This window comes from Amycolatopsis sp. lyj-108, assembly GCF_046549005.1.
Taxonomy (GTDB): domain Bacteria; phylum Actinomycetota; class Actinomycetes; order Mycobacteriales; family Pseudonocardiaceae; genus Amycolatopsis.
Map to the genome: position 1 here is coordinate 342,219 of NZ_JAJPWQ010000007.1, position 55,382 is coordinate 397,600.

A 55,382-nucleotide genomic window follows, 5' to 3' on the forward strand; every position below is an offset into this window, starting at 1 on the left:
TGAGGACGTTCCACTCGTGCTCCTGCGCCGCCTGCAGCACCAGCCCCGCCAGTTCGCCGAAGTACGGGATGCTCAACTCGGGCAGCATCAGCCCGAGGAACCCGGTGCGGCCGCGACGGAGGTTCCGGGCGCCGAGGTTGGGCCGGTAGCCGGTCGACGCCAGTGCCTCCTCGACCCGCTTGCGGTTCTCCGGTTTGACGAAGTCGTAGCCGTTGACCACGTTCGACACGGTCTTGACCGAGACGCCCGCCAGCTTGGCGACGTCCTTGAGCGTGGCCACCCTCGCTCCCCTCTGCAGTGCTCCGGCACAGATCCGGCACAGCCTAGCCGCGCGAACGGCGGATTTACAACGTTGTACCAACGATGTAAATCTGGCATCGTCCTAATGAGTGACATGGGTCACCGCAGACCCTTGTGCTCGACTTCCCCGAGGAGCGATCGATGTCCCTGCCCATCCGCCGCACCCTGCTCCTGGTGACCGGCCTCGCGCTCGCGCTGACGGCCTGCACCAGTCGCGAGACCCAGCAATCCGCCCCGTCGGGGGCGGGACCGGCCGCTTCGGCGGCGCCGAACCAGGCCGCGGGGCCGGGATGCGCCCGCGAGAAGATCGGCTATCCGCAGGTGGACGTGAAGAACGCGGTCATCGGCTTCTCCCAGTCGGAGAAGGAGGCGAACCCGTTCCGCATCGCCGAAACGCAGTCCATCAAGGACGAAGCTACGAAACTCGGTGTCCCGGCGGACAAACTCCTGGTCACCAACGCGCAGAGCGATCTCAACAAACAGGTCAGCGACATCAAGTCGTTGCTGGACCGGGGCGCGCAGCTGCTCATCGTCGCCCCGCTGAACTCCGACGGCCTCCAGCCCGCCCTCGACGCGGCGAAGGCCAAGAAGGTCCCGGTCATCACGATCGACCGCAAGGTGACCTCGCAGCCGTGCTCCGACTACCTGACCTTCATCGGCTCCAACTTCGTCGAGCAGGGCAAGCGCGCGGCGCAGGAGATGGTGAAGGCGACCGGCGGCACCGGCAAGGTCGCGATCCTGCTCGGCGCGTCCGGGAACAACGTGACCACCGACCGCACCAAGGGTTTCAAGGACGAGATCGCCTCGACCACGGGCATCCAGATCGTCGCCGAGCAGACCGGTGAGTTCGACCGGTCCAAGGGCCAGGCGGTCATGGAGCAGCTGATCCAGAGCAACCCCGAGATCACCGCCGTCTACGCCGAGAACGACGAGATGGGCATCGGCGCGGTCACCGCGCTCAAGGCCGCCGGCAAGACGCCGGGCAAGGACGTCAAGATCGTCTCGATCGACGGCACCCGCAACGCCGTCCAGCTCCTCGCCGACGGCAGCTACAACGCGGTGATCGAGTCCAACCCGCGCTTCGGCCCGCTCGCCTTCTCGACGCTGCAGGACTTCGCCGCCGGCAAGGAGATCCCGCCGACCGTGGTGATCTCCGACGACCAGTACGACTCGGCGAACGCGGCGCAGAAGCTCGGGAACGCGTACTGACGATGGAACCGGTTCTCGAGGTCGAAGGCGTGACGAAGACGTTCGCCGGGGTGCGCGCGCTCGACGACGTGTCGTTCGCGCTGCGGCCGGGCGAGGTGCACGCGCTGGTGGGCGAGAACGGCGCCGGCAAATCGACGCTGATCAAGGTGCTCACCGGCGTGCACCGGCCGGACTCCGGCACGATCCACGCGCGGGGCGCGATCTCCACGATCTACCAGGAGGTCAACCTCATCCCGCTGATGAGCGTGGCGAGCAACATGTACCTCGGCCGCGAGCCGCGGAAGCGATTCGGGCTGGTGGACTGGGCGCGGATGAACGCCGACGCGGCGGCATTGCTGAAGGACTACGGCATCGACGCCGACGTCCGCCGTCCACTCGGGACGCTCGGTGTCGGCGCCCAGCAGATGGTCGCGCTGGCCCGTGCGGTGTCGGTCGACGCCGACGTCGTGATCATGGACGAGCCGACATCTTCGCTGGAACCGCGCGAGGTCGAGACGCTGTTCGAGGTCATCGGCAGACTGCATGAACGCGGGATCGCGATCGTGTACGTCAGTCACCGGATGGACGAGCTTTACCGGATCTGCGACCGCGTCACGGTGCTGCGGGACGGCAAGCGAGTCCACACCGGACCGCTCGCGGAGCTGCCGCGGCTGGAACTGGTGTCGATGATGCTCGGCCGCAGTGTCGGCGACATCCGCTCGCACGGCGCGACGGCCTTCGAGGGCGACCACGAGGCAGGCCGGGAACCGGTGCTGCGAGCAGAGAATCTCACCAGCGGCAACCGTCTTGGCGGGGTCTCGGTGGAGATCAAACCCGGCGAGATCGTCGGCCTCGCCGGGCTGCTCGGCTCCGGAAGGACCGAGACCGCGCGGGCGATCGTCGGCGACCTGCCGCTGTCCGGCGGCACCGTCCTGGTCGGGGGAAAGCAGGTGCCGCAAGGGAGTGTGGCCGCCGCGATGCGCGCGGGCGTCAGCATGCTCGCCGAGGACCGCAAGACCGAGGGGATCATCCCGCATCTTTCGGTGCGGGAGAACATCGTGCTCGCCGCGTTGCCGAAGCTGTCCCGCTTCGGCATGGTCAGCCGTGCCCGGCAGGACAGGATCGTCGACACGTTCGTGAAACGCCTGCGGATCAAGGTGTCCAGCCCCGAGCAGAAGGTCGCCGAACTCTCCGGCGGCAATCAGCAGAAGGTGCTGCTGGCCCGCTGGCTGTGCACCGAACCGAAAGTGCTGCTGCTCGACGAGCCGACCCGGGGCATCGACGTCGGCGCGAAGGCGGAGGTGCAGGCGCTGATCGACGAACTCGCGAAAGACGGGCTCGCCGTCCTGCTGATCTCGTCGGAGATGGAGGAGCTCCTCGACGGCGCAGACCGGCTGATCGTGCTGAAGGACGGCGCGGTGGTCGGGGAACTGGCGGGGGAGCAGCTGACCCAGGACCACGTGCTGGCCGCGATCGCTTCAGGCGGGAGCGCCGATGACTAGCACCCAGCGGAGAACAGAGGATCCGGGAAGCACCATGACGGACACGGGCAAATCGGTGGACCGGACCCGGGTGGCGCGGTGGCTGCAGGAGTACGGCGTGTACGTCGCCGTCGTCGCGCTGGTGCTGTTCAACATCGCGTTCACGGCGAACTTCCTGACTGTCGGGAACTTCCGCACCCAGCTCATCCAGGCCGCGCCGGTGCTGGTGGTCGCGCTCGGCATGGCGCTGGTGATCGGCACCGAGGGCGTCGACCTGTCGGTGGGCGCGGTGATGGCGCTGTCGGCCGCGCTCGTCCCGCTGTACCTCGGCTACGGGACGCTGCCCGCGGTCGCCATCGCCCTCGCGGCCGGGTTGGCGGCGGGAGCGTTCAACGGTGTTCTCGTGGCCAGAGTCGGGATCCAGCCGATCGTGGCGACACTCGCCTTACTGGTCGGCGGACGCGGCCTCGCGCTGGTGCTCGCCGACGGTCAGCTCATCCAGCTGCACGACGAGACGTTCCTCGCGCTCGGCAACGGCGAGGTGCTCGGGATTCCGGTGAGTGTGCTCATCGCGGCGGTCCTGGCGGTGCTGGTGGCGGCGCTGGTCGGGAAGACGGCGTTCGGCAGGCGGCTGGTCGCGATCGGCGGCAACCGGCGGGCCAGTGTGCTCGCCGGGCTGCCGGTCAACCGCGTCCTCATCGGCGTGTACGCGATCTGCGGGCTGCTCGCGGCGCTGGCCGGGGTGCTTTCGACGGCGCGGCTCGGCGCCGGCGACCCCGCGGACGCCGGGTTGCTGATGGAACTGTCCGCGATCACCGCGGTCGTGGTCGGCGGTACCCCGCTGACCGGCGGCCGTGTCCGCATCCTCGGCACGGTGATGGGGGTGCTGCTCATGCAGCTCGTCCGCGCCACGCTCATCAAGCACAACCTGCCGGATTCGTCCGCGCAGATGATCCAGGCCGCGATCATCGTCGTCGCGGTGTACGTCGCACGGGAACGGAGCAGCCGATGACCGCGGCGCCCACGATGGCCGCTCAGGACTCCACCCGGCGCGAGCTGATGACCGGAGTGCTGCAGAAACAAGGCGCGGCGATCGCGCTGGTGCTCATGGTCGCCGTCGCGTGGCTGTTGTTCCCGCGCTTCGGCAGCTTGGACAACCTGCGTGACATCGCGTTGCAGAGCTCGTTCCTCGCGATCATCGCGCTCGGCATGACGTTCGTGATCATCACCGGCGGGATCGACCTGTCGGTGGGCTCGGTCTACGCGCTCGGCGGGGTCCTCGCCGCCTACGGGTCACAATGGGGTTTTCTCGTGGCGCTGCTGCTGCCCCTGGCGGTGTGCGGGCTGATCGGGTTGATCAACGGGCTTCTGGTCGCGAAAACCGGAATGGCGCCGTTCATCGTCACGCTGGCGTCCCTGTTGTTCGCCCGCGGGCTGCTGCTCGCGATCACCAGCGAGGGCGCGACGACGTACAAGATCCCGGAGGGCGAGGCGTTCGTCGAACTCGGCCGCGGCACGATGTTCGGCTTCGGCTACCCGGTGTTCATCGCGGCGGCGCTGTGCCTGATCGGCGGGCTCGTGCTGCGGCGGACCCGGTTCGGGCAGTCGGTGTTCGCCACCGGCGGCTCGGAACAGTCCGCGAAGCTGATGGGGCTGCCGGTGGCGCGCACCAAGGTCACCGTCTACGTGATGAGCGGCGTCCTTTCCGGGCTCGCGGGCGCGCTCACCGCGGCCTACCTGCAGTCCGGCGTCACGGTGATCGGGGTCGGCCTCGAACTGGACGCCATCTCCGTCGTCGTCATCGGGGGCACCCTTCTGACCGGCGGAATGGGCACGATTCTCGGAACTGTCATCGGCGTAGGCATCCGAACGGTCATCCAGAACGTAATCAACCAGATAGGAACTCTCGACAGCAACTACCAGTCGGTGGTCAGCGGTGCGTTCCTGCTGGTGGTCGTTGTTCTGCAGCGGTCGCTCGCCCGCACGACCGCCCGGAGATAGGGAGATCGCATGCACCGAAGAACCGCGCGCGTCCTGAGTGTCGTGGCCGGTCTGCTGGCCGCCGCGACGACACTCGTGCCCGTCGCCCAAGCCGCCCCCGTCCCGCTTCCCACCCCATGGACGGATCAGGTCTCGCCGTCGAACGCGCTGCCCGAGTACCCGCGTCCGCAACTGGTGCGCTCCGAATGGCTCAACCTCAACGGGACCTGGGGTTTCACCGGCGCGCCGAATCTGAACTCGCCACCGATCGGCAGGCCGCTGAGCGAGAACGTCCTGGTGCCGTACCCGATCGAGTCGATGCTTTCGGGGATCAAACGGCATGAGGACAACATGTTCTACCGCCGGACGTTCTCCGTTCCGTCCACTTGGGACGGTCGACGGGTGAAGCTCAACTTCGGCGCGGTCACCTGGGAGACCAAGGTCTGGGTCAACGGGACTTCGATCGGGAGCCACACCGGCGGTTTCGACGCGTTCTCGTTCGACATCACCGCGGCGCTCAAGGCGGGGGAGAACGAGATCGTCGTCGGCGTCGCGTCACCGGTCGACGGCAGCCGATACCCGGTCGGGAAGCAGCGGAAGACCCCCGGCGGCATCTTCTACACGGCGGCGTCGGGCATCTGGCAGACCGTCTGGCTGGAACCGGTCCGGGCCGAGCACATCACCCGGCTCGACACCACTCCCGACGTGCCCGGTGGCGTGCTCGACCTCGTCGTCCAGGGCACTCCCGGGCAGCAGGCGACCGCGGAAGTCCTTTCGGGCGGTCAAGTGGTCGGCACCGCGAGCGGGGTGGTGGGCTCGCACATCCGGGTCCCCGTGCCGAACGCGCGGTTGTGGTCACCGGACGACCCGTTCCTCTACGACCTGCGTGTGCGGCTGCCGGGAGGCGACGCCGTCACCGGGTACTTCGGGATGCGGTCGCTGGGCAAGGCGATGGTCGGCGGTGTGATGCGGCCGCTGCTGAACGGCAAGTTCGTCTTCCAGCTCGGCACGCTCGACCAGGGATACTGGCCGGACGGCATCTACACCGCGCCGACCGACGAGGCACTGCGGTTCGACCTCGAACGCCAGAAAGCGCTGGGCTTCAACATGGTCCGCAAGCACATCAAGGTCGAACCCGCGCGGTGGTTCTACCACGCCGACCGGCTCGGGCTGATGGTCTGGCAGGACATGCCATCGCTCGACTCGATCGACGAAGTCCCGAACGGGCACACGAACTTCGAGTCCGAACTGCGGCGCATGATCGAGCAGCACAAGAGCATCACCTCGATCGTGCAGTGGGTGCCGTTCAACGAAGGCTGGGGAGAATACGACGCCGGGCGCATCGTGGACCTGGTCCGCTCGATCGACGACACCCGGCTGATCAACCACAACTCCGGATCCAACTGCTGCGTGTCCGATCCGGATCCTGGCAACGGTGACGTGATCGACGACCACGCGTACCAGATGTCGACCGGGACGAGACAGCCGGACGCGCGGCGGATCGCGGTGCTGGGGGAGTACGGCGGCCTCGGCAGACAGGTGGCAGGCCACGAATGGGAGCCGGGCAAGGGTTTCGCGTACGGCGCGCTGTACCCGGACGAGACGTCGCTGACGAACCGGTACGTGGAGATCACCAAGCAGGTCGGGCGGTTCGTGCACGGCCGCGGGCTTTCCGCGTCGGTCTACACCGAGCCGTACGACGTCGAGAACGAGGTCAACGGCTTCTACACCTACGACCGCCGCGTGCTGAAGATGACCGAGGCGCGGGTGCGCGAGATCAACCAGAAGGTGCTCGCCATCGCCAAAGGCACGGAGGTGGGCCGGGGTGAACTCGTGTCGTTGCGGGTCACCACTGCCGGGTACACGGATCGCTATCTGCGGCACCAGGACGACTTCGTCCGGACCGATGTCCTTGGCGAGGGCAGCGCGGACCTGGCCAAGAAGGACGCGACGTTCTGGGCCCGGCAAGGGCTGGCCGACGCGTCGTGCCTGTCGTTCGAGTCGCGGAACTACCCCGGGCACTTCCTGCGACATTCGGCTTCGCGGATCCGCAAGGACGCGAACGACGGATCGGCCCTGTTCGCCGGGGACGCGACCTTCTGCGCGCGGGAAGGCGCCGGCGGCACGGCACTGGAGTCGTTCAACCAGCGTGGCGCGTACCTCCGTCACTATGCCGCGACCGTCTACCTCGCGCGCAGCGGCGGGACGAACCCTTGGGACACGCCGTCGAGCTTCGTGGCGGACACGACGTGGGCCGCTTCCGTCCCGCTCTGGCGCAGCGGTGCCGATCTGCCGCTGGACCAAGCGCGATCGTTCAAGGTGACCACACCCGGCTACACCGACCGCTTCCTGCGGCACCGTGACGGTCTCGCGCGGACGGACGTGGTGAACGCGTCGAGTGCGGCACTGCTGAAGGCGGACGCGACCTTCGTCGTGCGGCGCGGGCTCGCCGATCCGTCGTGCTACTCGCTGGAGGCGCGCAACTATCCGGGCCAGTTCCTGCGGCACGCGGACTTCCGGGTGCGGCTGGCCGGAAACGACAACACCGACCTGTTCCGGAAGGACGCGACGTTCTGCGCCCAGCCCGGGGCCGGTGGAGTCCGGCTGGCGTCGGTCAACGAACTCGGCACGAACATGCGGCACTACGCCGAGTACGTCTACGTCGCGGCCAGCGGCGGTGGGCACCCGTTCGACAACCCGGTCTCGTACGACCAGGACGTGACCTGGGCGGTCTCCGCGCCCTGGGCTCCGTAGCGGGTCTCGTGAGTGGCTCGGCAACAGGGCCCATGCCCACCTGAGTACATGAAGGACCCCTTCCTTGCGCCAGGCGCAAGGAAGGGGTCCTTCACGTACCTCGGCAAGGAGGCCTTCACGGACCTGGCCTGGGCCTGTCACCAACCTGCAGCCGGAATCCACGTAGCTACCTGAGACACCTTTGTTCTATTGAGAGGTAACGCAAAGGTGCCGGGTCGCGGGGATTCGCGCGCGGCCGTGGGGCAGCCGTGTCGCGAAAGCCACTTTCGGGACCTCAGGCGTCGCGAAAGTGGCTTTCGCGACACATCTCGACCATGGGTTGCAGCGACGGCACCTGTGGTAGCGAAGACCCCTCTCTTCGCCACCACACCCCTGCCCCGACGTTGCCACCTTTGCGCTACCCGTCTCTAACCGTCCTTGCCACTCACGAGCGCGATGACCACTCCCGGTAACCTTGCCCTTATGACCGGCCCGGAAACACCCGCCTCCTTCAAGCTCGCGTACGTCCCCGGCGTGACGCCCTCGAAGTGGGTCCGGATCTGGAACGAGCGGTCGCCCGGCGTCCCGCTCGAGCTCGTCCAGACGACCGCGGGCGAGGCCGCCGGGCTGGTCCGGGAGCGTGAGGTGGACGCAGTCCTGCTGAGGCTCCCGATCGATCGCGAGGGTCTGCACGCGATCCCGCTCTACACCGAGACGACCGTCGTGGTCGTCCCCAAGGACCACCTGGTCGCCGCCGCGGACGAGGTCTCCGTCGACGACATCGCCGACGACGTCGTGCTGCACCCGCTCGACGACACGCTGGACTGGGAGCGGCCGCCGGGGAAACCCGCGCTGGAGCGCCCCGCCACCACTGCGGACGCGATCGAGCTGGTCGCCGCCGGTGTCGGGCTCTTGCTCGTCCCGCAGTCGCTCGCGCGGCTGCACCACCGGCGCGACCTGACCTATCGCCCGATCTCCGGCACGCCCGAATCCGGGGTCGCGTTGTCCTGGCCGGACGAAGAGACCTCCGACCTGATGGAACAGTTCATCGGGATCGTGCGCGGCCGGACCGTCAACAGCACTCGGGGGCGGCAGCAGGCCCCGGAAAAGCAGACGCCCGAAAAGAAGGCGCCGGCGAAGAGCAAGCGCCCCCAGACCGCCGGCCGGAAGCCGCAGTCTGGGCAGCGCGGAGCTCCCAAGGGCGGGAAGCGCCGCCGCCGGGGCTAGCTCTCGCTACGGGCGGCCTTGACCCGCGCCTCTTCCTTGCGGACCTCGGCGTGGGTCTCGCGCTCCCGCGTCAGCCAATCCGGGGCGGCGTTCTTGATCTCATCGATCTGCTCGGTGGTGAGGGCCTCGGTGATCCCGCCGCGTGCCAGGCCACTAATGGAGATGCCCAGCTTCGCCGCGATGACCGGACGCGGGTGCGGCCCGTTGCGGCGAAGCTCCCGCAGCCACTCGGGCGGGTCGGCCTGCAGCGCGTTCAGCTCGTCGCGGGAGACGACACCCTCCTGGAACTCCGCCGGGGTGGCCTCCAGGTACACACCCAGCTTCTTCGCCGCTGTCGCGGGCTTCATCGTTTGAGGGGTTTTCTGCGACGTCATCCCCTCAGGGTAACGAGCGGCCCGGGCACCGCCGATCACACCCGGTGATCAGCCCTCGGCCTGGTCCTCGAGAAGGTTCGGCAGGGGACGCCGCGGCTCGCGGACGCCGGCGGGGTCACCGCCGTCGGTGATCCAGACGGTCACCACGCTCCACCGCGGCAGACGCGTCCCTGCCGCGGGCATCTGCGCGACGACCTGGCCGTTCAGCAGGGGGTGCGGGCTGTCCGGATCGGGGCCCTGCAGTGTCAGGCCCGCGTCATGCCCGGACAGCCAGGCGTCGAGCGCCTGCATTCCCACGAAGTCCGGCACCACGGCCACGGTTCCTCACCCAGGGCCAGGGTACCGTCAGCCGCCTTTCGCCGGGAGGGTCACGACACCGAATCCGGCGAGCACCCCGGTCACGGCGACCAAGGCGAGGACGATCCAGGCGATCGGATGCCCGAGGTTGAGCGTCCAGTAGGTCCCGACTCGCCGGTGCACCAAAAACGCGGGGTCGTTCCGATTCAGGTAGACCATCCCGGCGGCGTGCCAGTAGCGATCGTCGTCGCGTTGTTCGTACCGGGTCTCCGGTTCGCCGCCGGTGGGTGACAACCGGTGCCCGGCGTCGCCTGCCCGGACTGAGAAGACGACCCACGCGATGAAGGCGGCGGCGAGCGGCAGGTAGCCCACGATCGTCGTCGGCACCGTCGTCTCGACGATCCCCCAGAGCTGGAGCGAAACAACGAGCATCGTCGCGTTGACACAGCCCGCGGAGATCAGCAGCAGGCCGAGCACCCCGTGCAGGTACTCCCGGTAGCGCGACGCCGAGGCCGACGGCTGGGCGGCGTCGATCTCGGGGCGGGCACGTGAGATCGCGATGGTCAGGGGCGGGATCAGCACGACGACCAGGACCTGCGTGAGGACCGCCGAGAAGTTCGTCGTGCCCTCGAACAGGCCGATGACCGCCGTGACGACGGCCAGCAGCACCGCCGGCGCCAGCAGGATCCACTGTGGACGGACCGGATCCGAGCGCAGTGAGGTGTCGGCGGTGACCGCCTGCCGTGTCCCGGCGTACCAGCCCTCCTCGCGCTTCGCGGCGACGATCGCACGACTGGCCAGGCCGCCGAGCAGCGAATAGGCCAAGACGAGACCGACAAGGACGACCTCGGGTGCGAGCCCGTCGATGAGGACGACGGCGCAGGCGACGACCGCACCCGCCGCGATTCCCCGGTTGTAGCGGCGTCGCGCGAGGAGGATGACGGCCTCTTCGGTGCGCCGGGCCGGGACCCGGACACCGAAGGGGAGGGTCGGCCGCGCCAGCGCGGGTGCCGAGGCGAAGGCGGCCGCGGTGAACGCGACGAGGGCAAGGTTCAGCCAGAGCGGTGCGGTCATCGCCGGGCGCTCACGGCGAAGGAGTCCAGCACGGACCCGCACCGGCTGGTCACTTCGCGCGGGCCCAGGCCCAGAGCGACGGCTTCGGCGAGCAGGGTGCGCAGGCGTTCCTGCCATTCGTCCGCGTAGCCGTCGTCCGCCGGGCCGGAGGACGCGTCCCGCCGGACCACCGCGCCGGTCTTGCGGTTGATGCGGATGAAGCCCTGCGTCCGCAGCAGGTCATAGGCCTTGTTGACGGTGTGGAAGTTGATCCCGAGATCGGCGCCGAGCTGCCGGGTGGAGGGCAGGGCGCTGCCTTCGGCCAGCACGCCGTCGGCGACGGCTTCGACGATCCGGTCGCGGATCTGCTGGTAGATCGGAACCTCGCTGTCGAGGTCGAGAGTCAGCAACACCCCACAAGGATATCTGCTATACACTTGCTATAACAACTACATCAGATGGCTATGGAGGGAAGGCGGTCACGATGGCGACGATGGACATCACCGAGGGTGGAGTACGGGTGAGGTTCTCGGGCTGGGAGCGGCTGGCCGTATGGCGCGACGAAGTGGTCGTTCCGCGGGCGGCGATCAAGGTCGTCGAGCACGTCGACGCGCCCCTGCGACGGACGCGCGGGGGACGGGTAGGGGCGCTGATCAGCGGAGTGCTGAAGGTGGGCTACTGGGGGCTGGGCACAGGAATTCGTCAGCTGGTGTCGGTCCGCAGGGGCGTGCCGGGGTTGCGGATCGAGATCGATCGCGGGGTTGCCGGGCTCTCGTTCGACGAGGTGCTCGTCAGCGTGCCGAACGCGGCGGAGCTCGCCGACGCGCTCGCGCCGAGCAACGCCTAGAGGTAATCGAAGAACCGGTCCCACCACGACGGCGGCCGGTCCGGGGGATAGAGGGCGTCGAACCCGCTGATCCCGGTGTACTTGGTCCATAACGGGTGTTCGGAGACGGGCAGGTAGCCGAGCGCTTCCAGCTCGTCTTCGACCCGTCTTCGGACCGGTGCCGGGAAGAACTCCCGTTCCTCGTCTTCGTCGTAACTGCCCGGATTCCCCAGTGTCACCGCGACGAGGCCGCCGAAATTGCTGACCGTGACGGTCACCTGGTCCCGTGCGGAGGTCGCGCTCGCCGGGATCGCGATCCTGCCGAGGTGGCTGGCGTCCTGGACATGGCGATCGACATCGCAGGCGCAGCCGAAACGGTGGCCGAGCCGTTCGGCCAGTCGCTCGAATCGAGCCCGTTCGGCCGGTCCGTCGAAGTCGTGCGGCACCTCCCAGTGGCCGGGTTCGTCCAGCTCTCGCAGCATTGCCCAGGTCTGCTGTTCGTCGAGGGGCATCGTCGCCTCCCGGCCTCGGGTGGTCTAGTCCACTTACCGAACTGACCTTAGCCAGCTACAACACGCGCCGACAATGGTGGGACGAATTCTGGTCCGAAAAATATTCGCCGGAGACGATGGGTAGCGCCAGCGCTACCAGTGATTCGGCAGCCTGCACTCCTGATCTTCGCGTCCGATCGGGCCAGGGTCGTAGGCATCGATCCGTTCGAGCAAGGAGTGCGAATGACAGTACGCAAGGGTGTCGTTGTCCTGACGGTAGCGGGGCTGATGGGCGCCGCGTGGACCACGACGGCGGACGCGGCGCCGGCCAAGGGGTCTGAGCTGCAGAAGGGCCTCGACTCGTTGGTGCGCCAGGAGAAGTTCCCGGCCGCGCTCGCCTACGTGGCCGACGGAAGGCGTACGGCGTCGCTGGTCGCGGGGTCCTCGCGGATCGATCGCCAGGTCCCGGTTCCCCGGGACGGCATGGTCCGGGCGGGCAGTAACACCAAGACGTTCACGGCGGTCGTGGTCCTGCAGCTGGTGGCCGAGGGCAAGGTGGAACTGGACGCGCCGATCGAGAAGTACCTGCCCGGGATCGTGCGCGGCGAAGGCATCGACGCCACGAAGATCACCGTCCGGCATCTGCTGCAGCACACCAGCGGGCTGCCGAACTACACCGAGTACCTCGGGCTGGAGAACTTCGAGCAGGTGCAGCACCGGTACTTCCCGAACCACGAACTGCTCGCCGCGGCCTTGAGCCACCCGGCGAAGTTCGCGCCCGGCACCAAATGGGAGTACAGCAACACCGGTTATCTGCTGGCGGGCATGCTGATCGAGAAAGTGACCGGACGCCCGATCCAGGAGCAGCTCACCGAACGCGTGATCAAGAAGGCGGGCTTGAAGCACACCTACTGGCCGCAGGTCGGCGACCAGACCATTCAGGGACGGCATCCGCAGGGTTACGCCATCGGCAACGCCGCCACCGGCAAGGTGATCGACGCGACCGAGCTGGACCCGTCCTGGGGCGGCGCCGCCGGGCAGCTGATCTCGACGCCGAGTGACCTCGGCGAGTTCTTCCGGGTACTGCTCGAAGGCAGGCTGCTGCCCGCCGCGCAGCTGGCCGAAATGCGGAAGACGGTCGACGCGCCCCTGTTCCCGGGAACGAAATACGGCCTCGGCCTGATGAGCAACCCGCTCAGCTGCGGCGGCGTGTACTGGGGACACGGCGGGGACATCCACGGATTCGAAACCCGCGGCGGAGCCACGGAAGACGGCCGCACCGTCGGGCTCGCCGTGACCGCGCTGCCGGGCACCTTCGGCGACGGGGCGAAGGGCGGCAATGCCGTCATGGCCACTGTGGACACCGCGTTCTGCAAGTGACGGGTGCAGGGGGTCGTGAGTGGCGATTCGGGTTCTAACCCGAATCGCCACTCACGACCACGGACGCGCGTTCCTCGTATGCGTCGATCCGCGCCACTCGGCCGGCAACGTCACCTGCAGCTCACGGCGATACGGCGCGACGAGGTCTCGGAACGCCTCGCCGTCACCGGTCTTCGCCAAGCTCAGCAGCTCGTCCGACCCCCCATGCCCGAAAGGATGGACACCGTCGTCGCCGGAAATTGGTCGGTCTCCGCGGAAAACCGGTTCCCGGCCCGCGTCTCCGGTGGCTACACTCGCCGCGAATCATCCCGGCGAGGAAGGACAGGACCGTGCGTCATCACTACGCCGTCGTCGTCCCCTCGGCCCGCTACGAGGTGATCCTCGTGTCTCCGCGCACCCGGTGCCTGCCGCGCGGCTAGCACCGGCCCGTTGACGAACGCCTGACTTTTGCGCGCCCTCTTCCCGTCGCCCCGCGACGGCGAGGGCGCCTGCCCCGCGTTCGCCCGAATCGCGCAGTCCGAGCTCCGGAGATCACTTTCGAAAGGCCCGTGCCATGCGCACCGTCCCCCTGTCCGCCGTCCGCAATCTGGGCATCCTCGCCCATGTCGACGCGGGCAAGACCACGCTGACCGAACGGATCCTGTACGTCACCGGCACCACCTACAAACGCGGTGAGGTCCATGACGGCACGACCGTGACCGACTTCGATTCCCAGGAGCGAGACCGTGGCATCACCATTTTCGCCGCCGCCGTCAGCTGCTCGTGGGACGGCCATCTCGTCAACCTGATCGACACCCCCGGCCACGTCGACTTCTCCGACGAGGTCGAACGGTCGCTCCGGGTCCTCGACGGCGCCATCGCGGTGTTCGACGGCGTCGCGGGGGTCGAACCGCAGAGCGAATCGGTGTGGCGCCAGGCAGACCGGCACGGCGTACCGCGGATCGCGTTCGTCAACAAACTCGACCGCGCGGGCGCCGACCTGGACGCGGCCGTGGAATCCATCCGGGAGCGGCTGCATCCGCGTCCGCTGGTGGTCCAGCTGCCGATCGGGGCGGAAGACGGTTTCGCGGGCGTCGTCGACCTGCTGCGGATGCGGTCGCTCGTTTGGGCCGACGGCGGCGAGACGGCCGAGGAAGGACCGGTTCCGGAGTCCCTTGTGGACGAAGCGAACCGGCGTCGACGGCTGCTCGAAGAGACCGTGGCGGAACTCCATCCGGCCGCGTTGGACGAGTTCTGCGAGTCGTCCGCGGTTTCGACGGAGACGCTGGTCTCGGCGCTGCGCGAGTTGACCCGCACGGGGGACGGCGTCGTGGTGCTGTGCGGCTCGGCGTACCGCAACCGCGGTGTGGAGCCGTTGCTGGAAGCCGTGGTGGCGTATCTGCCCTCGCCGTCGGATGTCCCGCCGGTCCGGGGTGAGTACGAAGGCACGGCCCACGAACGGCCCGCCGATCCGTCGGCGCCGTTCGCGGCACTGGTGTTCAAGGTGACGTCGACCGCGACCGGGCGGTTGACGTACCTGCGGGTGTATTCGGGCAGGATCCGGACTTCGGAGGCGGTGATGGACGTGGGCAGCGGCCGGATCGAGCGTGTCGGCCGCATCCTGCGGGTCCAGGCGGACCGGCACACCAGGGTGGACAGTGCCGTCGCGGGCGACATCGTCGCGGTGGTCGGGCTGAAGACGGCGCGTGCCGGCGCGACGTTGTGCACGCCGTCGGCGCCGCTCCTGCTCGAGCCGCCCGTCGTGGCCGATCCGGTCGTGTCGGTCGCCGTCGAGGCACGCACGGGAACGGACACGGAACGGCTGATGTCGGCGCTGGCGCGGCTGGTCGAGGAGGACCCGTCGCTGGTCATCCGGACCGATCGCGAGACCGGCCAGACGCTGCTCTCGGGAATGGGTGAACTGCATTTGGAGGTGGCGGTGGAGAAGATCCGGCGTGACCACGGGCTCGACGTCGGCGTCGGGCGGCCTCGCGTCGCCTACCGCGAGACCGTCGCGCGCGGCGTTTCCGGTTTCGTCTACCGGCACGTCAAACAGGACGGTGGCGCCGGACAGTTCGCTCACGTCGTCATCGACACGGAACCATTGGAGGAAGGGGAATTCGAGTTCGAGTCCACTGTGGTCGGTGGCCGGGTGCCGCGGGAATACGTCCGCGCCGTCGAAGCGGGTTGCCGTGACGCGCTGGCGGAAGGCCCGCTCGGCGGGCATCCGGTGACGGGTGTCCGGGTCACGCTGACCGACGGGGCCACCCACTCGAAGGACTCGTCGGAGATGGCGTTCCGGACGGCCGGACGGTTCGCGCTCAGGGAAGCGTTGCGTGCCGATGCGATGACGTTGCTGGAGCCGGTCGCCGAAGTGACCGTCACCGTGCCCGAAAGCGCCGTCGGCGTGGTGCTCGGCGACCTCGCCGCCCGGCGCGCCCGGGTACTGGGGTCGGCGGTGCGCGCGGGTACGACCGTGGTCACCGCGACCGTGCCGCTGGCCGAACTGTTCGGCTACGCGACGCGGCTGCGCAGCCGGACCCAGGGCCGGGGCACCTTCACGGCCCGGCCGACCGGCCACGCCCCGGCACCGGAGGGGCAGCCGGTCCGGTAGCTCGACGATGGCCCGCCCACGACACTGTGGGCGGGCCATCGCCCGAACCGCTGTCACCCGGCGATCGGGCGCCGGGCGGCAGCCGTCTTCAGCCGGTCACGCCACCGGCCATGGCGGACGGCAGTTCTGCCGCGGCAACGCGTGCGAACCGTTGGTGTACACGCCGTCCGCGATCGTGTCCTCCATGATCGAGCGGTGATCGGCCGGCCGGGCCCACTGGTAACACAGGTGCTGGGCGAAGTACCCGCCCGGCGCTTCGATGGTGTCGAAGTGGCAGACGCCGTCAGTCTCGATGCAGTAGCGGATGAACGGGATACCGCCGAAGTCGGTGCGGCCGGGCCCGAACGACACGTAGCCGCCGAACGGCGACGGCGCCCCGGTGCCCGGCGGGAGCACCGCGCTGATCCCGCGTCCCGGCGGACCGACGGGCTGCATCGGGTCGGCGAAGATCTTCGCCCTGAACCGCGACTTGTCCACGGCCAGTTTCCCGTCGGCGATGTCGTTCAGCACCAGGTTCGCGACCAGCGCGCCCTGCGAGTAGCCGACGACGGTGAATTCCGCGCCAGGGTTCTCGTCGAAGGAGCTCTGGACGACACGACGGGCTTCTTCGTGCCCGCGCGCGACGCTCTGGTCCATCGGCGTCTGGTCGCAGTTCGGTGCTCCGGCGGCCCCTGCCGGGTAGTGGACCACCTTCCGGATCCCGCCTCGCAACCAGGCGTCGTTGTAGACGGTCGCGGCTCCGTCGCAGGTGCCGCCGATGAGGATGTAGTAGCGCGCCTGGTCGGCCTGGGCAGACGGCGCGGTGACGCCGATCAGCCCGGCGGCCAGCGCGGCCGCCGCCAGGACCCCCCTGAGTTTCTTCACATTCATCGTCCCTTCCGTTCGATTACGGTGCGTGTTCGAACGCTAGGGATGCGTCATGAAATTCTGATGAAACGGCCTTCAGCGATGCGACAGCACGTTGACCACGTGACCGCCGGGGTCACGGACGAAGAACCGCCGGACGCCCCACGGTTCGTCGGTCAGTTCGTGCACGATCTCGGCACCGGACGCCTTCGCCTCCTCGTACGCCGCGTCGACGTCGTCCACCTGGATCGAGACGGCCGGGACGACGGGCGCCGTCTCGTCGTGGGTCATGAGACTCAGCTGCACCTCCGGACGGTCCGGATCGGCCAGGGTCACGATCCAGCCGTGATCCATCACCACTTCGAAGCCGAGCACCCGCTCGTAGAAGGCTTTCGCCTGCTCAAGTGACTTGGTCTCGAGGTCGGCCACCACTCTCTTGATCGACATGCGCCGATAGTGGCACAGCCCTCCGACGGTTTCGGGGGAGCAGGAGCGGCGTCGCGAGCATCAGCGCCCCGGCGATGCCGACCGCGGCACGCGGACCGGTGAACGCGGCGAGCAGCCCCCACAGCGCGGTCAGGGCCGCGGTGGTGAGTTTGCCGGCGATCGACCAGGCGGAAAGCGTGCGCGCCGCCCGGTCGAGGGGCACCATTTCGAGCCTGCTGGTGGCGAGCACCGGGTTGAAAACGCCGATACAGGTGATCAGGCAGAGTTCGACGACGATGACCAGGATCAGCCCCGGAACACCGGGCTGGATGAAGACCAGTCCGATGGGCCAGCAGATCCGCAGCCAACCGGCAACGAAGAGAACCCTGTCCCGGCCATACCGGGCGACCATGGTCCAGGAGAGTCTCGAACCGATCAGTCCGCCGAGGCAGGGCACGGCGAAGGCCACCGCGTACTCCCAAGGAGCGAAACCGAGCTGCCCGAGCATCAGGACGGCCATCAGCGGCGCGGTCGCCATGATCAGGCCGTTGACCACGATCGTGTTGACGAACAAAGGCCGCAGCAACGGATGGGTGAGGATGAACCGCCATCCTTCCCGCAGGTCGCGGCCGGTCAGCCGAGGACCTTCCCGCCTCGCGGGTGGCGGTTCCGAACCGCCGACCGCACGGATACCGAGTGCCGAGAGCAGATAGCTGACCGCGTCGGCGGCGATCGTGATCACCGGTCCGAACAGGCCGACGGCGAAACCACCGAGCGGCGGGCCGAGCACGGTCGCCGTCCAGGTCGTCGATTCGAACCGGGCGTTCGCGACCAGCAGATCTTCCGGCGGCAGCAGGGTTTTCAGGAAAGCCCCACTGGCCGCCAGGAAGGTGATGTCCGCCGCGGCGACGACGACCGACACGGCGAGAAGCTGCCCGAAGCCGAGCAGCCCGAACGCGTACGCCACCGGAACGGTCAGGAGCGCCGCGCAGCGGACGAGGTCCATCGCGATCATCACCGGCCGTTTCCGGCGGAACTCGACCCAAGGCCCGAGCGGCAGCGCGACCACGGCGCCGACGACGAGCCCGGCCGCCGCGAGGAGCGAGACCTCGGTGGTGCCGGCGCCCAGCGCCACGATGGCGATCAGGCTGAACGCGTCGAACGCGAACCTGGTGCCGAAAGCGCTCGCCGCGTACGCCGCCCAAAGCCAGCCGAACCGTCGCCCCAGCGATCTCCCACCCACCGCGAGATCAAAGCAAGCCGGGACGCGCAAGTCGAACAACGGGTCGTTGGCGGGTCACAACCGGCGGTTGTGCGACCCGCTCAGAGCTCCCCGAGCGCGGTGACCGGCGATTCGACGCAGTCGGCGACGAACCGGAGGAATCCGCCGGCGGTCCCGCCGTCGCACACCCGGTGGTCGAACGCCAGGGTCAGTTCGCAGACCTTCCTCGCCACGAGCGCGCCGTCGACGACCCAGGCACGGTCGATGATCCGGCCGATGCCGAGGATCGCCGCCTCCGGATGGTTGATGATCGCGGCCGAGCCGTCGACGCCGAACACGCCGTAGTTGTTGACTGTGAACGTGCCGCCCGCCGGGCCGGGTTTCCCTTCCCTGGCTTGTGCGGTCCGGTCGCCGATCGCCGCCGAAAGCTCCCTTGTGGACAGTGAACCCGCGTCGCGGACGACTGGGACGACGAGCCCGCGGTCGGTCTGCGCGGCGAAACCGAGGTTGATGTCCCGCAGCTGGACGATCTCGTCGCCTTCGACGCGCGAGTTCAGCTCGGGATATTTCCGCAGGCCCGCGACGGCGAACCGGGCGACGAGACCGAGGAGGCTCACCGGGCGGTCCGGTGCCGAAGCGTTGAGCGACTTCCGCGCGGCGACGAGTTCGGTCGCGTCGACGTCGACCCAGACCGTCGCCTCGGGGATCTGGCGTCGCGAGGTCGTCAGTTTGTCGGCGACCGCCTTGCGGACCCCGGTCAGCGGGATCCGTTTCTCGCCGTCCTTGGATTCGGGGACGGCGAGCGCAGCTTCGACGTCGGCGCGCCGGATGATGCCGCCGGGGCCGCTGCCGGTCAGTTTCGTCAGGTCGATCTTGTTGTCGGCGGCCATCTTGCGGACGAACGGCGAGATCACGCCCGGGGCTTTCGACGCCTTCTCGGGAGTCGCGACGACGGTGCGCGTCCGGCGGCGCCGCGTCGTGGTGGTCGTGCCGTAGCCGATGAGGACGTTGCCGCTGCCTTCGCTCGCCGTCGTCACGCCGGGTTCGGTGAAGCCGGGGCCGATGGTGAGCAGGGGAGCGCCGACCGGCAGCGACTGGCCGGGTTCGCCGTGGAGGCGGGTGACGACACCGGCGAACGGCACCGGCACCTCGACCGCGGCCTTCGCGGTCTCCACTTCGACGACGGGCTGGTCGACGCCGACGGTGTCGCCTTCCGCGACGAGCCAGTTCACGATCGACGCCTCGGTCAGCCCCTCGCCGAGGTCCGGGAGCAGGAAGTCAGGCACCGGCCACCACCGGTTCGTCGTGCCACTGCAACCGGGCGACGGTGTCCAGGATCCGGTCGACGTCCGGAAGCTGATGGCGCTCCAGCTTCGGTGGCGGATAAGGGATGTCGAGTCCGGTCACGCGCAGGACGGGAGCGTGCAGCTGATGGAAACACTGCTCGGTGACCCTGGCGACCACCTCGGCGCCGTAGCCGCCGAAGCCGGCCGCCTCGTGGACGACGACCGCGCGTCCGGTGCGGCGCACCGAAGCGGTGACGGTCTCGTCGTCGAACGGGCTCAGCGACCGGAGGTCGACCACCTCGACGTCCCAGCCCTCGGCGGTCGCCGCCTCCGCGGTCTCCAGTGCGGTGGCGACCATCGGGCCGTACGCGATCAGCGTGACGTCCTTGCCCCCGCGGCGGACGACCGCGCGGTCCATGGCCGCGCCGTCACGGGTGAAGGACACGGGCTCCTTCGACCAGTAACGGCATTTGGGCTCGAGGAAGATCACCGGATCCGGTGAGTCGATCGAATCGCGGAGGAGGTCGTAGGCGTCCTGGGGAGTGCCCGGCGTGACGACGCGCAGGCCCGGCGTGTGCGTGTAATAGGCCTCACTCGAATCGCAGTGGTGCTCGACGCCGCCGATCCCGCCCGCGTAAGGGATCCGGATGACCATCGGCAGCGACAGCGCGCCGCGGGTCCGGTTCCGCAGTTTCGCGACATGCGAGGTGATCTGCTCGAACGCGGGGTACGCGAAGGCGTCGAACTGCATTTCGACCACCGGACGGAACCCGCCCATCGCCATCCCGACCGCGAAGCCGACGATGCCGGACTCGGCCAACGGTGTGTCGAAACAGCGTTCCTCGCCGAAGTCGGCGGTGATGCCGTCGGTCACCCGGAACACCCCGCCGAGCGGGCCGACGTCCTCGCCGAAGATCAGCACGCGGTCGTCGTCCTTGATCGCGTCACGCAAGGCGGCGTTGAGGGCTTGTGCCATCGAGATCTCGGTCATCAGGCCTCCGATTCGGCCGCGACCAGCGCCCGCTGGGCGGCCAGCTGGCGGGTCGGAACGGCGTACACGTGCTCGAACAGGGACAGGGGATCCGGCTCGACGTCGGCGTTGAGGGTGTCGCGCACTCCTGCGGCGAACGTCTCCGCCTCAGCCCGGAATCGCTCGATATCGTTGGCGGACAACAGGTCCTCGTTGGTCAGATAGGTTTCGAGACGGCGGACCGGGTCGGCCGCTCGCCACTTCTCGACCTCGGCCTGGTCGCGATAGCGGGTCGCGTCGTCGGCGTTGGTGTGCGCGTCGATCCGGTAGGTGTGCGCCTCGACCAGTACCGGTCCGAGACCGGACCGCGCGTGCGCGACGGCGTCGTCCAGCACCGAAAGGACCGCGACGGCGTCGTTGCCGTCGACCTGCTCGGAACGCACGCCGTAGCCGACACCCTTGTAGGCCAGCGCGGGGGCGGCGCTCTGCTTCTCGAACGGCACCGAGATCGCGAACCCGTTGTTCTGCACGAAGAACACCACGGGAGCTTTGAACACGGCCGCGAAGTTGAGCGCCTCGTGGAAGTCGCCTTCGCTGGTGGCGCCGTCCCCGATGAGCGCGAACGCGACGCTGTCCTCGCCGCGGCGCTGCATCGCGTGGGCGAGCCCGGCCGCGTGGAGGGTCTGGGTGGCCAGCGGGGTGCACTGCGGAGCGACACGGGTCTTGGCGGGGTCGTAGCCACAGTGCGCGTCGCCGCGAAGGAGCGTCAGGATCTCGCCCGGTTCGAGCCCGCGGGCGACCAGCGCGACGGAGTCGCGGTAGGTGGGGAAGAGCCAATCCGCGTCGGTGAGGGCCAGCGCGCTCGCGACCTGGCAGGCCTCCTGGCCGGCACTCGACGGGTAGACCGCGAGGCGGCCCTGTTTGGTCAGCGCGGTCGCCTGCGCGTCGAACCGGCGGCCGAGCACCATCAGCCGGTAGGCCTCGACGAGCCGCTCGGACGGCGGCTCGGAGTAGTGACCGTGCTCGTCGACGCGGGTGCCGTCCTCGGCGAGGAACCGCACCGGGACTCCGGACGGCAGCAACGCGGCGGCGGGGGTCTCCCTCGACATGGCGCAGCACCACCTTTCACAGACATATGATGCTGAGATGGTGGATTCCGGAGTCCCAGTGTTCAAGGCCCAGGCGAAATGAGCGACAAACTGTCCTCAGAATCGGTTCAGCCGAGCCAACCGTCCGGCAGTGGCGTGGCTCACGGCCGGGATCCAGGACGAACGGTCCTTGCCCTCGACGACATCGATCGCGCGATCCTGGCCGAGCTGTCCGCCGACGGCAGGCTCGCCGTCCGCGCGCTCGCGGAACGACTGCACATCTCGCGCACCAACGCCTACGCGAGACTGGACCGCCTGATGTCCGAAGGCGTCATCACCGGCTTCGGCGCCCGGATCGACCCGCGGCGCGCCGGACTCGGAACGAGCGCGTACATCCTGATCACCGTCGAGCAGACCTCGTGGCGCACGATGTCGGCCGAATTGCGGCAGATCCCGTTCGTCGAACACGTTTCGCTCGTCGGCGGCGACTTCGACATCCTGCTGCTGGTGCGGACGCCGGACAACGCGTCGCTGCGGGACGTCGTCCTGGAGCGACTGCAGGCACTGGACGGCGTGCGGTCCACGCGGACCTGGCTGATCTTCGAGGAGCAGTCAGGCGCCGCCCCACGTGAGTGGTGATCGGTCCGTGAAGGCCTCCTTGAGGGACCCAGAGTCCCTCAAGGAGGCCTTCACGCACCGGTGAACGCGGCTGAGTCCTATGGTCTCGTCTGGCGAGCCGTCTTGACCGGCTGCTGTAACGCTCTCCGCCCGCCCGCCGAATACAGGCGGGTTCGACGGCGGAGGGTGGTGCCCCGCGGGCGAGACCGGAGCCGTTGCACCCTGTTGATCGAGGCGCATCGCCGGACAGGCCATTCGGGTGATAACGGTTCGGCATTCGATGTATCTGGTGTGCTCCCCATTGACACCTTCGTGCGATCGCGGCGACTGGGTGGAGGAATGCGGTGACGGTGGAGGACGCGGGTCAGGATTATCTGACGCGGCAGATCGGGGCTCTGCTCGAGGCGATTCGCGAGGAGGGTCCGGTCGGCGAGGGCAGACGTAGTTTCCGGCTCGCCGGGCATCTCGCCGCGGAGGGCGGGTTCCACCTCGGCGACATCCTCGCGGCGACGGCGCACTTGCTGGCGGTCCACGCTTGGAACAACGGCTACCTCGGCGCGGCGGAACTGCTGACGCGCCGCATGCGGGACTTCGGTGCCGAGTCCGTGGAGCTGGTGCGGTACCTCGTGAGGCTGGAGACCGGGAGCGAGCAGGGCTGGCTTCCGCGAGACGACCGCGAAGCCCTCATCGACTACGCGCGGCGCGCCCAGCGGCCCGATATCGAGCGGCGGGCGCAGGCGATCGAGCCGTTGCTGCCCGGGGTCAGCGGCCCCGAGCATCCTGATCGGATGGCCAGTGAGTCGTGAGATAGTGCTCCGGATCCGCGAGAACGCCTCGGATCACCGAGCCGGCGGCACCGCGTACGGCGGCTCCGGTGCCGAGCGACGATCGGATGACGCGGACCGGCGACCACGCCGTGCTGGGCACTCGGCGCTCCAGTTCGGCGAGGAGTGGCTCACGCAGCCATGGTTCGAGCCGCGCGTAGGTCCCGCCTAGCACCACCGCCGGGACGTCCATCAGGTTGACCACAGTGGACAGTCCGATGCCGAGGTGGCCGGCGGCGGTGGTGACCGCGGAAAGGGCCGCACCGTCGCCGGACTCCAGTGCGGAGACCAGCTCGTCGACGGTCTCCGCGCCCGCGAGCCGCAGGATCTCCTCCTGGCCCGCCATCCGTTCCAGGCAGCCGTTCGCGCCGCAGGAACAAGGCGGGCCGTCGGGTGCCACGGGCAGATGGCCGATCTCGCCGCCCGCGCCGCGGACGCCTTCGAACAGGGCACGATCCAGCACGATTCCCGCACCGATCCCGATCTCGCCGGACACGTGGACGAAATCCGGCAACGCCGAGCCGTGCCAGAGTTCGGCGAGCGCCGCGAAGTTGGCTTCGTTGGCGACGGTGAAGGTCTCCCCGAGCCGGTCCGCGAGGTCGACGTCGCGCCAGCCCAGGTTGGGGGCCAGTCGCACGAGGCCGGATTCGACCAGACCCGGAACCGCGATACCGACGCCGCCGACGGGCACCCCTTGCGCGTCCGCCTGCTTCCGTGCCTTGCGCAGGAACGCCGACACGCGCTGGAAAACGCGAGGGGTTCGGTTGTCCGCGTATCGGACCTCCTCCGCCCGGACGGTGCCGTTCAGATCGACGAGGCAGGACGCCAGGTAGTCGACGCCGATCTCGATGCCGAGTCCGTGCGGGCCGGTGGGGGAGAGCGACACGACGGTGCCGCGCCTGCCGGGGCCCGTCCGGCGTTCCGGCTCGCCTTCGGCCACGAGATCCGCCGCGATCAAGCGGTCGACCACGATCGACACGGTGGCCTTCGTGAGCCCGGTGGCGGCGGCGAGGCCCGCCCGCGAGGTGCCGGGGCCGTCCGCGATCGCGCCGAGGACGAGGGCGGCGTTGTGCTGCCGCACGGTGTGCTGTCCCGCCGGACGCGTGCCGATCATCGGGCGAGTGTATTCGTTCGATGCCTGAACGAAAGCCTTGACCCGCCGGATCACCGTCGATAAGTTCAGGCATCAAACTAATTGGTGGAGGCGAAATGGCTCAGGCACCGACGCGTGAGGACAAGTTCAGCTTCGGGTTGTGGACCGTGGGCTGGCAGGCGAACGACATGTTCGGCCCGGCGAGCCGGGCCCCGCTCGACCCGGTCGAAGCCGTGCACCGTCTCTCGGACCTCGGCGCCTGGGGAATCACCTTCCACGACGACGACCTCATCCCGTTCGGCTCGGCCGACGCGGAGCGCGCGCGGCATCTGAAGCGGTTCCAGGGCGCGCTCGACGAGACCGGTCTCGTCGTCCCGATGGTGACCACGAACCTGTTCAGCCATCCGGTCTTCAAGGACGGCGGCCTGACCAGCAATGATCGCGACGTCCGCCGTTACGCCCTGCGCAAGGTGCTGCGGAACCTCGACCTCGCCGCCGAGTTGGGCGCGTCGACGTTCGTGCTCTGGGGTGGTCGTGAAGGCAGCGAGACCGACGCCTCGAAGGACGTCCACGCGGCGATGGACCGCTACCGCGAAGGCATCGACTTCCTCGCCCAGTACGTCATCGACCAGGGTTACGGCCTCCGGCTCGCGCTCGAACCGAAGCCGAACGAACCTCGCGGCGACATCCTGCTGCCGACCATCGGGCACGCGCTCGCGTTCATCTCCACGCTCGACAACCACGAGATCGTCGGCGTGAACCCCGAGGTCGGGCACGAGCAGATGGCCGGGCTCAACATCGTCCACGGCATCGGGCAGGCCCTGTGGCAGGGCAAGCTGTTCCACATCGACCTCAACGGCCAGCGCGGCCCGCGGTTCGACCAGGACCTCGTGTTCGGCCACGGCGACGTGTTGTCCTCGTTCTTCCTGGTCGACCTGCTGGAGCACGGCGGCTACGACGGGCCGCGCCACTTCGACTACAAGCCGCTGCGCACGGAGAACATGGACGGCGTCTGGGCCAGCGCCGAGGCCAACATGGCCAGCTACCTGGTGTTCGCCGAACGTGCCCGAGCGTTCCGTGCCGATCCCGAGGTGCAAGCCGCGCTCGAGGCCGCGCTCGTCCCGGAGCTGGCGACACCGACCCTCAACGAGGGCGAGACGGCGGCGGATCTGCTGGCGGACCGATCGGCGTTCGAGGATTTCGACCCGGACAAGGCGGCGGAGCGCGGTTACGGTTTCATCCGCCTGTCCCAGCTGGCCCTCGAACACCTCACCGGGGCACGCTAGAACCGGTCGACGTCGAGGACGGCCTTGGCGAATTCCGCCGGGGCTTCCTGCGGGACGTTGTGGCCGATCCCGTTCAGGACGCGGTGCTCGTATTTGCCGGAGAACTTCGACCGGTATGCCTTGCCGTCGGTGTTCGGGCCGTCGAAATCGCTGCCGATCGTGATGGTGGGCACCGAAACCGCCGGCCCCTGCGCGAGTTTCGCTTCCAGCGCGTCGAGTTTCGGGTCGCCATCGGCGAGGCTCGACCGCCACCGGTAGTTGTGGATCACGATGGCGACGTGGTCCGGGTTGTCGAAGCACGCCGCGGAACGGTCGTAGGTCGCGTCGTCGAAGGTCCACTTCGGCGACGCGATCTTCCAGATCAGCTTGTTGAAGTCGTGGCGGTTCTTCGTGTAGCCGAGGATGCCGCGCTCGGTGGCGAAGTAGTACTGGTACCACCAGCCGAGCTCGGCGGCCGGGGAAAGCGGCTGCTTGTTCGTCTCCCGGTTGGTCACCAGGTAGCCGCTCACCGAAACGAGTGCCTTGCACCGTTCGGGCCACAGGGCGGCGATGATCACGGCCGTGCGGGCGCCCCAGTCGAAGCCGCCGAAGACGGCCTTCTCGATCTTGAGGGCGTCCAGCAACGCGACGATGTCGGCGGCGATCGCGGACTGCTGGCCGTTGCGGAACGTGTCCTTCGACAGGAACCGTGTCGGCCCGTAGCCGCGCAGGAACGGCACGATCACCCGGTATCCGGCCGCGACCAGGCGCGGGGTGACGTCGACGTAGCTGTGGATGTCGTAGGGCCAGCCGTGCAGCAGGACCACCACCGGACCGCCTGCGGGTCCGGCTTCGGCGTAACCGATGCTCAGTTCCCCGGCGTCGATCTGCTTGATCGGGCCGAACGAGGTGGTCCCGCCGGTCGCCACCGGTGCCGCCGCGGGCTGGGCCGAACAGCTCGCCACGGTGGCTCCTGCTGTCGCGGCGACGACGGCCTGCGCGAACCTTCTCCTGCTGAGCATCCTGATTCCTCCCGCGAAACGCCTGGTACGGGACGAAATTAGGGCGCAGGCTGCTGGCGCGGCGACCGTCGGACGACGTCACCGGTGTAAGTCAGGTACTAGGCGACTTCCGGCTCGGCGGCCACGAAGGCCGCTTCCAGCCTGCGGATCCGGGCCCAGAACCCGACCTCCCTGCCGGGCTCGAGAACGCCCAGATACCCACCGGGTACGACGCGTCCCACGAACGGACCGGACGTCCACACCCGCCAGCCGCCGGTGGCGTCGTCGCCCGAAGCGGAGGCGGGATCATCGGTGCCGCGGATCGCCGCGATCGGGCACGGGAGCCGGGTCCTGGCAGGCCCGCGGTAAGCGTTCAGCAGCTGGAGGTCGCCGAGCAGCAGGTCGAGGGCGTACTCCCAGCTTTCGGGTGAGTCGCGGTAGCCCGCGACGGGGGTGAGCCCGGTGCGGCCGAAGACCCGCCCCATCGCCGACGCGCCCGCCTTGGCGTTCTTGCCCGGTGAGCGCCGCTGCGGAGCGCACGCGTCCACGACGACCAGCGCGCCGGGGGCGGCGCCGAGGCGTTGAGCGGTTTCCAAGGCGACGAAGGCGCCCATTCCGAATCCGATGGTCACGGAGCGGGAAAACCAGGATTTCGGTGTCGCGGCGGCCAAGTGCGTGGCGAGTTCTTCGAGAGAGGACGCCGGTGATTCCGCGAGCCGTTCCCCGTGGCCGGGATATTCGAAGGCGCGAACGTCCGCGTCGACCGTGCCCGCGAGCGCGTCGAACGCCCGGCTGGTACCGCCCGCTGGTGGAAGCAGCAGGTAGCCGGGTTCGCGACTGTCTGATGTAGACAGTGAAACGAGTGCGGCCGTCATGATCCGAAAGATACGCGCGATTAACCCGAATGGGGTAACGGTTCGGAATCGACCAAGATCAATTCACCCGCTTGAGGGAGGTTGCGGCAAAAGGCTGCCCGGCCGTGTCGTATCTGGCGCCGCCTGTTCGACGTCTTGATAAGAGCCGGAAGGAGAAAGCGATGAACACCACGACACTGGCCTCGACCACGCGGCTGAACCCGGTGAGCCGCACCCTGCCGGTTCTGCTGGCGATGGAGGACGACGCCGAAGACGTCGGCCGCCTGTCCCCGGACGACCGTCTGACCTGCCACGTGCACGGCCGCTGGATCCACCAGTGCGTGGCTTCCCCGCTGCACGTCAACCCGATCACGCGCCACCGCTGGTGCCGTTCGTGCGCGACCGCGTTGACCGTCTCCGTCGACGAACTGTCCGGTGACGTCACGATGTCCTGTCCTCGGTGCGGACACGGCGAAAGCGCCGCCTCGGCCAGGTTGATCGCCGCGTGCCGCGCCAGTCTGGCCGCCGCGCGCCGGGGTTCCGGCGCGCGGGCCGCCTAAGCGACCTTGTCGAGGACCCGCTCGATGATCAGGTTTCGGTCCTGCGAGCGGAGATAGAGGTAGTGACCGGCGTCCGGCAGGATTTCGACGTCGGCGTGGGGGAGCAGGCTTTCGAGTCGTGCGGCGGCAGCGGCGGAGTCGTGCACGACGCTGCGCCCGCCGAACAGGGCGAGCGTGGGCACTTCGATGGACCGCAAAGCCTCCTCGGCCGGGCAGGCCTGGAACGGCACCCGCGCGCGATAGCACCGGATCCCGGCGAGTACGAGCCGGGCGGCGGGCTGGTCGAGGATGTCCGCGCCGGCGGACCACGTCACGAAGCGGCGCCACAGCCGGTCGCTGTCGAATACGGCGGCGGCCAAGCCGTACCGGAAGACCTTCCGGGTGAAGGGAGCCGAGACGGTGGTCGCGTCCAGCAACGCGATGGACGCGAGCCTGCCGGGTGCGTGTATCGCCTGGTTGACCGCGTGCCAGCCACCGGTCGAACCGCCGACGAGCCGTACGTCGCTCAATCCCAGTTTCTCGAAGACGTCGTCGAGGGCGCTCGCGCGGTCCCGGATGTCCTTGAACGGCGCCTTTTGCACGCTGCGGCCCGCTTCGCCGAGAGTGTCGATCGCGTAGACGGTGTGGTGTTCGGCCAAGGGTGGGATGAGCGTCGCGAAGCAGGCCGAGGTCGCCAGGAGTCCAGGCAGCAGGGCCATCGGGCCGCCGCAGTCGCCGTAGCGGTAGACTCGCGTGGTGCCGTGGCGCGTTTCGACGTCGAAGACCGTGCCCGGTTCCGGGCATTCGGCCATGGCACGGTCGTAGGCGGCGAAATAGCGTTTTTCGGCCGCCGGATTTCTGAAATCCCCGATTTCGTCCATGAGGGGAACGCTAGGCAAAGCCGTCTTGCGGGTCTTGAACGAAAGTAAGATGACGGCATGGGTGGGTGGGGTCTCGTGGTGCCGCGGCGGGACATCGTCCGCGCACCCGGCGAGCGGATTCTCCGGTGGCCGCATCCCGGCCTCGCCGCCCATGTGGCGAGCTACGTCGCGCACGACCTTCCCGACGCGGGCGTGAACTCCTGGCAGGTCACCCCGTTGTCCGTGCTCACCTGGGTGATCGACATCGACGCGCCGGTCAGAGGACCGGAGATCCCCGTTTCGCCGGTGCTGGGCTTGCGGGACCGGCCGTTGCGAATCGAACAAGCCGGGGCTTCGCGCGGGATCATCGTCGCCCTGACCCCGCTCGGCTCGTACGCGTTGTTCGGAATCCCGTTGCGGGAGCTGACGAATTCGGTCGTCGCGGCGTCGGACCTGCTGCCTTCCGGGTCCTTGACCGAACGGCTGGCCGAGGCGGCGGACTGGCCGGAGAGATTCCGGCTGCTGGACGAGTACCTCGCGGCGAGGCTCGCTCGCGGCCCGGAGCTGGCCGCACCTGTCCGCTACGCGTGGGACCGGCTTTGCGCGGGCCCGGTCCGCGTCGGCGTCCTCGCCGACGAGATCGGCTGGAGCAGGCAGCACCTCAACGTCCGGTTCCGTGAGCAGATCGGGCTGAATCCCCGCACGGTCGGCCGGATCGCCCGGCTCAATCGCGTGCTGGCGCTGCTGGACCGGGCGTCGTCGCTTTCCTGGGCGGAGGTCGCGTATTCGGGCGGCTACAGCGACCAGGCGCATCTCATCCGCGAGTTCCGGGCGTTGACCGGGCACAGCCCGGCCGAGGCCGGGAAACCGGCGGGGCTGTTCGTTCCGCCCCGGTAATGGCCGTTCGTCTCTCGAAAGCGCACGCACGCGGATTCGCCTCCGTACAACGGGCGTTCACCCGATCGGCGGAGGTAGGTTGCGGGCATGACCCAGGTTTCGACGCCTGCCGAGGCTGCCACGAAGATCACCGGACGCGCCGTCGCCGAGCAGCGGAGCCTGTCGAGCGGGGTGACCGAAGTGGTACTCGACAGCGGCGACACGGTGGTCGTCAAACGGGGTCACGCGCGGAACGCGACACCGGCCGAGGCCGCGGGCCTGCGGTGGCTGGGGGAGCCCGGTGCGGTGCGAGTGCCCGAGGTGCGCGGCCACGACGGCGAATGGCTGGTCACGGAACTGGTCGGCGGCGGACGGCCGACGCATCACGCGGCGGAGCGGCTGGGGAGGGGGCTCGCGGAGTTGCACGCGTCGGGTGCGCCCGCGTTCGGCGCGGCGCCGCCGGACGGGCCGGCTGACGCGTGGATCGGCCTGGCCCCGATGGAGAACACGCCGGGCGAGGACTGGCCGACTTGGTACGCCGAGCACCGGGTCCTGCCCTATGTTCGCCGCTCGGTCGAGGAGGGCACCCTGAACGGTGACGAAGCCGCTGTCATCGAGCAGGCTTGCACACGGCTTCCCGAAGTCTCGGAACCTCCCGCGCGCCTGCACGGTGACCTGTGGAACGGCAACGTGCTGTGGGGAGCCGTCGAGGCGTCGCTCATCGACCCGGCAGCCCACGGCGGCCATCGCGAAACCGACCTCGCGATGCTGCAGTTGTTCGGCTGCCCGTTGCTCGACCGGGTGCTCGCCGCCTACCAGGAGGTTTCCCCGCTCGCCGACGGCTGGACCGATCGGATCGGCGCGCACCAGTTGTTCCCCCTCCTGGTGCACACCGTCCTTTTCGGACGGTCCTACGCCGGGCAGGCGGTCGCGGCCGCGAAGGCCGTCGGCCGATAGCTCAGCGTGCGAGGCGGTCGAGCCATTCGGCGAGCATCGCCCGTTCGGCGGGGGTCAGGACGGTGCCGGGTTCCTTCTCCAAGGCGGCTTTGAGCGCGATCGCGCGGCTGGGGATGTCCGAAGCCTGGTCCGCGGTGTCGGTGGTGATCGCCGCGATCACGTGTTCGCGCGCGGCGATGAACAGGTCCGGATCGCGCTGCTCCGGCGGGCTCGCGAGGAACGACAGGACCACCCCCATCCCGGTCGCGTGCACCAGCTGCGCGGCTTGTCCGACCGGCGCGCGCAGCCTGCCGGCCTCGGCGATGCGTTCGATGATCCGGCGGAGTATCGCGTCGGCCTCCTGGCGGGCTTCGCGGACGCGGGGCTCGCCGTACATGAGCATGTAGAAGGCGGGCCGGCGCAGGCCGAACTCGACGTGCAGGTCCCAGCCTCGCCGGAGGTCGCTCACCGGGTCGCCGGTCTGCCCGAGAGCATGCTTTCCCTCCAGGTAGTTCTTGAAGCCGTACGTGGCGACGGCATCGAGAAGACCGTCCTTGTCGCCGAAGGTCCGATAGAGCGTCGGCGCCTGCACTCCGGCGGCTGCGCTGACCGCGCGCGTCGACAACGCCTCGCGCCCGCCCTCCTCCAGGAGCTCCGCGGCCGCGCGGATCAACCGGTCTTTCGTCGTCAACGTCATGTATCGACGATAACACCCACGCGGTAGCACTGGTTCGATATCGCTGATACAGTGATCGTGTTATCAACGAAAACACCTGATGGGAGCACTTCCATGGCACGCGTAGCGATCGTCACCGGCGGTTCGCGGGGCATCGGCAGGCAGTCCGCCGAGCGGCTGGCGTCCGATGGATTCGCGGTCGTCGTCGTATACGGCGGGAACAAGGACGAGGCGCAGGCCGCGGTCGACGCGATCACCGCCGGTGGGGGCCAGGCGATCGCGGCGCAGGCCGACGTCGCCGACGAGCAGGCCGTCGCGGCCGTGTTCGACACCGCGGAGAAGACCTTCGGCGGAGTCGACGTCGTGGTCCACGCCGCGGGCGCCCTGTACCTCGCTCCGGTGGCCGAGCTGGACCTCGACCGGCTGGACCGGTTGCACCGCACCAACATCCGCGGCACCTTCGTGGTCGACCAGCAGGCCTCCCGTCGCGTCCGCGACGGTGGCGCGATCATCAACTTCTCCACGTCGGTGCTCGGCCTCGCGCTGCCGGGGTACGCCGCCTATGCCGCCTCGAAGGGCGCGGTCGAGGCGATCACCCTGGTCCTCGCGCGTGAACTCCGCGGCCGCGACATCACCGTGAACGCGGTCGCCCCCGGCCCGACCGCCACGGCACTGTTCCTCGACGGCAAGGACGAGACGACCATCGCGAGCATGGCGGCGCAGCCCCCGCTCGAACGCCTCGGCACCCCGTCCGACATCGCCGAGGTCGTCTCGTTCCTCGCCGGTCCGGCCCGCTGGGTCAACGGCCAGGTCCTTCGCGCCAACGGCGGCATCGTCTGAGCGTGTGCGAAACGGGCGGGCCCGCCAAAGATTGACGAGCCCGCCCGAGTCCTTTATGGACGGAGGATCAGACGACGGTGCCCTCGGAGTCGTCGTCCGAGTCGGTCTCTTCGATCTTCCACTTCAGCTGGAACTCGACCTCTTCCTCGCCGTCACCGCGCTCGTGCTCGATCGAGAACTGCGCGCGGGCGGGGACGCGGAACCGTTCCCCGGCGATCTGGATGCGGAAAGAGGTCTCGGACTCGAGCGCGTCGGCGAGCCGGCGCAGTTTCGCGACGACGTCGGCGGTGGAGTAGACGCGTTCGACGTCTCGGGGAGCGGTTCCGGTCACGGTTTCCTCCAGGGTCCGACACCCTGGCCGGGTGTCCGTGCCGTCATTCAATCGCGTGATCATCACGTCGTGGAGGCGGGGTCACAGTGACCGGGCGAGACGGAAGCCGACGTCGTCGACACGGAAGGTCGGGTGGCTGCGGCGCCGTACCGAAGCCCGGCAGCTCCAGTGCTCGTCGAACCAGCCGCCGCCCCGCAGGACCCGGTATTCGCCGTACACCTCGGCGTCGTACACGTCCCAGCACCATTCCCAGACATTGCCCAGCATGTCGTGCAGTCCCCACGCGTTGGGCGCCTTCCCACCGACTTCGTGCACGGACTCCGCCGAGTTATCGCGGTACCAGGCGATCTCGTCGAGTGGTCCGTAGCGAGGGCCGGTCGTGCCGGCGCGGCAAGCGTGTTCCCATTCCGCTTCGGTGGGCAGGCGGTAGCCGTTCGCGGATCGATCCCAGGTCGACGAATCCAGCTCATAAGCGGGAGTGAGACCTTCGCGTTCGGACAGGGTGTTGCAGAAACGGAGGGTGTCCGGCCACGAGACCTCGATGAGGGGAAGCCGGCCGGGCTCGCGGGTGACCGGAACCGGCGCGAGCAGGAACGACGCGACATCGACAGCCCAGCTCCGCTGCGTGCGCCGGTCCGAAAGGGTTATCTCGCCTGCCGGCACAGTGATCATCTCCATGGTCCGGCCGATGTTACCCAGGCCGAGGCCGCCGGTACGCCATGATGGGCGGGTGCCCCTGCTCATCGAGCCCGCCCTGCCCGCCGGAACGTTCCGATCGATGCGGCAACCGTGCCTGATCGTCGACGACAGGCTGGTGCTGCGACCTTGGTGCGCTGACGACGGGGAGGACGTCGAAGCCGCCTTCGCGTGTCCGGCCATCCAGCGCTGGCACGTCCGCCGTGTCGACGGAGCGGACGAGGCCCGCGAGTGGATCGCGGGCTGGGAGCAGCGCTGGAGGGCCGAGACGGACGCGAGCTGGGCGGTGGTCGACGCGCGCGAAGACCGGCCGGTGGGGCAGGTCGGTCTCCGCGCACTCTCGCTCTTCGAGGCTTCCGCACAGTTGTCCTACTGGGTTCTCCCTGCCGCCCGCGGCGCGGGGATCGCGGGCCGCGCGGTGGCGGCGTTGACGCGGTGGGCGTTCGAAACCGTCCGGCTGCACCGGTTGTTCCTTCTGCATTCCACCGCGAACGCCGCCTCCTGCCGCGTCGCGGACAAGGCCGGATACCGCCTCGAAGGCACCTTGCGTTCTTCGATGCTGCACGCGGACGGGTGGCACGACGTCCACCTGCACGCGCGGCTCAGGAGCGAATCAGCACCTTCCTCCGAAGGACGAACGGAAGCGGAACAAGGGCGATCGCCGCGCTGATCCAGATGGCGTATCGATAGTCCCCGGTCGACTCTGTGACGAGACCGGCGAGCACCGGTCCCAGGAACGCGCCGGCGTTGAGCGCGACCGTCGCGAACGAACCACCGAGCGTCGGAGCCCCGGGAGCCACGTGCATCACCCGCGCCACGAGCGCGGAACCACAACCGAACGACAGTCCACCTTGGACGATCGTCACGACGAACAGGGCGACGGGTTGCGCGCCGGTCAGCGCCAGCACCGCCCAGCCCGCCGGCAGGACGCACAACGCGAGTACCAGGCCGCGCCGGAGTTCACCGTCGCCCGTGCGGCCCGCCACCGTGACGCCGAGGAACGCGCCGACACCGAAGGCCGCCAGCAACCCGGAAACCGCACCGGCCGGAAGACGAGCGACATCCGTCGCGATGACCGCGAGGAACGCGAATGTCGCGAAGGTCGCGCCGTTGACCAGGGCGGCAAGGACCATCGCCTGCCGGACCGGAGGCGTTTTCAGCTCCCGTGCTTCACGCTTGATCGAGATTTCCCGCGGGCCTGCCGCGTCGGCGGGTGCGGAACGGAACACCAGAACCAGCGCGGGAAGGCATAACGCGGCAACCGCCCAGAACGCGGAACGCCAGCCCGCGAGCTCACCCAGCACGGCTCCGGCAGGTACCCCGGCGACACACGACAGCGTGATCCCCGCCAGCAGGATCGCGGTCGCCCGCGTCTGCTTTCCCTTTGGTGCCAAAGCGATCGCGACAGGCATGGCCACGGCGAGGAATCCCGCGTTGACGACCGCCGCGACGACCCGGGTGCCGAACAGCAGCGGGAAACTCGTCGTCACGGCGCCGACGACGTGCACCACGACGAAGGCGGTCAGAAACCCGGCCAAGGCCCGGCGGCGAGGCCAGCGCGCGCTGAGCACGGCCATGGCCGGCGCGCCGACGATCATTCCGACGGCGTAGGCCGAGGTCAGCGCGGCGGCCGCGCCCACCGGGACGGACAGTTCACCGGCGATTCCCGGCACGAGACCGGAAGCCATGAATTCGGAGGTGCCTTGCGCGAAGACGGCAAGGCCGAGGACATAGACGAACAGGGGCAACGGACGACTCCCAGGAGAAAGTGAGCAGGAGGAAGCCGTGCGCGAGACAGGGAGAAACCCGGCCGGACGCACGGAACAGCGCTCCGGTCACCGGGAAGCGAGAGGGCCGATGCCTAACGGCCGGACACGACGACTCGCCGCCGGATGACCGGCGGCGAGGTTCTGTCCGACTCGGGACTCGTCACGGGAGCGAACACTACACACGGTCGTCGGCGGGTCTCAACCCCGTTTGCCTTTCGCCGAAGAAACGAGGCCCGTTCCGCGCACCGGAACGCTTTCGTTGCCTACTCGAATGAACCCGAGTAATGCGTTCTGACCTGGGGTTTTCGTGATTGTTTCGGTACTGGGAACCGAACTTGGATTCGGTTAACCTCGACTTCATGATTCCCACAGTTGTCTGGGGTACAGGCAACATCGGCCGCGCCTCGATCCGGGCCGTCGACGCGCATCCGGCGCTGGAACTCACCGGTGTGCTCGTGCACGATCCCGCGAAGGTCGGTCGCGACGCGGCCGCGCTCGCGGGAGTCGACGGCGATTTGGGTGTGGCGGCGACCGATGACGTCGAAGCGGTTCTGTCGGCCGGGCCGCGCGCGGTGGTGTACGCGGCGTCCGGCGATATCCGGCCCGCCGACGCGCTGGCCGACATCGTCCGTGCGATCCGGGCGGGAGCGGTGGTGGTGACTCCCGCGCTCTACGCGCTGTACGACCAGCGCAACGCGCCGGAGGAGCTGCGGGAGCCGATCCTCGCGGCGATCGCGGAAGGCGGCGGTTCGCTGTTCGTCTCCGGCGTGGATCCGGGATGGGGCAACGACATCCTGCCGTTGCTGATCAGCGGGCTCGGCACCACTGTGGACGCGGTCCGCTGCCAGGAGATCTTCGACTACTCCACCTACGACCAGCCGGATTCCGTCCGCTACCTGGTCGGGATGGGGCAGCCGATGGACTATCAGCCGCCCATGCTGGCCCCTTCGGTGCCCACGATGGTGTGGGGCGGGCAGGTGCGGCTGATCGCCCGCGGCCTCGGGGTCGACCTGGACGAGATCCGCGAGACGCTCGACCGCCGTCCGCTCGAGGAAACCGTGACCACGCGGGCGATGGGCGAGTTCGAAGCGGGCACGCAAGGCGCGGTCCGGTTCGAGGTGCAGGGGATCGTGGACGGTGAGCCCCGCATCGTCATCGAGCACGTCACCCGCATCCACGCGTCGTGCGCGCCGGACTGGCCGATGCCGCCCAGCGGCGACGGGGCGCACCGGGTGATCATCGAAGGCCGCCCCAGGATCGAAGTCTCGGTCGAGGCCACCGACGAGGGCGAGAACCGGTCCGCCGGCGGCAACGCGACCGCGGTCGGCAGGCTGGTCGGCGCCATCGACTGGCTCGTGGACGCCAAACCGGGCCTTTACGACGCATTGGACGTCCCCTTGCGGCCGGCGACCGGCAAGCTCGGAAGGAGCGCGCGATGATCATCGACATTCCGGAGGGCAAGGACCCGATCGGCTACGTATGGGGCGAGATGGTGCCCGGTATCGGCGTCGCGGCCTCGAATCTGTCCCTGGCGGTCTATTCGCACACCACGCTGGGGCTCCGCGAGTTCGAGGCGGCCCGGCTGCGGATCGCGCAGATCAACGGCTGCGTCTTCTGCCTGGACTGGCGGACCGAACGCGACGGTGTGAAGGTCGAGGAGGAGTTCGCCGACGCGGTGACCGAGTGGCGCACCACCGACGCGTTCGACGAGCGGACCCGGCTGGCCGCCGAATACGCGGAACGCTACGCGCTCGATCATCACGGCATCGACGACGAATTCTGGAAGCGAATGGGCGAGCACTACAGCCAGCAGGAAATCGTCGAACTGAGCATGAGCATCGGTTCCTGGCTCGCATTCGGACGGCTGAATCGCGTTTTGGGAATCGACACCGTCTGCGTTCTGCCGAAGTTCTAGGTCGCGAGTGATTCGGGTCGTTCTTGGGCCGCGTTAAGTACATGAAGGACCCCTTCCCGTACCTAGGCGCAAGGATGGGGTCCTTCATGTACTGGGGAAGGCCTCGGCGCGGGGCTGTGGTGCGTCGAGGCTGCGGTTGATGCCAGGTCGCGGTCGTGGGGATGTCGTGAAGGGGCCCTTCACGACATAGGAGTTCGACGCCGGGCCGTTGGAAGCGCTGAAGGAGCCGCCCGCTCATCCTCGCGTTTCGTGAGTGGCGATTCGGGTTAGGGGCGGCCGTGTTCTAGGTGCCTACGGCGGGTGGATCGGGATCGCAGGTCCGTGAAGGACCCAGTACATGAAGGACCCCTTCCTTACGCCTAGGTACAGGAAGGGGTCCTTCATGTACTTCACTCCGGCATCACGCAAGAAGCGCCACAGGGCACGCAGTAGGTACCTAAGGGGAAGCTCGCCAGAACCCGAATCGCCACTCACGACCGGCCGGCGTCACAGATCGGTGGCCACGATCTTTTCGATGTTCCGTTCCGCCAGTGCGGTGATGGTGACGAACGGGTTCACCGAGGTGTTGCCCGGGATCAGCGCGCCGTCGATCACGTACAGGCCCGGATAACCGTGGAGCCTGCCGTAGTTGTCGGTCGCCTTGCCGAGTACCGCGCCGCCGAGCGGGTGGTAGGTGAGATGGTCGCCCCAGATCTTGTACACGCCGAAGAGGTCGGTGCGGTAGATCGTGCCTTCCTTGGAATTGATCTTGTCGAAGATCGTCTTCGCCATGTCGATCGAGGGTTGTTTCCAGGCGGTCTGCCAGTTGAGGTCGACCTTGTTCGCGCTCGGGTTCCACGAGAAAGTGGCCCGGTTGGGGTTCTTGGTGATCGACAGATAGAACGACGCGTAGGTCTCGATGCCGGTCGGCAGGGGTGCGACCTCGGCGAAGGCGCCGCCCGCGGCCCAGTTGTCGATACCGGCGGTGGGGATCGACGACTGCAGTGCCCCGGTGGCGTCCCACATGTGGTTGGCCCGGCCGCACATGACGTTCCCGTTGTCGCCCCAGCCCTTTCCGACCTCGTTGTGGAGGTTGGGCAGCGCTCCAGTGGCCTTGAGCTTGACCAGGAGTTTGCTCGTGCCGACACTGCCGGCGGCGAAGAACACCTTGTCCGCTGTCACGGACTTGGTCGCGGTCACCGTGCCGCCGGTGTTCAGCTGCTCCATCACCACGGTGTATCCGCCGCCGGACGCGGGCGTGACCGAGGTGACGCGGTGCAGGGCCGAGATCGTCACCCGGCCGGTGGCCTTGATCCGCGGGAGATAGGTCTGCTGCAACGATTTCTTGCCCGCGTTGTTGCCGTAGAGGATCTCCCCGGCCAGCGCGGATCTCGGAACCGTGCCCGCCTGCTCCTTCTTCATGTAGTCCCAGTCGTAGACGTCCGGGACGAACAGGAACGGGAACCCGGAACGCTGCGCGTGTTTCCGGCCGACCCGCGCGTACTGGTAGCACTCGGCCGTCTCGAACCAGTTCGGGTCGATGGTGGCGACGCCGAGGCCCGCGTTGGCGCGTGGGTAGTAGACGCCGTACATCTCGTCGGCGTTGACCGTGGGCAGGACCGCGCTGAAGTTCTCGCGCTTCGGCGTGACGGCCATCCCGCCGTTGACCAGCGAGCCCCCGCCCACGCCGCGGCCCTGGTAGACGGTGATACCGCTGAACTCCTCGGCGTCGAGGATGCCGGTGTGGCGCGGGACGTCCTTGTCCAGCGGGAAGCCGAGGAAGTTGCTCAGCGGCTGCTTCGTTCGCGTGCGCAGCCAGAAGGACCGGTAGTCCGGGGTGGTGGTGTTGGCGAAGATCTTGCCGTCCGTGCCAGGGGTGTCCCATGCCATGCCGAGTTCGACGAGGTGGACGTCGACGCCGGCTTCGGCCAGCCGGAGCGCGGCGACGCAGCCGCCGTAGCCGGACCCGATGACGAGCGCCGGGATGCGAGCGGCGTCGGCGATCGAGCTTTTCGCGTAAGCGGTCCCGCCGAGGGCCGCGGCTCCTAAGATAGAACCAGTTCCAGCGATAAAGAGGCGGCGGGATAACTGTCCGGAAGCGCTTCTCCACATGGTTTCGTCGCTCACGTGATCTTCCTCACCGTTGAGGGATTTAGAACAAGTTATACCTGCGGCTATGTCGGGTGGCAATAAAGGTGGGACTTCTTTCCCCGTGCTTGGGCCAGGCAGGCGGGCATCGCGACGGCGGATGGGCCACTATGTACTGCTGTGGAGTCCACTCGAGTTGATCGCTGGCTGTGGGCCGTCCGGCTGACCAAGACGCGCCCGGACGCCGCCGCGGCGTGCCGCGGCGGCCATGTCCGCGTGAACGGCAAACCGGCCAAACCCGCGACCACGGTCGTGGCCGGTGACGAGGTCCGTGCGCGGGTCAACGACACGACGCGGATCTTGGAAGTGACCCGGGTGATCCAGAAGCGGGTCGGTGCCGCCGACGCCGCGACCTGTTTCCTCGACCGGACGCCCCCGCCGCCACCCGACGCGGCCGTGCCGGTCGCGCGACGAGAGCGGGGTGCGGGACGTCCGACCAAACGGGAACGCCGGGTGCTCGATCGCTTCCGTTCAGGAGACTAGGGACCCGTTCACATACATGGACGTTATTCACATCCGTTGACGGGTGACAGGGACGTGAACTATAAAGGCGGGGTCCGGGTGTACACGCCGCAACACCTTCCGTCAGTCCGTCACGGAGGTTTCGGGTGTCCCGAAAAAGTCCTCTTCGTCGTGCCGTCCTCCCGGCGGTCGCCGCCGTGGTCGCCACCGCCGCACTCCTGCAGGTATCGCCCGAAGTGGCGGACGCGGCGCCGGGGCCCGGCGCGCTGACCGGCCTCGACCTCGGTGCCGCGAATCGCCGCGCGCCGGTCGCGGGGCTCTATGACTGGTCCAAGGCCGGGTACCGGGGTGGCGCCGCGCTTCCCGGCTCCGGTGAAGTGAATCCGAACGCCACCTGCCAGGTCACCGCGGCAGAACTGGCGAGCCAGTACAACGTCAAGCCCGACGACGGCGCCGACGACACGAACGGGATCCAGGCGGCGATCGACGGGATCAAGAGCGCGTGCTCGCCGTCCGGGAGTTACACCAAGCTGAGCACGATCACCTTCCCGGCAGGCCGGTTCGATGTCACACGCGAGATCCACGTCGACGCCGACTACCTGATCCTGCGCGGCGCGGGCAAGGACGCCACCAAGTTCGTCTACAAACCGGACGCGAACACCCTCTACGACTCCCTCACCCCGGACGGTTCCGACTGGGACGAGGACGGGATGACCTCCGGCGCGGGCAAGGGCGGCTGGCTGTGGCCGGGCCGCGGACTGTTCCGCGTCCAGTCCAGGGGAGTGCACACGTCTTACGCGAGCGACCACGCCTCGGCGCCCGCCAACCGCAAGGACATCTTCGAAGGCACGATCAACGTCCATTGGAAGGCCGGGGTGAAGCTGCGGGGCAAGCCGGGTGACACCGCGTTCGCCGCGCGGATGGGGGACAACGTCGTCCACCTGGCGAGCAGCGGCGCCCTGACCTCGCTCGCCGCCGGGAACCTGGTCAACATCCGGGCGGCCAACTCGCAGAAGTTCTACGAGCAGCAGCAGGCCACCCCGACCACGTTCCCGCTGCTGAACATGCACATGCGCCAGCAGATCTTCACGATCGCGGCACTCGACACCACGGCACGCACCATCACCCTGGACAAACCGCTCGAGTACGACGTGCCGGTGAACTCCACTTCGGACGGTTCGGCCCCGATCAGCGGCGCCACATACGACTCGAAGGCGGCGCCGCTGGTCGATCCGGTGGTCGGCGTCGGCTTCGAGAACCTCGGGTTCACCCAGGAGATGCCTGGCCTGAACCCCGCCGAGGCGAACAACAACTACGGCAACATGGCGCCCGCCGCGGAGATGCACGGGATCGTGTTCAAGTGGGCGGCGAACTCCTGGGTCCGCGGCATCCGCGCGGATATGACCGGTTCGCATCCCATCGTCACCGAGGAGGCCAAGAACCTCCAGATCGTGGACAACGAACTCAACGGCTCATGGAACAAGGGCAAGGGTGGCAACGGCTACTTCCGCGGCTCCCGGGTCTGGGATTCGCTGTACGCCGGGAACACTTCGACCCTGTTGCGGCACTTCACCTTCCAGTGGTCCGCCTCGGGCAACGTCGTGATCGGCAACTCCTTCGACTCCGACCTGAACCTCCACGGCGGCTGGGAGCGCAACAACCTTTTCGAACTGAACACGGTCAAAGTCCCGTACGCGCACCGTTCGGGGAACTGCCGGGCCAACTGCGGTGAAGAGGGCGGAGGCGGTCCCGACGACTCGAACTGGTTCCCGATCTGGTGGGGCGCGGGCAAGAAGGCAGTCAAATGGTCGGGTGCCACCGGCTACCGCAACGTGTTCTTCAACAACGTCATGACCAAGCAGCTCTCGGACAACGGCCCGTATAACGACTTCTACGCCGACCGGCACCGCATCCATGTCTTCGGCTGGGACGGCACCGCGTACAAGCACCTCGACGTCGGCGGCACCCCGATCGCCGACTGGGCGAAGAACGAGCAGCGGGACTACACCGGAGGGCACGGGGTCGACGCGACCAAGACCGACGCCGCGTCGTCGCTGTTCCTGAAGTCCGTCGACGGTACTCCGCCGTCCTCGACGACTGGTCAGACCTCCACCACGACCACGCCGACCACGACCAGCCAGACTCCCGGTGCTTGCCTGAACGCGACCTTCACCCGTAAGTCGGTGTGGGACAGCGGGTACGGCGGCGGCTTCACCGTCACCAACAGCTGCTCGGCCGCGGTGGGTTCGTGGGCGGTCGAGTTCGACCTGCCCGCCGGGACGACGATCACCGGTTCCTGGAGTTCGGTGCTGACCAAGACCGGGCAGCACTACCGGTTCGGGAACGCGACCCACAACGGAAGCGTCAAACCCGGCGGCACGGCGACGTTCGGCTTCAACGCCGCCGGTCAGGGCCTCCCGGCCGCGTGCACGATCGCCGGAACGAAATGCGGAGGCACGGAATGACGAGGAAACGACTGCTCGCCGCGATCGCGGCCACGGCGTCTGCGGCGGGCCTGCTCGGCGCCGTCGTCACCGCCGAGGCCGCCGCGCCCAGCCTGTCCGCCGCGTTCACCCAGAGCTCGGTCTGGGACAGCGGATATGGCGGCAAGTACACGCTGACCAACTCGGGGGACGCGCACAGTACACAGTGGACGATCGAATTCGATCTCCCCGCCGGCACCGCGGTCACCACGTCGTGGAGTTCGGTACTCACCCGCACCGGGCAGCACTACAAGGTGACCAACGCGGGTTTCAACGGCACTGTCAAACCCGGTGGGTCGGCGAGCTTCGGCTTCAACACCTCAGGACTGGGCCTCCCGACCGGGTGCACGATCAACGGAAGCCCGTGCGGGGGAGGGGCGCCGACCACCACCACGGCGCCGACCACCACGACCACGAGCAAACCGCCGACGACCACCACCACGGTGCCGTCGGGTGACGTCGTCGACGTGAGCACCGCGGCCGAGTTGCAGGCCGCGCTGGCCGCCGCGAGCCCCGGACAGACCATCCGGCTGGCAGCCGGAACCTACCGGGGTTCGTTCGTCGCCACGAAGCCGGGGACGGCGGCCGCGCCGATCACGGTGACCGGACCCTCGACCGCGATCCTGATCAACGACGGCCCGTCGGGGGAGGCGCCCTCCTGTCCGGCTCCGACCGCGGGCTGGGACTCCGGGTACGGGTTCTGGCTCTACGGCGCGCCGTACTGGCACCTCAAGGGCTTCACCGTGCAAGAGTCGAAGAAAGGCATCGTCGCCGACAACTCGCACCACACGGTGATCGAGGGGGTGCGGGTGCACAAGATCGACGAGGAGGCCGTGCACTTCCGCCGTTCCTCGGCCGACAGCGTCATCCGCGACTCGACGATCAGCCACACCGGTCTCGTCCAGGCCGGCTACGGCGAGGGCGTCTATCTCGGCTCGGCGAACTCGAACTGGGCGTGCCACGGGAACTCCGGCGGAGCCGACCGTAGCGACCGGATCCAGGTTCTCGACAATCACATCGGACCGTACGTCGCCGCGGAGGCCATCGATGTCAAGGAGGGCACCGTGGACGGCGTCATCCGGGGCAACACCTTCGACGGCCAAGGGGTTTCCGGGCAGAACTCGGCCGATTCCTGGGTCGACGTCAAGGGATCCGGGTACGTGATCGAGGGCAACACCGGCACCTTCGCCTCGCCGGGGACGTTCGCGAACGGCTACGAGACGCACAACCCCGGCACCGCCCCGTCGTTCCCGAACGGCTGCGGCAACGTGTGGCGGGACAACAAGTCCGACCTCGGCGGCGTCGGCCAGTACGCCATCAAGATCACCTCGACGTCGAAGTGTTCGGAACGGCCCAACGTCGTCTACGCGTCCAACACCGTGTCGAGGGCGGTGAACGGGCTGACCAACATCCCCGTCACACCCTGACGGACGCCGGTGGCGGGAGCGGATCCCGCCACCGGCCGGTCAATCCCGGACCGCGGTGATCGCGACGGTGGCATAGCGCACGGTGAACCGGCCGCCCATCCTGTCGATCGCTGCTCCGACTTCGGCGAGGATCTCTTGTCGTACAACGGGTTCGACCCAGGTGAGCGAGCCGAACGTCGGGAGTTGGTCGAGCCATTCGTCACGGGTGTAGACCCGTTCCCAGTCGTGACGACTTCGCGTCGGCTCGCCGAATCCGCTTGCTTCGCGCAGGCCGTCGGCGACCTTCGCGATGAGCGGTCCGTACGGGTCCGAAGGCTGCTTCGGCACGGTCTTGAGGTCGATCGGCGAATCCGGCACGAGCCGCCGGTACGCGTCCGCCAAGGCGTCCGCGACCTCGTCCGGCGGTTCGGGCACGTGCCAGAACGCGGCAAAGAGCCCGCCGGGCCTCAGCACTTTAGCGGCCTTGACCGCGGCCGCGACCGGGTCGACCCAGTGCCAGGCCTGCCCGGAGACGAGCAGATCGAACCGGCGTCCGGCTGGCTCCCAGGCCTCGAACGTCGCGACCTCGACGTCGATCCCGCTCCGGCGGGCGAACTCGGCCATCCGCGGGTCCGGTTCGATGGCCAGCACGTGACAGCCGGCCGCCTGGAACTGGCGCGCCTCGATCCCGGTGCCCGCGCCGACGTCGAGGACCTCGCGGCCGGGAGCGGAGCCGACGAAGTGGTCGATGAGTTCCGGGGGATAGGCGGGCCGGGTCCGGTCGTAGCGGTCGACGTCCACCCCGAACGATTCCGCAGCCCGGCGATAGTGGTGGGGCTCCTGCCCCGAAGGTAGAGTGGGCATGCGCCCACCTTAAGTGGGCACTTGCCCACTCGTCAACGCAAGGGAGCCGTATGCCGACCGGGGTAGCCCTGCGCGCCGTCCGCGCGCAGTTGTTCGACGCCGCCGAGCGCGTCCTGCTGCGGGACGGGCCGAGCGGGCTCACCAGCCGCGCCGTCACCACGGAGGCGGACTGCGCGAAAGGCGTGCTGCACCGGCATTTCGACGACTTCGACGCGTTCCTCGCCGAGTTCGTGCTGGACCGGATCGAGAAGCTGGACGAGAACGGGCTCCGAGAGGCCGTCGGTACCGGAACGGTCGTGGACAACCTCACCGCGGCGCTCACGGCGGTGTTCGAGTCGGTCGCGGTCGCGATCGTCCCGCTCGTGATCTTCCGCGACGAGCTTCGCGCCCGATTGCGCCGCGAGTGGCCGGCCGGGGTCCCGGTGCTGACCCAGGCCGCCGAGATGATCGCCGCCTACCTCGAGGCGGAGCGAGCGCAGGGCAGGGTCGCCGAGCGCGCCGACGTCGAGACGCTCGCGGCCACGCTCATCGGTGCCGCACATCTGCTCTTCGCCGATCGCACGGGTGCCGCGCCGGAGACGGCGCAGGTGCGGAAGACCGTGGAAGCCGTGATCGGCATTTGACGAGGGCGCGTGAAAGGCGGCGAGTCCTCAATGGACTCGCCGCCTGGCTCAGCGGATCAGGACTGCGCGGCGGTGACGGTGTGCCGCAGCAGCAGCGACGTCGTGACCGGGCCGACGCCGCCGGGGACCGGCGTGATCGAACCCGCGATCCCCTCGACCGCGGCCTGGTCGACGTCGCCGACGAGCCCGCCTTCGGGAGTCGGGTTCGTGCCGACGTCGATCACCACGGCACCGGGCTTGACGTGGTCCGCGCCGACGAAGTGCGCGCGGCCGACGGCCACGACCAGGACGTCCGCGGTCCTGGTGACCGCCGCGAGGTCCTTGGTGCGGGAGTGGCAAACGGTGACTGTCGCGTTCTCGGCGAGCAGCAGCAGCGCGGCGGGCTTGCCGACCACGGTGGAACGGCCCACGACGGCGACCTGGGCACCGGACAGGGCGACCTGCTCGCGCTTGAGGATCTCCAGCACCGCCGCGGCGGTGGCGGGGGCGTAGGTCGGGAGGCCGGCGGTGAGCCTCCCGAGGCTGACCGGGTTGGCGCCGTCGACGTCCTTGCGCGGATCGATGTGCGCGCCGACGTCGTCGAGCGTCACGCCTTCGGGCAGCGGGGTCTGGCAGATGATGCCGTGGACCGACGGGTCCGCGGACAGCTTGTCGAGTTCGCGGGTGACGTCCTCGCCGGCCGGCTTTTCGAGCTGGACCACCCGGCAGTCGACGCCGACCTTCTTGGCGGCGCGCTCGATCGAGCGCACGTACCAGGCGGTGGCGTCGTCGTCGGTCGGCACGAGCACGGCCAGCGTCGGGGCGGTGCCCGATTCGCGCAGCTTGGCGGCGGTCTCGGTGACCTCGGCGGTGATGGCGGCGGCGATCGCGCGCCCGTCGATCAGCGTCATCGGGCGATCCTCTCGCGAACCTCGGCGACGAGCGCGTCGGCGCGCCCGGCGGCGGGGATGTGCTCGGCGAGCCGGGCTTCGGTCTCCTTGCGCAGCTGCTCGTCGGACATCGACGCGAGGTTGACCTCGACGTTGACCACGGCCGATTCGAGCGCGGACTTGGCGGACGAGGCGGCGACCGCGATGTCGGAGATGACGTTGGTGTTGGCGCCTTCGAGGATCGAAGCGGCGACGTCGATGACCTCGGCGGCCAGAGCGGCGGTGCGCAGCGGGACGTCGGCGGCGCCGACCAGTGCGGCCTGGATCGCGGCCGAGCGGGCCTGCTTCTCCTCGTCGGTGGCCTTCGGGAGCTTGTAGGCCGAGACGACCGCGTCGAAGGCGGCGGCGTCGTCGGCGGCGAGGCCGAGCGCGCGACGGCGGAGGTCTTCGGCCTTGCCCAGCGCCTCGGTCATGGTTGCCTCGTGCTCGGCGTATTTCGGCTTGCCGATGGTCAGGTTGCACACCATGGAGACCAGGGCGGCACCGACCGCGGCGTTCATCGCGGCACCCGCGCCACCACCGGGCGTCGAGGCCTTCGAAGCCAGCTCGTCGAGCCACTGACCGACCGGTTGAGCCTCCACGCGATGTTCCCTTCCCGCTGGTTTTACCGTCGCAGGGAAGCCTACCCGGGGGTTCCCGGACAACCCGAAGGCCACCTTCGCGGCGATCGACATCGGCGAAGGTGGCCTTCGGCCAGTGGGATCAGGACCGCTGGTACTCCTCCCAAGTGAGCTTCGGCGTGACGGCGGGGCCGTCGTCGGAACCGCGGCCGGCGAGGCCGTTGTAGCCGAGGTAGTAGTCACCGGCCTGGTGCTGCGCACCGGAGGACAGGTCCGGATCGGACAGTGCGATGGCGTGGATGTGGTAGGCGAAACCCTGGGCCGGGGTCCGGACCCAAGCCGCGAAGCCCACCTGACGCAGCTTCCGTGCGACGTCGGTCCGCGTGGCCGAGGACATGCCCTCGACACCGATGTCGAGCGCGCCGCCACCGTCGTGCGTCCCTGCCGAAGCGCCGACGCCGCCGGGGTTGTACGAGCCCTGGGTGATGGTGAGCTGCCTGCCGAGCAGTGCCTCGGCCTTCACCAGCATCGCCTTGGTCCGGGTGTTCATCGTCTTGCCGTGGTAGGTCAGGCGGCTACCCGCCGAGACCACCGCGGTGACGGTGTACCGGCCCTCGCCCAGCTTCTCGAGCGAGGTCTTGCCTGGCAGGCCGGAGGCGTCGATCCCGGTGTAGCCCAGCGACTTCTGGTAGCTGGAATACCCGTTGATCGTCGAGGTGCCGAAGTGGCCGTCGACGTACTGCTGATCGAGCAATCCCTTGGCGGCCAGCGCCTGCTCCACCAGCAGCACACTGTCCTTGGCGCCAGGGGTCAACGCGCTGTCGGCGCGGCGCGGGTCGATCTGCGCGGCCTTGAGCACCGCTTCCATGCTGGCCGCGGGCAACGCGGTCACGGCCACTTCGGCGCCGGCCGGTGCGGCCACGCCGAAGGAGAGCGCGGTCGCTGTCGCGAGCACGGCTACCTTGGTCAACAATTCCTGCCTCCTGAACGGACTCGGTTGTCCGGTCAGCATGGGCAGCGCGAATACAAGGGCCGTACAAACGACCTTTGCCTTGTCGCCCGGTCGGGTGTCGCTTCGGCGAAATCGGGGAACGACCTGATAAGACTTCCGGTGGACGCCGAAAGGTCGAGACCCACATGGTGCTACGTACCCCGCCACCCTCAAGGGCTCATCTCAGACTGCTCGCGGCGGCGGACGCGTCCCCGCCTGGCCGTCGGCGGGACCTGTACGGCGAGATCGCCGACCGGCGGCTGGCCGCGATCCTCGCCGCGGAAGACGTGGCGGAGGAACACGGGCTGAGCGCGCACGTCCGGACGACCTGTTACGTCCATCGCCGATGGGTGCACCAGTGCATCTCCGATCCGATGCACATCCTGGTGGTCACCGGCCATCGGTGGTGCCGCCGCTGCGATCGCACGGTGGAGGTCGAGGTCGACGAGACCTTCCCGGGCTCTGTCGAACTCTTCTGCGACGGCTGCGGTGTCCCGCCGGACACGGCCGCGAACCGCGAGGTACTCCTGGCCTGCCGGACCAGCCTGGCCGCCATGCACGGTGGGGAAGCATCGACGCTCTACGTCGTTCCTGACCGCTGAACGGCACCCGATCGCCTCCTCCGATGACGCCGAACGGCCGTGTCCCCGGCGGCCGCGCGGAGCAGTCAGTGGTTTGGACCACCACTGTTACCGAAGCGTGATCTGGACATATCGCACGGACGGCTACTTTGTTGTGGCGCGCAACGAATTGCTTCGCCCGTGGATTTCCAACGCCGGAGGTGTCACGACGTGGATCGGATCTTTGTGCAGCCCCAACGGCGGAAAAGGGTTCGTGGCGCACTCGCCGCCGTCCTTTCCGCCCTCCTGATCGCCGCCGGTCTCGGCGGTGCCACCGCCGCGGCGGCCGACTACAGCCAGAGTGCCGCGTCCCTGAACGCGAGCCAGGCGCAGTTCTCCTTCACGCCGGCGACGCCCGCGCGCTACGTCGACATCCACTACACCGGCGTTCCCGGCCTGGGCCAGCAGAACGTCCGCATGACCGACAACGGGGGGACTTGGCGGCACACCGTCGGTTCGCTCACGGCGGGCACGGTGCTCGACTACTGGTTCACCTACGAGAAGAACGGGCCGCAGTACGACACCCCGCATTTCGGTTACACCCATGGCGGAAGCGGCGCGACCGTCGCCTCGCCGACGTTCGACCCGCCGGGCGGCAGTTACCCGAGCGCTCGCTCGGTGACGTTGTCGTCCGCGACCGCGGGCGCGACCATCCGGTACACAGTGGACGGTTCCACGCCGACCGCTTCGTCCACTCCGTACACCGGACCGATCACGGTTTCCGCGTCCTCGACGATCTCCGCGATCGCGGTCAAGTCGGGCTCGGCGAATTCACCGGTGACGTCGGCGAGCTACACGATCGGATCGACACAGGCGACCTGCCCGACGCAGGCCGAGGTCCCGGACTTCGGCCCGAACGTGCGGATCTTCGACCCAGGCATGTCGGCGGCGTCGATCCAGAGCAGGCTGGACGCGGACTTCAACGCGCAGAAGGACACGTTGACCGCGCAGTTCACCGAGCGCCGATACGCGCACCTGTTCAAGCCCGGTGTGTACAACGGCATCCACGACAATGTCGGCTACTACACCTCCGTCGCGGGCCTCGGGCAGAACCCGGGCGACGTCGTGATCAACGGTGACGTGACCGTCGACGCCTTCAACGAGTCGGACAAGGGGGTGGCGCTGCAGAACTTCTGGCGCTCGGCGGAAAACCTCGCCGTTGTCCCGAGTAGCGGCTCCACTCGCTGGGCCGTCGCGCAGGCCGCGCCGTTCCGTCGCATGGACATCCGCGGCGGGCTCCAGCTCTACCCGGCCAGCTACGGGTTCGCCAGCGGTGGCTACACCGCCGACACCAAGGTCTCCGGGCAGACCGCTTCGATCTCGCAGCAGCAGTGGTACACCCGCGACAGCAGCTACGGCAGCTGGGACGGCGGGGTCTGGAACATGGTCTTCTCCGGGACGAACGGCGCTCCCGCCAACACCTTCCCGAATCCGCCGGAGACGACGCTCGCCACCACGCCGGTGTCCCGCGACGTCCCGTATCTCTACCTCGACGGCTCCGGCAAGTACCGGGTCTTCCTGCCCTCGTTGCGCACCAACGCTTCCGGGCCGAGCTGGGCAAACGGCGGCACGCAGGGCAGCTCGCTGCCGATGAGCCAGTTCTACGTCGTGAAGGCGGGGGACACGGCGTCGTCGATCAACACCGCGCTCTCCCAGGGCTGCAACCTGTTCTTCACGCCGGGCGTCTACCACCTCAACCAGACGCTCAACGTGACGAAGGCGAACACCGTCGTCCTCGGTGTCGGCTACTCGACGCTGGTGCCCGACAACGGCGTCGAAGCGATGCGGGTCGCCGACGTGGACGGGGTCCGGATCAAGGGGCTGCTGTTCGACGCCGGAACGACCAACTCGCAGTCGCTGCTCACGGTCGGCCAGGTGGGCTCGACGGCGAACCACTCGGCCAACCCGACGACGCTGCAGGACGTGTTCTTCCGGATCGGCGGTCAGATCGCGGGGAAGGCGACGAACAGCCTGATCGTCAACAGCCGCGACACCATCATCGACCACATCTGGGCCTGGCGCGCCGACCACGGCAACGCGGGCACCTACGGCTGGACGGTCAACACCGGCGACACCGGGGTGGTCGTCAACGGCGACAACGTGCTGGCGACCGGTCTGTTCGTCGAGCACTACCAGAAGTACCAGGTGATCTGGAACGGCCAGAACGGCAGGACGATCTTCTTCCAGAACGAGATCCCTTACGACGTCCCGGATCAGGCGGGCTGGAAGAGTCCCAACGGGCTCAACGGGTACGCCGCCTACAAGGTGGGGGACAACGTGACCACGCACGAGGCGTGGGGCCTTGGCAGCTACTGCTTCTTCAACGACAACCCGTCGGTGAACCTGTATCACGCGTTCGAGGTGCCGAACCGCTCCGGCGTCCGATTCCACAACATGGTGACGGTCTCGCTGAACTACAAGGGGACCATCACCCACGTCATCAACGACGCCGGTGCGGTGACACCGCCAGGGACGACGCCGAGCAATCTGGTGAGCTACCCGTAACGCTCACCGAGGGCTGAAGGGCGCTTTCCCCGCATGACACGCGGGGAAAGCGCCCTTCACACTTGTGTATAACGCCCTATACCGTTCGGCGATGGGCACCTGCTTCACCTCGCCGCTAGGCTCGGATCCATGACCAGCAGTGATGCCTCCGCCGTCGTCAAAGAACTGCGTGACCTCTTCCGTTCCGGTGTCACGAAACCGGTGGATTGGCGCCGGACGCAGCTCATGGGCCTGCGGAAGCTCCTGTCCGAGCGGGCCGACGTCTTCCTCGACGCGCTCTATGCCGATCTGCGGAAGAACACTGCCGAAGCCAAGCGCGCGGAGATCGCGCTCGTGCGCAACGAGATCGACCACACGCTGGAGAACCTCGACTCCTGGCTGGCTCCGGAGCCGGCCGAGCTGCCGTATCCGCTGCGGCCGGGGAACGGCCGCGTCGTACGTGAGCCGCTCGGGGTCGCGTTGATCATCGGGCCGTGGAACTACCCGCTGCAGCTGGTGCTCGCGCCGCTGGTCGGAGCGCTGGCGGCGGGGAACTGTGCGGTCGTGAAGCCGAGCGAGCTGTCTCCGAACACGTCGGCCGCGATCGCCGAGCATCTCCCGGACTACGTCGAGGGCGTCCGCGTCGCCGAGGGCGCGATCCCGGAGACGACGGCGCTGCTGGAGCAGAAGTTCGACACGATCTTCTACACCGGGAACGGGACGGTCGGCCGGATCGTCATGGCCGCGGCGGCGAAGCATCTCACACCGGTCACGCTGGAGCTGGGCGGGAAGAGCCCGGCGATCGTCGAGCCGGGCGCCGATCTCGCCGTGACCGCGCAGCGGCTCGCGTACGGCAAGTTCGCCAACGCGGGCCAGACCTGCGTCGCGCCCGACTACGTCCTCGCGATCGGCGACACCGGCCCGAAGCTGGCCGAGCAGCTGGCCGAGACCGTCGAAGCGATGTTCGGCGAGGACCCCGCCACCAGCGACTCCTACGGTCGCATCATCTCGACGCGGCATTACGACCGGCTCGCCGCCTTGCTGGACAACGGAACCGCGGTCGTCGGCGGCCAGGCCGACCGCGACGAGAAGTACATCGCGCCCACCGTGCTCACCGGCGTTTCCCCGGACGCCCCGGTGATGCGGGACGAGATCTTCGGCCCGATCCTGCCGATCATCGAGGTGCCCGACGTCGACGCTGCGCTGGCGTTCGTCAACGAACGCGACAAGCCGCTGGCGTTGTACGCCTTCACCGAATCGGATGAGACGAAGCGCAGGATCGAGGCGGAGACGTCGTCGGGTGGCTTGGTGTTCGGCGCGGCGATCATCCATCTCGCGGCGCCGGAGTTGCCGTTCGGCGGGGTGGGGGAGAGCGGGATGGGCCGCTATCACGGCCGCTATTCGATCGACAACTTCAGCCACGTGAAGGCCGTGCTGGACAAGCCACTCGCGGGCTGATCAGCGGCCCTCGCGGCTGCCTTCGTAGGCCCGCTCGCGCAGCCCGGCGAGCCAGCCGGGCCGCGGCTCCCATCCTCGCGGAGGATGCAGCATCGGATCGAAGGCGGGGCGGGAGGAGTCTTCGGCCACTTCGCGCAGGGTCAGCGTCGCGCAGGGCTTCCGATGCCCGTTCGCGCGGACGGTCTCGACGAGGTAGGTCACCGGCCCTTCCGTCACCAGGCGCCTCAAGGCGTCCAGTGATGCTTCGGCGTGCCGCGGCGTCTCCGCGCGGGCCGAAAGCCAGACCAGTTCGCCTTTCGTGCGATAGGGCAGCAAGGTGCTGTAGCGCCCGGTGGTCCAGGCCCGCGACGGCCGCGGCAGTACCCGGCCGACCAGACCGGCACCCGAAGTGGTCAGCGTGAGATCCCAGGGATCACCGTCGGCGGAAGGGATCCGGACCGCCAGCCCCAGCGCGTCGGGCACCCGTCCCGGGAGGCCTACCCCCTTGGACATCCGCACGGTCACGGCCACCGGCTCGTCCGGCAGGGCGAGGTCATCGCCCCTCAGGCCGTGAAGTTCGCCTTTGAGTAGTAGCCCATTCGGGTGGAAGGCTCTCGCGCCACGCAGGGCCGCGAGGGCGCGGAAGCCGGCACGGAAAAGCTTGCCGCCGGGCCCGGCCTGCGTTGCGGCGTCCTCAGCCACGATTCCGACCTCCTTGTGACGTGCGTGCTCCGCGGTGATTACCCCGGCCATGGCGGGTTACACGGGAATTCCCACAAATTCATGAGCTCCGTTTCCCCGGTGTGAACGGCATTCGCCCGGGTACTCGACGCGATGTTCGCGCAGTTCCCCAGTCATCTGGATCGGAGGAAATCATGACTGCATCGCCGGCCACGGTTCGGCGGGGTCCGCGCCAGCTCATCGCTTTCGGCGTGGGCGCGGTCTTCCTGCTCGTCGGCATCCTCGGTTTCATCCCCGGCGTCACGACGAACTACGAACAGCTGAGCGGCGCCGGACACGAGTCCGGTGCGCTGCTGCTGGGCGTGTTCCAGGTGTCGATCCTGCACAACATCGTCCACCTGGCGTTCGGCGTCGCGGGCATCCTGCTGGCCCGGACAGTGAGCGGCGCGAAGGCGTTCCTCGTCGGCGGCGGGGTGATCTACCTCGTGCTCTGGCTGTACGGGCTGCTGATCGACCACGGCTCGGCGGCCAATTTCGTGCCGGTCAACGACGCCGACAACTGGCTGCACCTCGGGCTCGCCGTCGGGATGATCGCCCTCGGGCTCATTCCGCTCTCCGGTTCGAAGGCGCCGATCGCCGACTCGCGCTAATCCCCGTCCTTCCCTGAATTCTTCGGAGGTTGTCAGTGTTCCGTCATACCAAATCGCTCCAATTCGAGGCCAAACCGGAAAAGCCCGACGCCTTGTACGCCCGCAAGCTGCAGGAACTCATCGGTGGCGCCTACGGTGAAATGACCGTTACCATGCAGTACCTGTTCCAGGGCTGGAATTGCCGCATCGAGGGCAAGTACAAGGATTTGATCATGGATACGGCGACCGAGGAGATCGGTCACGTCGAAATGCTCGCGACGATGGTCGCCCGGCTGCTCGAAGGGGCGCCCGCCACCACGGTGGCCGAGGCCGCGAAGGATCCGGCCACCGCGGCGATCCTCGGCGGGATGGATCCCCAGCAGGCGATCATCTCCGGTGGCGGCGCCACACCGAGCGACAGCCAGGGCTATCCCTGGAACGGCCGCTATGTCGTGGCGTCGGGCAACCTGCTGGCCGATTTCCGGGCGAACGTCGCGGCCGAGGCGCAGGGCCGGTTGCAGACGGCCAGGTTGTACAACATGACCGACGACCCGGGTGTGAAGGCGATGCTGCAGTTCAACCTCGCGCGGGACACGGTGCACCAGAAGCAGTGGCTCGCCGCGATCGAGGAACTCAAGGCCGACGGCCTGGAAAGCGACATCGCACCGACCGCGTTGTTCGACGAGGAGAACCAGGAGCACAACAACACCATTTGGCACCTGTCCGACGGCCCGGACGGTGCGAAGGGTGGCTGGAGCTTCGGCGAGGACGGGATCGAGTACCTGATGGAGCCCGAGGCCCTCGGCGGACCTGGCACCGCTCCGAAGCCCGACCCGGCGCTCTACGGCACCTATGCGCCGGTCCAGGACGCGATCGGGACGGTCAAGGGCAAGGCCAAGAACGCGAAGAAGAAGGCCACCAAGTCGAGCAAGAGCTAGGAGATTCGGCGGAGCCCTTCCCCGGTGCCGCCGGGGAAGGGCTCCTCTCTGTTCGGACTCCGCACTCCCGAGTGCGGCGTCCAGGCACGTGAGTTACGTCCCCAAGCACGCGAGTTACGTCCCTAAGCACGCGAGTCACGCCTTACCGAAGTACATGAAGGCCCCCTTCCTTGCGTCTAGCGCAAGGAAGGGGGCCTTCATGTACTTCACGACAGGCCGTCGAGGTCACAGCCGTCCCACCGTCACCAGGGACCACAGCTGACGGTAGCGAAAGCCTCCTTCACTACCGTCAGAGTAGGCAAAGAGGCCCTCACTACCAGGAGAACGCCTACGCGGGAGCGACCCCCGGCACCCACCGCGCCACCTTTGCCTTACCCCTCAATATGTGCGGGAGTCAGTCGGTGGCTTCGGCGACCGCGGCCGCTTCGTCGTCGTCCATCGCCTTGGTGTCGCGCGGCGGGAGGAACGGCTCGTCGTCGGCGGGGCGTCCGGAGGCACGCTCCTTGCCACGGGTGAGTTCCGCGTCCAGCTCGGCGCCGAGGAGGACGGCGATGTTCGAGATCCACAGCCAGATCAGGAACACGATGACCCCGGCGAGCGAACCGTAGACCTTGTTGTACGAGCCGAAATTGCTCACGTAGAAGGCGAATCCCGCGGTGGCGGCTGCCCAGAGCACCACGGCCACGAGCCCGCCGGGCGTGAGCCAGCGGAACTTCGGCTGCCGCACGTTGGGGCTCACCCAGTAGAGCAGTGCGAACGCCAGCCCGGCCAGCAGCGCGATCACCGGCCATTTCGCGATGTCCCAGACGAGGACACCCGTCGAACCGAGGCCGATCAGGTCACCGAGGTAGCGCGCGACCCCGCCGGTCGCCACCACACCGGCGGCGCACAGGGCGAGGACGATCAGCACGGCGATGGTGAGCCCGACCCGCAGCGGCACGGTCTTCCAGATCGGGCGGCCTTCGGGCATCGAATAGATGACGTTGGACGCACGCATGAACGCGCCGATGTAGCCGGACGCCGACCACAACGCGCCCACGAAGCCGATGATCGCCGCCGTGCTGGCCAGTCCGCCGGATTTGGACAGCTCCTCGATCGCGCCGACCAGGATCTCCCGGCCCTGCCCCGGTGCGATCCGGCCGACGTTGTCGACCAGGGTCTGGGTCGCGGACGGCCCGAGGAGACCGAGGATCGCGGTCAGGACCAGCAACCCGGGGAAGAGCGAGAGGACGCCGTAGTAGGTGAGGGCGGCCGCCCAGTCCAGCATGTTGTCGTGGTTGAACTGGGCGAACGT

Annotated in this window: 55 protein-coding genes and 1 pseudogene (2 of these 56 cut by a window edge); 28 read left to right on the top strand and 28 right to left on the bottom strand. The window is 68.5% G+C overall.

The genetic code is table 11. From position 1 onward, the window contains the following. Positions 1-280, bottom strand: the start of a protein-coding gene (locus ACLJO0_RS26060) for a LacI family DNA-binding transcriptional regulator (RefSeq protein ID WP_410581053.1). It extends 719 nt beyond the left edge of the window; 280 of the gene's 999 nt are visible here — the first part of the coding sequence; its start codon is at positions 278-280; its stop codon lies beyond the left edge, outside the window. A 161-nt stretch (positions 281-441) separates the two neighbouring features. Between ACLJO0_RS26060 and ACLJO0_RS26065 the strand changes: the two genes are divergently transcribed. The 6 genes from ACLJO0_RS26065 to ACLJO0_RS26090 all read left to right on the top strand — a co-directional run bounded on the left by ACLJO0_RS26065 (position 442) and on the right by ACLJO0_RS26090 (position 8,909). Continuing rightward, positions 442-1,509, top strand: coding sequence for an ABC transporter substrate-binding protein (locus ACLJO0_RS26065; protein ID WP_410581054.1), 1,068 nt, complete (start codon positions 442-444; stop codon positions 1,507-1,509). Between the two features lie 2 nt (positions 1,510-1,511). Next, positions 1,512-2,990: a sugar ABC transporter ATP-binding protein gene (locus ACLJO0_RS26070; protein WP_410581055.1), complete on the top strand. Its 1,479-nt coding sequence runs from the start codon at positions 1,512-1,514 to the stop codon at positions 2,988-2,990. 34 nt (positions 2,991-3,024) lie between these two features. Next, positions 3,025-3,981: an ABC transporter permease gene (locus ACLJO0_RS26075; protein WP_410581056.1), complete on the top strand. Its 957-nt coding sequence runs from the start codon at positions 3,025-3,027 to the stop codon at positions 3,979-3,981. After that, positions 3,978-4,970 carry an ABC transporter permease gene (locus ACLJO0_RS26080; protein ID WP_199746791.1) on the top strand — a complete coding sequence of 331 codons (993 nt, stop codon included), beginning with the start codon at positions 3,978-3,980 and terminating at the stop codon, positions 4,968-4,970. The genes ACLJO0_RS26075 and ACLJO0_RS26080 overlap by 4 nt, the downstream gene beginning before the upstream one ends. Positions 4,971-4,979: 9 nt before the next feature. Then, positions 4,980-7,703: an AbfB domain-containing protein gene (locus tag ACLJO0_RS26085; RefSeq protein ID WP_410581057.1), complete on the top strand. Its 2,724-nt coding sequence runs from the start codon at positions 4,980-4,982 to the stop codon at positions 7,701-7,703. A gap of 462 nt (positions 7,704-8,165) precedes the next feature. Continuing rightward, entirely contained in the window at positions 8,166-8,909 is a 744-nt protein-coding gene (locus tag ACLJO0_RS26090) for a LysR family substrate-binding domain-containing protein (RefSeq protein ID WP_410581058.1), read from the top strand. Here the strand turns inward: ACLJO0_RS26090 and ACLJO0_RS26095 are convergent. Genes ACLJO0_RS26095 through ACLJO0_RS26110 form a run of 4 tightly spaced genes read right to left on the bottom strand, consistent with a single transcriptional unit; the run spans position 8,906 to position 11,046 of the window. After that, entirely contained in the window at positions 8,906-9,283 is a 378-nt protein-coding gene (locus ACLJO0_RS26095) for a DUF5997 family protein (RefSeq protein WP_233611739.1), read from the bottom strand. The two genes, ACLJO0_RS26090 and ACLJO0_RS26095, sit on opposite strands and share 4 nt — an antisense overlap. A 48-nt stretch (positions 9,284-9,331) precedes the next feature. Further along, positions 9,332-9,601 (bottom strand): PASTA domain-containing protein, encoded by a 270-nt coding sequence (locus ACLJO0_RS26100; RefSeq protein ID WP_410581060.1) that lies wholly within the window; start codon positions 9,599-9,601, stop codon positions 9,332-9,334. Positions 9,602-9,628: 27 nt separating this feature from the next. After that, a complete protein-coding gene (locus tag ACLJO0_RS26105) occupies positions 9,629-10,654 on the bottom strand; it encodes a DUF1648 domain-containing protein (RefSeq protein WP_410581061.1) in 1,026 nt (341 codons plus the stop codon). Then, entirely contained in the window at positions 10,651-11,046 is a 396-nt protein-coding gene (locus ACLJO0_RS26110) for a GntR family transcriptional regulator (protein ID WP_410581062.1), read from the bottom strand. The genes ACLJO0_RS26105 and ACLJO0_RS26110 overlap by 4 nt, the downstream gene beginning before the upstream one ends. Positions 11,047-11,126: 80 nt before the next feature. On the opposite strand from ACLJO0_RS26110, the gene ACLJO0_RS26115 reads away from it, so the two are divergent. After that, complete coding sequence (locus ACLJO0_RS26115; protein ID WP_233620707.1) at positions 11,127-11,480, top strand: hypothetical protein; 354 nt, start codon at positions 11,127-11,129, stop codon at positions 11,478-11,480. Here the strand turns inward: ACLJO0_RS26115 and ACLJO0_RS26120 are convergent. Beyond that, positions 11,477-11,971 (bottom strand): hypothetical protein, encoded by a 495-nt coding sequence (locus ACLJO0_RS26120; protein ID WP_410581064.1) that lies wholly within the window; start codon positions 11,969-11,971, stop codon positions 11,477-11,479. The genes ACLJO0_RS26115 and ACLJO0_RS26120 overlap by 4 nt on opposite strands. Before the next feature lie 222 nt (positions 11,972-12,193). On the opposite strand from ACLJO0_RS26120, the gene ACLJO0_RS26125 reads away from it, so the two are divergent. Then, positions 12,194-13,330, top strand: a complete 1,137-nt coding sequence (locus ACLJO0_RS26125) for a serine hydrolase domain-containing protein (protein WP_410581066.1) — start codon at positions 12,194-12,196, stop codon at positions 13,328-13,330. A 51-nt stretch (positions 13,331-13,381) separates the two neighbouring features. On the opposite strand, the gene ACLJO0_RS26130 is transcribed toward ACLJO0_RS26125, so the two are convergent. Then, positions 13,382-13,510: a hypothetical protein gene (locus tag ACLJO0_RS26130; RefSeq protein ID WP_410581067.1), complete on the bottom strand. Its 129-nt coding sequence runs from the start codon at positions 13,508-13,510 to the stop codon at positions 13,382-13,384. Positions 13,511-13,883: 373 nt separating this feature from the next. On the opposite strand from ACLJO0_RS26130, the gene fusA reads away from it, so the two are divergent. Then, positions 13,884-15,923, top strand: a complete 2,040-nt coding sequence (fusA, locus tag ACLJO0_RS26135) for an elongation factor G (RefSeq protein WP_410581069.1) — start codon at positions 13,884-13,886, stop codon at positions 15,921-15,923. Between the two features lie 96 nt (positions 15,924-16,019). Here fusA and ACLJO0_RS26140 read toward each other — a convergent pair whose 3' ends face one another. The 6 genes and pseudogenes from ACLJO0_RS26140 to pdhA form a co-directional block, all read right to left on the bottom strand. Next, a complete protein-coding gene (locus tag ACLJO0_RS26140) occupies positions 16,020-16,793 on the bottom strand; it encodes a PE-PPE domain-containing protein (RefSeq protein WP_410581071.1) in 774 nt (257 codons plus the stop codon). A gap of 72 nt (positions 16,794-16,865) precedes the next feature. Further along, a complete protein-coding gene (locus tag ACLJO0_RS26145) occupies positions 16,866-17,144 on the bottom strand; it encodes a VOC family protein (protein ID WP_370305939.1) in 279 nt (92 codons plus the stop codon). Further along, positions 17,053-18,438, bottom strand: a pseudogene (locus ACLJO0_RS26150) (MFS transporter); the annotation flags it as partial. The pseudogene ACLJO0_RS26150 and the gene ACLJO0_RS26145, both read right to left, overlap by 92 nt. Positions 18,439-18,518: 80 nt before the next feature. Beyond that, a complete protein-coding gene (locus tag ACLJO0_RS26155; protein ID WP_410581073.1) occupies positions 18,519-19,703 on the bottom strand; it encodes a dihydrolipoamide acetyltransferase family protein in 1,185 nt (394 codons plus the stop codon). Next, positions 19,696-20,694: an alpha-ketoacid dehydrogenase subunit beta gene (locus ACLJO0_RS26160; protein ID WP_410581074.1), complete on the bottom strand. Its 999-nt coding sequence runs from the start codon at positions 20,692-20,694 to the stop codon at positions 19,696-19,698. Before ACLJO0_RS26160 ends, ACLJO0_RS26155 begins: the two co-directional genes overlap by 8 nt. Next, on the bottom strand, positions 20,694-21,782 hold the full coding sequence (pdhA, locus tag ACLJO0_RS26165; RefSeq protein ID WP_410581075.1) for a pyruvate dehydrogenase (acetyl-transferring) E1 component subunit alpha: 1,089 nt from the start codon (positions 21,780-21,782) through the stop codon (positions 20,694-20,696). The genes ACLJO0_RS26160 and pdhA overlap by 1 nt, the downstream gene beginning before the upstream one ends. A gap of 135 nt (positions 21,783-21,917) precedes the next feature. Here pdhA and ACLJO0_RS26170 point away from each other — a divergent pair, with 135 nt between their 5' ends. After that, entirely contained in the window at positions 21,918-22,400 is a 483-nt protein-coding gene (locus ACLJO0_RS26170) for an Lrp/AsnC family transcriptional regulator (RefSeq protein ID WP_410581255.1), read from the top strand. Between the two features lie 323 nt (positions 22,401-22,723). Continuing rightward, positions 22,724-23,185 carry a hypothetical protein gene (locus ACLJO0_RS26175; protein ID WP_125795614.1) on the top strand — a complete coding sequence of 154 codons (462 nt, stop codon included), beginning with the start codon at positions 22,724-22,726 and terminating at the stop codon, positions 23,183-23,185. Here the strand turns inward: ACLJO0_RS26175 and ACLJO0_RS26180 are convergent. Beyond that, entirely contained in the window at positions 23,142-24,317 is a 1,176-nt protein-coding gene (locus tag ACLJO0_RS26180) for an ROK family protein (protein WP_410581077.1), read from the bottom strand. The genes ACLJO0_RS26175 and ACLJO0_RS26180 overlap by 44 nt on opposite strands. Before the next feature lie 95 nt (positions 24,318-24,412). On the opposite strand from ACLJO0_RS26180, the gene xylA reads away from it, so the two are divergent. Then, complete coding sequence (xylA, locus tag ACLJO0_RS26185) at positions 24,413-25,582, top strand: xylose isomerase (RefSeq protein ID WP_410581078.1); 1,170 nt, start codon at positions 24,413-24,415, stop codon at positions 25,580-25,582. Here the strand turns inward: xylA and ACLJO0_RS26190 are convergent. Both ACLJO0_RS26190 and ACLJO0_RS26195 read right to left on the bottom strand, forming a co-directional pair. Further along, positions 25,579-26,583 carry an alpha/beta fold hydrolase gene (locus tag ACLJO0_RS26190; protein ID WP_410581079.1) on the bottom strand — a complete coding sequence of 335 codons (1,005 nt, stop codon included), beginning with the start codon at positions 26,581-26,583 and terminating at the stop codon, positions 25,579-25,581. The genes xylA and ACLJO0_RS26190 overlap by 4 nt on opposite strands. Positions 26,584-26,681: 98 nt before the next feature. Beyond that, entirely contained in the window at positions 26,682-27,437 is a 756-nt protein-coding gene (locus tag ACLJO0_RS26195; RefSeq protein WP_410581081.1) for a thioesterase II family protein, read from the bottom strand. Between the two features lie 161 nt (positions 27,438-27,598). Between ACLJO0_RS26195 and ACLJO0_RS26200 the strand changes: the two genes are divergently transcribed. Further along, positions 27,599-27,976 (top strand): hypothetical protein, encoded by a 378-nt coding sequence (locus ACLJO0_RS26200; protein WP_219151665.1) that lies wholly within the window; start codon positions 27,599-27,601, stop codon positions 27,974-27,976. Here ACLJO0_RS26200 and ACLJO0_RS26205 read toward each other — a convergent pair. Further along, entirely contained in the window at positions 27,973-28,836 is an 864-nt protein-coding gene (locus tag ACLJO0_RS26205; protein WP_410581082.1) for an alpha/beta fold hydrolase, read from the bottom strand. The two genes, ACLJO0_RS26200 and ACLJO0_RS26205, sit on opposite strands and share 4 nt — an antisense overlap. 57 nt (positions 28,837-28,893) lie before the next feature. Between ACLJO0_RS26205 and ACLJO0_RS26210 the strand changes: the two genes are divergently transcribed. Both ACLJO0_RS26210 and ACLJO0_RS26215 read left to right on the top strand, forming a co-directional pair. Beyond that, positions 28,894-29,712: a helix-turn-helix domain-containing protein gene (locus tag ACLJO0_RS26210; RefSeq protein WP_410581083.1), complete on the top strand. Its 819-nt coding sequence runs from the start codon at positions 28,894-28,896 to the stop codon at positions 29,710-29,712. Between the two features lie 87 nt (positions 29,713-29,799). Continuing rightward, a complete protein-coding gene (locus ACLJO0_RS26215; RefSeq protein WP_410581084.1) occupies positions 29,800-30,648 on the top strand; it encodes a fructosamine kinase family protein in 849 nt (282 codons plus the stop codon). A 1-nt stretch (position 30,649) separates the two neighbouring features. On the opposite strand, the gene ACLJO0_RS26220 is transcribed toward ACLJO0_RS26215, so the two are convergent. Further along, positions 30,650-31,324 carry a TetR/AcrR family transcriptional regulator gene (locus ACLJO0_RS26220; protein WP_410581085.1) on the bottom strand — a complete coding sequence of 225 codons (675 nt, stop codon included), beginning with the start codon at positions 31,322-31,324 and terminating at the stop codon, positions 30,650-30,652. A 93-nt stretch (positions 31,325-31,417) separates the two neighbouring features. Here ACLJO0_RS26220 and ACLJO0_RS26225 point away from each other — a divergent pair, with 93 nt between their 5' ends. Beyond that, on the top strand, positions 31,418-32,143 hold the full coding sequence (locus ACLJO0_RS26225; protein ID WP_410581086.1) for an SDR family oxidoreductase: 726 nt from the start codon (positions 31,418-31,420) through the stop codon (positions 32,141-32,143). Positions 32,144-32,210: 67 nt separating this feature from the next. Here the strand turns inward: ACLJO0_RS26225 and ACLJO0_RS26230 are convergent, their stop codons facing one another. Together ACLJO0_RS26230 and ACLJO0_RS26235 are read right to left on the bottom strand one after the other, a co-directional pair. Continuing rightward, complete coding sequence (locus ACLJO0_RS26230; protein ID WP_125677397.1) at positions 32,211-32,474, bottom strand: amphi-Trp domain-containing protein; 264 nt, start codon at positions 32,472-32,474, stop codon at positions 32,211-32,213. Between the two features lie 81 nt (positions 32,475-32,555). After that, positions 32,556-33,152 carry a formylglycine-generating enzyme family protein gene (locus tag ACLJO0_RS26235; protein ID WP_410581257.1) on the bottom strand — a complete coding sequence of 199 codons (597 nt, stop codon included), beginning with the start codon at positions 33,150-33,152 and terminating at the stop codon, positions 32,556-32,558. Between the two features lie 52 nt (positions 33,153-33,204). On the opposite strand from ACLJO0_RS26235, the gene ACLJO0_RS26240 reads away from it, so the two are divergent. Then, positions 33,205-33,840, top strand: coding sequence for a GNAT family N-acetyltransferase (locus ACLJO0_RS26240; RefSeq protein ID WP_410581089.1), 636 nt, complete (start codon positions 33,205-33,207; stop codon positions 33,838-33,840). On the opposite strand, the gene ACLJO0_RS26245 is transcribed toward ACLJO0_RS26240, so the two are convergent. Then, a complete protein-coding gene (locus ACLJO0_RS26245; RefSeq protein ID WP_410581091.1) occupies positions 33,773-34,918 on the bottom strand; it encodes a Cmx/CmrA family chloramphenicol efflux MFS transporter in 1,146 nt (381 codons plus the stop codon). The two genes, ACLJO0_RS26240 and ACLJO0_RS26245, sit on opposite strands and share 68 nt — an antisense overlap. Before the next feature lie 380 nt (positions 34,919-35,298). On the opposite strand from ACLJO0_RS26245, the gene ACLJO0_RS26250 reads away from it, so the two are divergent. Next, positions 35,299-36,378 (top strand): dihydrodipicolinate reductase, encoded by a 1,080-nt coding sequence (locus ACLJO0_RS26250; RefSeq protein ID WP_410581092.1) that lies wholly within the window; start codon positions 35,299-35,301, stop codon positions 36,376-36,378. Beyond that, the gene (locus ACLJO0_RS26255) at positions 36,375-36,854 is read left to right on the top strand and encodes a carboxymuconolactone decarboxylase family protein (protein ID WP_125795629.1); all 480 of its coding nucleotides are present in this window, start codon (positions 36,375-36,377) and stop codon (positions 36,852-36,854) included. Before ACLJO0_RS26250 ends, ACLJO0_RS26255 begins: the two co-directional genes overlap by 4 nt. Before the next feature lie 486 nt (positions 36,855-37,340). Here the strand turns inward: ACLJO0_RS26255 and ACLJO0_RS26260 are convergent, their stop codons facing one another. Next, on the bottom strand, positions 37,341-38,945 hold the full coding sequence (locus ACLJO0_RS26260) for a GMC oxidoreductase (protein WP_410581259.1): 1,605 nt from the start codon (positions 38,943-38,945) through the stop codon (positions 37,341-37,343). A 156-nt stretch (positions 38,946-39,101) separates the two neighbouring features. Here ACLJO0_RS26260 and ACLJO0_RS26265 point away from each other — a divergent pair, with 156 nt between their 5' ends. The 3 genes from ACLJO0_RS26265 (at position 39,102) to ACLJO0_RS26275 (ending at position 43,353) form a co-directional block, all read left to right on the top strand. Continuing rightward, positions 39,102-39,464 carry an RNA-binding S4 domain-containing protein gene (locus ACLJO0_RS26265; protein WP_125795630.1) on the top strand — a complete coding sequence of 121 codons (363 nt, stop codon included), beginning with the start codon at positions 39,102-39,104 and terminating at the stop codon, positions 39,462-39,464. A gap of 125 nt (positions 39,465-39,589) precedes the next feature. Then, on the top strand, positions 39,590-41,908 hold the full coding sequence (locus ACLJO0_RS26270; protein ID WP_410581093.1) for a cellulose binding domain-containing protein: 2,319 nt from the start codon (positions 39,590-39,592) through the stop codon (positions 41,906-41,908). Then, on the top strand, positions 41,905-43,353 hold the full coding sequence (locus ACLJO0_RS26275; protein ID WP_410581095.1) for a cellulose binding domain-containing protein: 1,449 nt from the start codon (positions 41,905-41,907) through the stop codon (positions 43,351-43,353). Before ACLJO0_RS26270 ends, ACLJO0_RS26275 begins: the two co-directional genes overlap by 4 nt. A gap of 39 nt (positions 43,354-43,392) precedes the next feature. Here the strand turns inward: ACLJO0_RS26275 and ACLJO0_RS26280 are convergent, their stop codons facing one another. Beyond that, entirely contained in the window at positions 43,393-44,133 is a 741-nt protein-coding gene (locus ACLJO0_RS26280; protein ID WP_410581260.1) for a class I SAM-dependent methyltransferase, read from the bottom strand. A 113-nt stretch (positions 44,134-44,246) separates the two neighbouring features. On the opposite strand from ACLJO0_RS26280, the gene ACLJO0_RS26285 reads away from it, so the two are divergent. Further along, positions 44,247-44,819, top strand: a complete 573-nt coding sequence (locus tag ACLJO0_RS26285; RefSeq protein ID WP_410581096.1) for a TetR/AcrR family transcriptional regulator — start codon at positions 44,247-44,249, stop codon at positions 44,817-44,819. A gap of 56 nt (positions 44,820-44,875) precedes the next feature. Here ACLJO0_RS26285 and ACLJO0_RS26290 read toward each other — a convergent pair whose 3' ends face one another. The 3 genes from ACLJO0_RS26290 to ACLJO0_RS26300 all read right to left on the bottom strand — a co-directional run bounded on the left by ACLJO0_RS26290 (position 44,876) and on the right by ACLJO0_RS26300 (position 47,281). After that, the gene (locus tag ACLJO0_RS26290) at positions 44,876-45,709 is read right to left on the bottom strand and encodes a bifunctional 5,10-methylenetetrahydrofolate dehydrogenase/5,10-methenyltetrahydrofolate cyclohydrolase (RefSeq protein WP_410581098.1); all 834 of its coding nucleotides are present in this window, start codon (positions 45,707-45,709) and stop codon (positions 44,876-44,878) included. Continuing rightward, positions 45,706-46,329, bottom strand: a complete 624-nt coding sequence (locus tag ACLJO0_RS26295; RefSeq protein ID WP_410581099.1) for a cyclodeaminase/cyclohydrolase family protein — start codon at positions 46,327-46,329, stop codon at positions 45,706-45,708. The genes ACLJO0_RS26290 and ACLJO0_RS26295 overlap by 4 nt, the downstream gene beginning before the upstream one ends. Positions 46,330-46,450: 121 nt before the next feature. After that, positions 46,451-47,281, bottom strand: coding sequence for a peptidoglycan-binding protein (locus ACLJO0_RS26300; RefSeq protein WP_125795636.1), 831 nt, complete (start codon positions 47,279-47,281; stop codon positions 46,451-46,453). Positions 47,282-47,445: 164 nt separating this feature from the next. Here ACLJO0_RS26300 and ACLJO0_RS26305 point away from each other — a divergent pair, with 164 nt between their 5' ends. The 3 genes from ACLJO0_RS26305 (at position 47,446) to ACLJO0_RS26315 (ending at position 51,861) form a co-directional block, all read left to right on the top strand. Next, positions 47,446-47,901, top strand: coding sequence for a hypothetical protein (locus tag ACLJO0_RS26305; RefSeq protein ID WP_410581100.1), 456 nt, complete (start codon positions 47,446-47,448; stop codon positions 47,899-47,901). A gap of 189 nt (positions 47,902-48,090) precedes the next feature. Beyond that, positions 48,091-50,424 (top strand): chitobiase/beta-hexosaminidase C-terminal domain-containing protein, encoded by a 2,334-nt coding sequence (locus ACLJO0_RS26310; RefSeq protein WP_410581101.1) that lies wholly within the window; start codon positions 48,091-48,093, stop codon positions 50,422-50,424. Positions 50,425-50,553: 129 nt separating this feature from the next. After that, positions 50,554-51,861, top strand: coding sequence for an aldehyde dehydrogenase family protein (locus ACLJO0_RS26315; RefSeq protein WP_410581103.1), 1,308 nt, complete (start codon positions 50,554-50,556; stop codon positions 51,859-51,861). Here the strand turns inward: ACLJO0_RS26315 and ACLJO0_RS26320 are convergent, their stop codons facing one another. Then, positions 51,862-52,542, bottom strand: coding sequence for a hypothetical protein (locus ACLJO0_RS26320; RefSeq protein WP_410581104.1), 681 nt, complete (start codon positions 52,540-52,542; stop codon positions 51,862-51,864). Between the two features lie 173 nt (positions 52,543-52,715). On the opposite strand from ACLJO0_RS26320, the gene ACLJO0_RS26325 reads away from it, so the two are divergent. Together ACLJO0_RS26325 and ACLJO0_RS26330 are read left to right on the top strand one after the other, a co-directional pair. Continuing rightward, entirely contained in the window at positions 52,716-53,171 is a 456-nt protein-coding gene (locus tag ACLJO0_RS26325) for a DUF4383 domain-containing protein (RefSeq protein WP_410581105.1), read from the top strand. A 35-nt stretch (positions 53,172-53,206) separates the two neighbouring features. Next, the gene (locus ACLJO0_RS26330; RefSeq protein ID WP_410581261.1) at positions 53,207-54,088 is read left to right on the top strand and encodes a manganese catalase family protein; all 882 of its coding nucleotides are present in this window, start codon (positions 53,207-53,209) and stop codon (positions 54,086-54,088) included. A gap of 394 nt (positions 54,089-54,482) precedes the next feature. Here the strand turns inward: ACLJO0_RS26330 and ACLJO0_RS26335 are convergent, their stop codons facing one another. Next, positions 54,483-55,382: the 3' portion of a YihY/virulence factor BrkB family protein gene (locus ACLJO0_RS26335; RefSeq protein ID WP_410581106.1), read on the bottom strand. Its footprint extends 75 nt past the window's final position; the window shows 900 of its 975 coding nt (coding positions 76-975); its start codon lies beyond the right edge, outside the window; the stop codon is at positions 54,483-54,485.

Bases quoted from the DNA above. Each gene is read 5' to 3' on its own strand.
- ACLJO0_RS26065 (WP_410581054.1), top strand. From the start codon at position 442: ATGTCCCTGCCCATCCGCCGCACCCTGCTCCTGGTGACCGGCCTCGCG.
- ACLJO0_RS26070 (WP_410581055.1), top strand. From the start codon at position 1,512: ATGGAACCGGTTCTCGAGGTCGAAGGCGTGACGAAGACGTTCGCCGGG.
- ACLJO0_RS26075 (WP_410581056.1), top strand. From the start codon at position 3,025: ATGACGGACACGGGCAAATCGGTGGACCGGACCCGGGTGGCGCGGTGG.
- ACLJO0_RS26080 (WP_199746791.1), top strand. From the start codon at position 3,978: ATGACCGCGGCGCCCACGATGGCCGCTCAGGACTCCACCCGGCGCGAG.
- ACLJO0_RS26085 (WP_410581057.1), top strand. From the start codon at position 4,980: ATGCACCGAAGAACCGCGCGCGTCCTGAGTGTCGTGGCCGGTCTGCTG.
- ACLJO0_RS26090 (WP_410581058.1), top strand. From the start codon at position 8,166: ATGACCGGCCCGGAAACACCCGCCTCCTTCAAGCTCGCGTACGTCCCC.
- ACLJO0_RS26095 (WP_233611739.1), bottom strand. From the start codon at position 9,283: ATGACGTCGCAGAAAACCCCTCAAACGATGAAGCCCGCGACAGCGGCG.
- ACLJO0_RS26105 (WP_410581061.1), bottom strand. From the start codon at position 10,654: ATGACCGCACCGCTCTGGCTGAACCTTGCCCTCGTCGCGTTCACCGCG.
- ACLJO0_RS26115 (WP_233620707.1), top strand. From the start codon at position 11,127: ATGGACATCACCGAGGGTGGAGTACGGGTGAGGTTCTCGGGCTGGGAG.
- ACLJO0_RS26120 (WP_410581064.1), bottom strand. From the start codon at position 11,971: ATGCCCCTCGACGAACAGCAGACCTGGGCAATGCTGCGAGAGCTGGAC.
- ACLJO0_RS26125 (WP_410581066.1), top strand. From the start codon at position 12,194: ATGACAGTACGCAAGGGTGTCGTTGTCCTGACGGTAGCGGGGCTGATG.
- fusA (WP_410581069.1), top strand. From the start codon at position 13,884: ATGCGCACCGTCCCCCTGTCCGCCGTCCGCAATCTGGGCATCCTCGCC.
- ACLJO0_RS26140 (WP_410581071.1), bottom strand. From the start codon at position 16,793: ATGAATGTGAAGAAACTCAGGGGGGTCCTGGCGGCGGCCGCGCTGGCC.
- ACLJO0_RS26160 (WP_410581074.1), bottom strand. From the start codon at position 20,694: ATGACCGAGATCTCGATGGCACAAGCCCTCAACGCCGCCTTGCGTGAC.
- pdhA (WP_410581075.1), bottom strand. From the start codon at position 21,782: ATGTCGAGGGAGACCCCCGCCGCCGCGTTGCTGCCGTCCGGAGTCCCG.
- ACLJO0_RS26180 (WP_410581077.1), bottom strand. From the start codon at position 24,317: ATGATCGGCACGCGTCCGGCGGGACAGCACACCGTGCGGCAGCACAAC.
- xylA (WP_410581078.1), top strand. From the start codon at position 24,413: ATGGCTCAGGCACCGACGCGTGAGGACAAGTTCAGCTTCGGGTTGTGG.
- ACLJO0_RS26190 (WP_410581079.1), bottom strand. From the start codon at position 26,583: ATGCTCAGCAGGAGAAGGTTCGCGCAGGCCGTCGTCGCCGCGACAGCA.
- ACLJO0_RS26195 (WP_410581081.1), bottom strand. From the start codon at position 27,437: ATGACGGCCGCACTCGTTTCACTGTCTACATCAGACAGTCGCGAACCC.
- ACLJO0_RS26200 (WP_219151665.1), top strand. From the start codon at position 27,599: ATGAACACCACGACACTGGCCTCGACCACGCGGCTGAACCCGGTGAGC.
- ACLJO0_RS26205 (WP_410581082.1), bottom strand. From the start codon at position 28,836: ATGGACGAAATCGGGGATTTCAGAAATCCGGCGGCCGAAAAACGCTAT.
- ACLJO0_RS26210 (WP_410581083.1), top strand. From the start codon at position 28,894: ATGGGTGGGTGGGGTCTCGTGGTGCCGCGGCGGGACATCGTCCGCGCA.
- ACLJO0_RS26215 (WP_410581084.1), top strand. From the start codon at position 29,800: ATGACCCAGGTTTCGACGCCTGCCGAGGCTGCCACGAAGATCACCGGA.
- ACLJO0_RS26220 (WP_410581085.1), bottom strand. From the start codon at position 31,324: ATGACGTTGACGACGAAAGACCGGTTGATCCGCGCGGCCGCGGAGCTC.
- ACLJO0_RS26225 (WP_410581086.1), top strand. From the start codon at position 31,418: ATGGCACGCGTAGCGATCGTCACCGGCGGTTCGCGGGGCATCGGCAGG.
- ACLJO0_RS26235 (WP_410581257.1), bottom strand. From the start codon at position 33,152: ATGGAGATGATCACTGTGCCGGCAGGCGAGATAACCCTTTCGGACCGG.
- ACLJO0_RS26250 (WP_410581092.1), top strand. From the start codon at position 35,299: ATGATTCCCACAGTTGTCTGGGGTACAGGCAACATCGGCCGCGCCTCG.
- ACLJO0_RS26255 (WP_125795629.1), top strand. From the start codon at position 36,375: ATGATCATCGACATTCCGGAGGGCAAGGACCCGATCGGCTACGTATGG.
- ACLJO0_RS26260 (WP_410581259.1), bottom strand. From the start codon at position 38,945: ATGTGGAGAAGCGCTTCCGGACAGTTATCCCGCCGCCTCTTTATCGCT.
- ACLJO0_RS26275 (WP_410581095.1), top strand. From the start codon at position 41,905: ATGACGAGGAAACGACTGCTCGCCGCGATCGCGGCCACGGCGTCTGCG.
- ACLJO0_RS26285 (WP_410581096.1), top strand. From the start codon at position 44,247: ATGCCGACCGGGGTAGCCCTGCGCGCCGTCCGCGCGCAGTTGTTCGAC.
- ACLJO0_RS26290 (WP_410581098.1), bottom strand. From the start codon at position 45,709: ATGACGCTGATCGACGGGCGCGCGATCGCCGCCGCCATCACCGCCGAG.
- ACLJO0_RS26305 (WP_410581100.1), top strand. From the start codon at position 47,446: ATGGTGCTACGTACCCCGCCACCCTCAAGGGCTCATCTCAGACTGCTC.
- ACLJO0_RS26315 (WP_410581103.1), top strand. From the start codon at position 50,554: ATGACCAGCAGTGATGCCTCCGCCGTCGTCAAAGAACTGCGTGACCTC.
- ACLJO0_RS26325 (WP_410581105.1), top strand. From the start codon at position 52,716: ATGACTGCATCGCCGGCCACGGTTCGGCGGGGTCCGCGCCAGCTCATC.